Raw genomic sequence first — 48,336 nt, 5'->3', positions numbered from 1 at the left:
ACGCCCCAACCGGCAAAGCCGACCGGGAACGGGGTATCAACATATCTGGCGTTGATTTTTGGCACGCTGTTGAGTTCTCAAGGAACGGACGCTTCCTTCGTACTCACCCTCGCGGGCTTTCCTCCGGGCTTCCCTTCGGTCTTGCGTTTCCGACTCTATCAGATCCTTTTCCGATCCGATTTCCTCGGCGCTTTCCAGGTTCCCGCTTTTGTTTCGCGGTTTCCTTTCCGGCGGTTCCGACTTTATCAGAAGTTCTGAGTCGGTTTTCCCGCCCTCCGGGTCTGCTCCCGGCGCACGAAGCGGCCGGGTTCCCCTGCTGGCGGAGCCGTAAACGTACTGGAGCGGGGCGCCTCGATGCAAATCGAGGCGCCCCGCTCCCAGTTCACGCGTACGAGGGGTCGTGCGCGATCAGACCTCCACGACCACCGGGAGGATCATCGGCCTGCGCCGATACGTGTCGGAGACCCACTTGCCGAGCGTCCGGCGGATGAGTTGCTGCAACTGGTGCGGCTCCACCACGCCGTCCTGGGCCGAGCGTTCGAGAACCTCCGTGATCTTCGGGATCACCTCGCTGAAGGCGGAGTCCTCGATGCCCGAGCCGCGGGCCTGGACGTGCGGACCACCGGTGATCTTGCCCGTGGACGCGTCGACGACCACGAAGACCGAGATGATGCCCTCGTCGCCGAGGATCTTGCGGTCCTTCAGGGCCGGCTCGCCGACGTCACCGACGGAGAGGCCGTCGACGTAGACGTAACCGGCCTGGACCTTGCCCGAGATCTTCGCCTTGCCCTCGACGAGGTCGACGACCACGCCGTCCTCGGCGATGACGATCCGGTCGTGCGGGACGCCGGTGAGGGCGCCGAGTTCCGCGTTGGCGCGCAGGTGGCGCCATTCGCCGTGGACCGGCATCAGGTTCTTCGGGCGGCAGATGTTGTAGAAGTACAGGAGCTCGCCGGCGGACGCGTGGCCCGAGACGTGCACCTTGGCGTTGCCCTTGTGGACGACGTTGGCGCCCCAGCGGGTCAGGCCGTTGATCACGCGGTAGACCGCGTTCTCGTTGCCGGGGATGAGCGAGGACGCCAGGATCACCGTGTCGCCGTCGACGATCCGGATCTGGTGATCGCGGTTGGCCATGCGGGACAGGGCCGCCATCGGCTCGCCCTGGGAGCCCGTGCAGACCAGGACCACCTCGTGGTCCGGGAGGTCGTCGAGGGTCTTGACGTCGACGACCAGGCCCGGCGGGACCTTCAGATAGCCCAGGTCGCGGGCGATGCCCATGTTGCGGACCATCGAGCGACCGACGAAGGCGACCCGGCGGCCGTACTCGTGGGCCGCGTCCAGGATCTGCTGGATGCGGTGGACGTGGCTGGCGAAGCTCGCCACGATGATCCGCTTGCGGGCGCTGGCGAAGACCTGGCGGAGGACGTTCGAGATGTCGCGCTCGGGCGGGACGAAGCCCGGAACCTCGGCGTTCGTCGAGTCCGCGAGGAGGAGGTCGATGCCTTCCTCGCTCAGGCGCGCGAACGCGTGTAGATCCGTGAGGCGGTTGTCCAGCGGGAGCTGGTCCATCTTGAAGTCGCCCGTGTGGACCACCATGCCCGCGGGGGTGCGGATGGCGACCGCCAGGGCGTCCGGGATGGAGTGGTTGACCGCGACGAACTCGCAGTCGAAGGGGCCCACGCGCTCGCGGTTCCCCTCCGCCACCTCAAGGGTGTACGGGCGGATGCGGTGCTCCTGGAGCTTGGCCTCGATCAGGGCGAGGGTCAGCTTGGAGCCGATCAGCGGGATGTCCGGCTTCTCCCGCAGGAGGAAGGGGACGCCGCCGATGTGGTCCTCGTGGCCATGCGTCAGGACGATGCCCTCGATGTCGTCGAGGCGGTCCCGGATGGACGAGAAGTCGGGCAGGATCAGGTCGATTCCGGGCTGCTCCTCCTCGGGGAAGAGCACTCCGCAGTCGACGATCAGCAGACGGCCGCCGTACTCGAAGACCGTCATGTTCCGGCCGATCTCGCCGAGGCCACCGAGCGGGGTGACCCGGAGGCCGCCCTCGGGAAGCGGCGGGGGCGGGCCGAGTTCAGGATGCGGATGACTCAAAAGACTCTCCTCACCACACGCGCCACGTACCGGTGGGCACGTGGCGCGCGTGACGTTCGTGCGTGTAGCAGTTGTCGTTGTGGAATGCAGGCACCGGTGGCCTGCCTATTCAGTTGTGAAGCCTGGTGGTGCCAAGTCTGTTGCTAGAGCTGTACCCCGCCCGCGGCAAGATCGATCTTGAGCTGCTCGATCTCTTCGGGTGAGCACTCGACCATCGGTGCGCGCAGCGGTCCTGCGGGCAGGCCCTGGAGGGCGAGGGCGGCCTTGGTGGTCATGACGCCCTGGGTGCGGAACATGCCCGTGTAGACCGGGAGCAGCTTCTGGTGGATCTCGGTCGCCTTCTGTACGTCGCCCGAGGTGAAGGCCTCGACGAGGGCGCGCAGGTCGGGCGTGACCACATGGCCGACGACGGAGACGAAGCCGACCGCGCCCACGGAGAGCAGCGGCAGGTTCAGCATGTCGTCGCCGGAGTACCAGGCGAGGCCCGAACGGGCGATGGCCCAGCTCGCCCGGCCGAGATCGCCCTTGGCGTCCTTGTTGGCGACGATACGCGGGTGCTCCGCCAGCCGGACCAGCGTCTCGGTGTTGATCGGGACGCCGCTGCGGCCGGGAATGTCGTAGAGCATGACCGGCAGCTCAGCGGCGTCGGCGACGGCTGTGAAGTGCCGGTACAGGCCCTCCTGCGGGGGCTTGTTGTAGTACGGCGTGACGACCAGGAGGCCGTGCGCGCCGATGCGCTGGGCCTCGCGGGCCAGCTCGATGCTGTGGTGGGTGTCGTTGGTGCCGACGCCGGCGACCACGTGGGCCCGGTCGCCGACCGCCTCCAGGACCGCCCGTACGAGTTCCGATTTCTCCGCGTCGCTGGTGGTGGGGGACTCACCGGTGGTGCCGTTGATGATCAGGCCGTCGTTGCCTGCGTCCACCAGGTGGGTGGCGAGCCGCTGGGCGCCATCGAGGTCGAGTGCGCCGTCCGCCGTGAAGGGCGTGACCATGGCGGTGAGGACCCGCCCGAAGGGGGTCTGCGGAGTGGAGGTCGGAGCCATGGGTAACACGCTACTCGGTGCTCATCGCGTGGTCTGCCCTTGGGGTGCGGGATAAGTCCGGACAAATGCGGAGCCCGGTACTGCCTGCTCGGGGGTTCAAGCAGTACCGGGTCCGTTTGATCAGGCTAGATGAACTTCACCAATGCCCGCAATTGGGACACTTCATGCGACTGACCCGTACATGTGTGCCCTGCCGGGGAACGCGGGTGCGTTACGGCGCCACACGGCCGTTCGCATTGAAGGCCGCGTAGGTCAGCGGCATGAGCCTGGCCCACTCCGCCTCCATCTTCTCGCCGACCATCTCGATCTCCCGCTGCGGGAAGGACGGGACCTTGGCGAGCTCGTGCTGGGTGCGCAGGCCGAGGAAGTGCATCAGCGACCGGGCGTTGCAGGTGGCGTACATCGAGGAGAACAGGCCGACGGGCAGGACGGCCCGGGCGACCTCGCGTGCGACGCCGGCGGCGAGCATTTCCTGATAGCGCTCGTACGCCTGGATGTACGACTCCTGCATCGCGCGTTCCACGATCTCCTGCTGGGCTTCGGTGCCCTGCACGAACTCGTACTTGCCGGGGCGGCCCTGCTGGACGAGTTTGCGGTCCTCGCCGGGGACGTAGAAGACCGGCTGAAGCTCCCTGTAACGGCCGGACTCCTCGTTGTACGAGTTGTGCACGATGAAACCGTCTGCGAGGAAGTTGTGCCAAGGGCCTTCCACGGAGAGGTCGTACGTCATTTCCTCGCCGTCGGCCTCGATGGTGACGACCCGGTCCGGTACCGCTGTGGCGATCTTGCCGCCACGCTGGGCCAGCGCTTGCTCCCCCGCGCTCTTGGTGGCATGACAAGGTTCACAGGCGGGCGCGAGGTTCTTCTCATTGAGGGCTTGGAGCAGGTCGCCGGCCACGGGGACCACGTGGTCCAGGGCGAGTTGGTCGCGCGGGAACTCCCCACCGCACAGGTGGCAGGCGTCGACCTCCTTGATCAGCCGCTCGCGCTGCATCGAGGTCCACACGCCGATGCCGCGCCGCAGGCTCGGCGGAATCAGCGCCTGTGACGGACGCGGCTCGGTGCCACCCACCAGCACGTCGTCGCCGATGGTGAGCTCCCCCGCCTTGCACCAGCCCTCCGGGGTGAACAGAGCGTGGTCGACCGTGCAGCGGAGGGTCTTGCCCGAGGCCGTGGTGATTTTTACGAGTGGCTTCACACCGGACTCGATTACGTCGACGATCCTGGCGCGCTGGGCGAGCAAGGTCTCCTCGTCGTAGCAGCGGACATGGTTTCGACGCACCGATTCGAGCTTGCGGATACGGGTGCTGGGATGCAGCTCCCGGAACTCGGCGACAGCGGACTCAGCAGCCTCGCGGTTCTCGTACAGGCCGAGGTAGTGGTTGGTGTCGCCGCGTCGCACCTGGGCCATCCACTTGCCCGCCCGGCTGTGCCAGGTCACGCCTCCGGCCGAGTGCGGCAGACGGTCCTCGACTCCCGTGTGCCACAGCCGGTACAGCTCGGCGATAGTGCGTCGGCGCAAATGGCCGGCCTCGCTCTCCAGCGTGATCTGCGTGTCCCCCGCAATGCACCAGCCCACCCGGTGCCGCATGAACTCGCGGAAGACGAAGATCGGGGCGCTGATGAAGAAGGTCATCGAGTTGTGCTCGAAGGGGCTGCCGTGGCGGTCCCGCATCAGGTAGTTGATCAGGCCCTTGGAGCGCTCGGGGTCCTTCTGCAGCTCCTCCAGGGACTGCTCGCCGGCGGTGGAGACGCGGGCGGCCCACAGCACGTCGGAGTCGGCCGCGCTGTGCTTGACCAGCTCGACGGTGACGTCGCTGCGGAAGCTGGGCTTGAGGTCGTCGGCGGGGGTGTCGGTCACGGCTCGGAGGGTCCTTCCATCACTTCTGGCGGGCGGCGCCCACTCTACGGCCCGGCACTGACAACGGGGCGTTCGGTGCCGGGTCGCGACATACGGCGGCGAATTTCTGTGAATTCGGCGAAACCGGGCACCTATTGGGGCACTCGCTCGTCTGTGTAGATGACAGCCACTCGTTCGACTCCCGCAGTTCGAGACCGAGATCCAGAAGGAGACGCACCCCCATGTTCCGTCGGCGCGAACCCGTCCCGTTCGCCTTCCTCGCCGAAGCCGACAGGTTCCGCAGCAATGTCACCCCACCGACCCCCGAGCGGGCGTCCGCCGGTCAGATAGCCGCGCGCTGGCTGCTCGGGCTGACCATCGTCGCCGCGCTCGTCGGCTCCCTGGTCCTCGGGATGCCGGCGCTGTCCACGAACACCAGTACGCCGACTCAACAGTCCCAGGCGTCCCAGGGGCACTGACTCCATCCGGACCCCCAAGGGTGGTGAGCGGGCATCCGGCCGGATAGCCTCACCGGGCACAGCCCACGCATGGATTGAGTGAGGACCAGCCGTGCCCCTGCCCTTCCTGACGGCCGACCGTGCCATCGAGACAGCCGACGACCTCGCGCTGCCCTTCGACGACCGAGACCGCTGGCGGCGTCCCTACCGTCCCGGTCCGTGGCGCGTGGGTGTGGCGGCGCTGTGGCTGCTGCTCGCCTCGTTCGTGCTGTTCGCCGCGGTCGCCATCGCGGCGACCGCGTCGAGGTCCGAGGCCGGTGTCGTCCTGGGTATCGCGCTGGCCGTCATCGCGGGCGCCCTGCGGCTGCTGCGCGTGGGCGTCTGGGTGAGCGCGCGGGGTTTGCGCCGCGTCAGCTTCTTCGGGACGCGTACGACTCCCTGGGACCGGGTCGCCGCGGTGCGGACGGTGCAGCAGCCGGTGCGCTGGCTGGGGCTGCCGCGGACCGTGCAGGGGCAGGCGCTGATCCTCGTACGCAAGGACCGTGGTGGGCAGGACGCCCCGACGCTGCTGACGACGCACAACGCCGACTTCCTCGCGCGGCCGGGGTCGTTCGACCGGGCGGCGGACACGGTCGAGGCGTGGGCCGCGGAGTACGGACGGGGCTGACTCGGGCGGGCTACGCCGCGATACAGCCCCGCGCCACTTCGGAGCGCTCAGGCCTCCGTCGGCCTTCCGTCGTGCAGGGCGATGGCCCTTTGCATGGCCTTGCGGGCGCGTGGGGTGTCGCGGGCGTCGTGGTAGGCGACGGCGAGGCGGAACCAGCTGCGCCAGTCGTCGGGGGCGGCCTCGGTCTCGGCCTTGCGCTTGGCGAAGACCTCGTCGGCCGAGTCGCGGTCGATCCGGCCGCCGGGGGTGCGCTTCAACTCGTCGACGGGCAGGCCGCCTTCGGCGTCGAGTTCGGCGGCGAGGGCGTTGGCCCTGCGGACGAACTGGGTGTTCTTCCACAGGAACCACAGGCCGATGACCGGCAGGATCAGCACCGCCACGCCGAAAGTGACGGTGATGAGCGTGCCGGACTGGATGAGCATGACGCCGCGGCTGCCGACCAGGACGAAGTAGAAGACCAGGACGGCGGCCGTTATCGCGTACGAGAGCTTTGCGCGCATCGTGTCGTCAGCCCAGGTCCAGGAAGTTTTCCAGGCCGAAGGTGAGGCCCGGAGCGGTCACCACGCGGCGGGCGCCGAGCAGGATGCCCGGCATGAAGCTGCTGTGGTGGAGCGAGTCGTGGCGGATCGTGAGGGTCTCGCCCTCGCCGCCCAGCAGTACTTCCTGGTGGGCCAGCAGGCCACGGAGGCGGACGGAGTGGACCGGGATCCCGTCGACGTCCGCGCCCCGCGCGCCGTCGAGGGCGGTCTCGGTGGCGTCCGGCGCCGGGGCCGTGCCGGCCTCGCGGCGGGCCTCGGCGATGAGCTGAGCCGTGCGCGTGGCGGTACCCGAAGGCGCGTCCACCTTCTTCGGGTGGTGGAGCTCGATGACCTCCACCGACTCGAAGTACGGCGCCGCGATCTGCGCGAACTTCATGTTCAGGACGGCCCCGATGGAGAAGTTCGGCGCGATGAGGACGCCCGTCTCCGGGGAGGCGGCCAACCAGCCGTTCAGCTGCGCGAGGCGCTCGTCGGTCCAGCCCGTCGTACCGACGACCGCGTGGATGCCGTGGCCGACGCAGTACTCGAGGTTGTCCATCACCGAGGCCGGCGTGGTCAGTTCGACGGCGACCTGGGCGCCGGTCTCGGCCAGGGTCTCCAGCTTGTCGCCCCGGCTCAGGGCGGCGACCAGCTCCATGTCCTCGGCGGCCTCCACGGCCTTGACCGCCTCGGAGCCGATCCGGCCCTTGGCACCGAGGACCGCCACACGCAGCTTGCTCATCTTCTTGGTTTCCTTCGGGAGGGGGCTTACGCGACCGCTTCGTGCAGCCGGGAGGCCTGCTTGTCCTTGAGCGGGCCGATGACCGACAGCGAGGGCCGCTGTCCCAGGATGTCGCGGGCGACCGAGCGGACGTCGTCCGGGGTGACCGAGGCTATCCGGGTCAGCATGTCGTCGACGGACATCTGCTCGCCCCAGCACAGTTCGCTCTTGCCGATACGGTTCATCAGCGCGCCGGTGTCCTCCAGGCCGAGGACCGTGGAACCCCGCAACTGCCCGATGGCGCGGGCGATCTCGTCGTCCGAGAGGCCGTGCTGGGCGACGTGGTCGAGTTCGTCGCGGCAGATCTTCAGCACGTCGTGGACCTGCGAGGGCCGACAGCCGGCGTACACGCCGAACAGGCCGCAGTCGGCGAAGCCGGAGGTGTACGAGTACACGCTGTAGGCCAGGCCGCGCTTCTCGCGAACCTCCTGGAACAGGCGGGAGGACATGCCGCCGCCGAGGGCCGTGTTCAGCACGCCGAGGGCCCAGCGGCGGTCGTCGGTGCGGGCCAGGCCCGGCATGCCGAGGACGACGTGCGCCTGCTCGGTCTTGCGGCCGAGGAGCTCGACCCGGCCGGCGGTGCGCAGCGCGCGGCGGCCGTCGCGCGGGGCGATGGGCGCGGCGTCGGACCTCTTGAAGGCGCCCGCCTTCTCGAAGGCCGCGCGGACCTGTCGTACGACCTTGTTGTGGTCGATGTTGCCGGCGGCCGCCACGACCAGGTGGGTCGGGTCGTAGTGCTTCCTGTAGAAGCGGCGGATGCGGTCGGCGGTGAGGGCGTTGACCGTGTCGACCGTGCCGAGGACCGGACGGCCGAGGGGGTTGTCGCCGAACATCGTGTGCGCGAACAGGTCGTGCACGCAGTCGCCCGGGTCGTCCTCGGTCATGGCGATCTCTTCGAGGATGGCGCCGCGCTCGACGTTGACGTCGTCCTCGAGGATCAGGGAGCCCGTCAGCATGTCGCAGACGACGTCCATGGCGAGCGGCAGGTCGGCGTCGAGCACGCGCGCGTAGTAGCACGTGTACTCCTTCGCCGTGAACGCGTTCATCTCGCCGCCGACCGCGTCGATCGCCGAGGAGATGTCCAGGGCGCTGCGCCGGGTCGTGCCCTTGAAGAGGAGGTGTTCCAGGTAGTGCGTGGCGCCGTTCAGGGCCGGCGTCTCGTCGCGGGAGCCGACCTGCGCCCAGATGCCGAACGTGGCGGAGCGGACCGAGGGGAGGGTCTCGGTGACGATGCGCAGGCCGCCCGGGAGGGTGGTCTTGCGGACCGTGCCGATGCCGTTCTCGCCCTTGATCAGGGTTTGGGTACGGGCGACGGCCCGCGCCTCCGAGGAGGTGCGGGCCGTCGCCGTGGAGCTGCTCGACGTCACTTGTCGGAGTCGTCCTTCTTGTCGTCCTCAGCGTCTTCGCCCTCGATGACGGGGACGAGGGAGAGCTTGCCGCGGGAGTCGATCTCGGCGATCTCGACCTGGACCTTCTGGCCCACGCCGAGGACATCCTCGACGTTCTCCACGCGCTTGCCGCCGGCGAGCTTGCGGATCTGCGAGATGTGCAGCAGACCGTCCTTGCCGGGGAGGAGCGAGACGAAGGCGCCGAACGTCGTCGTCTTCACGACCGTGCCCAGGTAGCGCTCGCCGACCTCGGGCATCGTCGGGTTGGCGATGCCGTTGATGGTCGTACGGGCGGCCTCGGCGGAGGGGCCGTCGGCGGCACCGATGTAGATGGTGCCGTCGTCCTCGATGGTGATCTCGGCGCCGGTGTCCTCCTGGATCTGGTTGATCATCTTGCCCTTGGGGCCGATGACCTCACCGATCTTGTCCACGGGGATCTTGACGGTGATGATCCGCGGGGCGTTCGGGGACATCTCGTCGGGCGTGTCGATCGCTTCCATCATCACGTCGAGGATGTGGAGGCGGGCGTCACGGGCCTGCTTCAGGGCGGCGGCCAGGACCGAGGCCGGGATGCCGTCCAGCTTGGTGTCCAGCTGGAGCGCGGTCACGAACTCCTTGGTACCCGCGACCTTGAAGTCCATGTCACCGAAGGCGTCCTCCGCACCGAGGATGTCGGTGAGGGTGACGTAGTGCGTCTCGCCCTCGATCTCCTGGGAGATCAGGCCCATGGCGATACCGGCGACGGGGGCCTTCAGCGGCACACCGGCGTTCAGCAGCGACATGGTGGAGGCGCACACCGAGCCCATGGACGTCGAACCGTTGGAGCCGAGGGCCTCGGACACCTGACGGATCGCGTAGGGGAACTCCTCGCGGGTCGGCAGGACCGGGACCAGCGCGCGCTCGGCGAGGGCGCCGTGGCCGATCTCGCGGCGCTTCGGGGAGCCGACGCGGCCGGTCTCGCCGGTGGAGTACGGCGGGAAGTTGTAGTTGTGCATGTAGCGCTTGCGGGTCACCGGGGAGAGGGTGTCCAGCTGCTGCTCCATGCGGAGCATGTTGAGGGTGGTGACGCCCAGGATCTGGGTCTCGCCACGCTCGAACAGCGCCGAGCCGTGCACGCGCGGGATGGCCTCGACCTCGGCGGCGAGCGTACGGATGTCCGTCACGCCACGGCCGTCGATGCGCTTCTTCTCCTTGATGACGCGCTCTCGGACCAGGGACTTGGTCAGCGAGCGGTACGCGGCGGAGATCTCCTTCTCGCGGCCCTCGAACTCCGGCAGGAGCTTCTCGGCGGCCAGGCCCTTGACGCGGTCCAGCTCGGCCTCGCGCTCCTGCTTGCCCGCGATGGTCAGCGCGGAGGCGAGCTCCGGCTTGACGGCGGCGGTCAGCGCCTCCATGACGTCGTCCTGGTAGTCGAGGAAGATCGGGAACTCGGCGGTCGGCTTGGCGGCCTTCGCGGCGAGGTCGGCCTGGGCCTTGCAGAGGACCTTGATGAAGGGCTTCGCGGCGTCCAGACCGGCGGCGACGACCTCCTCGGTGGGGGCCTCGGCGCCGCCCTTGACCAGCTGGATGGTCTTCTCGGTGGCCTCGGCCTCGACCATCATGATCGCGACGTCGCCGTCCTCCAGGGTGCGGCCCGCGACGACCATGTCGAAGACGGCGTCCTCGAGCTCGGAGTGCGTCGGGAAGGCGACCCACTGGCCGTTGATCAGCGCGACGCGGACGCCGCCGATCGGGCCGGAGAAGGGCAGACCGGCCAGCTGGGTGGACGCGGAGGCGGCGTTGATCGCCACGACGTCGTACAGGTGGTCGGGGTTGAGGGCCATGATCGTGGCGACGACCTGGATCTCGTTGCGCAGGCCCTTCTTGAAGGACGGGCGCAGCGGGCGGTCGATCAGGCGGCAGGTGAGGATCGCGTCCTCGGAGGGGCGGCCCTCACGGCGGAAGAAGCTGCCGGGGATCTTGCCGGCGGCGTACATCCGCTCCTCGACGTCCACCGTCAGGGGGAAGAAGTCGAGCTGGTCCTTGGGGTTCTTGGAGGCGGTGGTGGCCGACAGCACCATGGTGTCGTCGTCCAGGTACGCCACGGCGGAGCCGGCGGCCTGCTTGGCGAGGCGGCCCGTCTCGAAGCGGATGGTGCGGGTGCCGAAGGAGCCGTTGTCGATGACGGCCTCGGCGTAGTGGGTCTCGTTCTCCACTAGCGTTTTCTCCGTTACTTTCGTCTGCGTTTCGTCTTTTGTCCCTTTCCGCCCGTGTGGCGGGGGGACGTACGCGGAGAAGCGCTCCGTCTGGTGCGGGCCGGTCTTCGATCGAAGCACCCGGGGTTCGCATCGCCCGGGGGCCACTACCGAGGACCGGCGGCGGCGAGGTGCACTTCTCCTCGTGTTACTGCGTTGTGCTACCACACTACAAAGCGGGTGTGACACTGCGCACGTTTCCGCACGTACGCAAAGGGAGCGGTCCCCGATCCTTTCGGGAACCGCTCCCCTCGGCACGTCTTACTTGGCGCCCGCCGCACCGCGGCGGATGCCGAGGCGGTCGACCAGCGCACGGAAGCGCTGGATGTCCTTCTTGGCCAGGTACTGCAGCAGGCGGCGACGCTGACCGACCAGGATGAGCAGACCACGACGGGAGTGGTGGTCGTGCTTGTGGGTCTTGAGGTGCTCGGTCAGGTCGGAGATCCGACGGGAGAGCATCGCGACCTGGACCTCGGGGGAGCCGGTGTCGCCCTCCTTCTGGCCGAACTCGCTGATGATCTGCTTCTTCGTAGCGGCGTCGAGCGGCACGCGTACTCCTCGTAGTCTGTGAGTGGCCTCCGAGTGCCCCCGGTCCACATCTCGGGGGAGCTTCCGTTACTCGGGAGGCTGAGGGCCGTCCGGGTGTGTACACAAACGGCCGTCACACAGAGTACCAGGCCTAGACGCCGCCCCGGACCTTGCCGTACACGTCGAGGACGGCCAGGCAGACCGGGACCAGGGAGAGCAGGACCAGGGAGTCCGCGAGGTCGAGCATCCGGCCCCAGAACGGGGAGAGGCCCTTCTGCGGGACGATCAGGGCGATCGCGATCAGCAGGAGGACGCCCGCGCCGACGGAGGCGCCGAGCCACAGGGTGCGTACGTCGACCGGGCCGGAGTTGCCCTGCAGCAGGTCCATGATCACGGAGGCGGGCGGCGAGATCGCGAGGCCGAGGACCAGCAGCGCGAGGGTGACCACACCGGCCACGAACAGGCAGGTGACCTGGGCGGTGTAGCGGAACAGGCGGGCCCGCAGCATGGCGGCGAGGCCGGTGCACAGGGCGAGCAGCTGGGCCCAGCCGCTGTCGCTGAAGCCGAGCACCGCGCCGCCCGCGCCGACGACGACCGCGGCGCAGCCGCCGACCAGGCCGAGCAGCAGCTCGTGGCCCCGGCTGGTCTGGGCGACGATGCGCTGGACGTCGACGGCTTCGAGGTCGCCCTCCTGGCCCTCGCGGCGCGCGCGGGCGAGTTCCTCGGGGTTGCGGAAGCCGATCGGCAGCTTGGCGAAGCGGGCCGACCAGCCGGGCAGGAAGCCGACCACGGCCAGGGCGACGACCGAGGTGCCGGCGGCGATCTCGCGCGGCGCGGCGTCGGTGAGGACACCGCAGAACACGGCGAGGGTGCCGATCGCGGAGGCCAGCGCGGCGGCCACGAACGGGGCGTCGCCCTGCGGCAGCAGCATGATCAGTACGACGGAGAAGACGAGGACGGCGACACAGCCGACCAGGAACTGGATGCGGCCAGGTCCCTCGTGCGCGTCCTGCGGGATGACGCCGGAGCCCGCGATGAGCGCGTGCGGCAGCGCCGAGATGCCCAGCGCCACGGCCGAGGCCCGGTCGTCGTAGACCCGGGCGCGGATGCCGGCGAGGGCGGTCAGGGCGAGGGCCGTGACGCCGGCGAGGATGCCCTGGAGGCCGTGCATGTCGTGCCGGATCGGGTCGGCGAACCAGAACACGAAGCCGAGCATGATCAGCAGCAGCGAACCGGCGACCAGGCCGGCCACCCGCATCAGATTGTCGTTCCAGCTGCGAATGTCCTGTTTGACCGCGGCGGCGATGGCGTCGACCACGTCGTCGTGGACGGCCGGCGGCAGCGAGTCGGCGAAGGTGCGCAGCAGCAGCACCTCGCCGTCGCGCACCCGGTGTTCGAGCAACGAGCGGCTCGCGTCGAGCACTTGGCCCTCGCGGGTCACCAGGTGGTATCCGGAGAGACTGGTGTCGGACTGGACGAGGCCCGAGAGCCGGATGATCTCAGGAAAGAGGTCCTGGATCGGAAGGTCCTCGGGCAGCGCGACATCGACTCGGCTGTCCGGCGCTGCGATGGTGATTCGGCAGAAACCTGTCGAAGTCCCCGTGCTCACCTGGTGTTCCCCCTGCTAGACAAGGCTGCATTCATGCAGTTCGTACGACGCGAGTCGCCACCCTATCCCTTGCCGTACGGGCCGCAGGGGCTCCCTCCCGCAATTCTCCCCGGACCCCCTCGGCTTCTCCATCCTCCTGGCTCCCTCGCGCCCGGCGCGCATCAGTAGGATCGACGTCTACGCGGACGCCTACGCGATCGGAAACACGTCGCGGTACACGGGGGCGTCGATGCCTGGACGTATCAATCACGAAGGATGAGTGCATCGGTGAGCGTCGTCATCATCAAACGGCCACCGCGGATAGCGCCCCCGGTCGTACCGGACGGCGAGGTCAGACTGGAGACGCCCCCCGAGATCCCTCGTGAGGGCGACGAGAGCATGCTGATGAACCTGCTGCCCATGATGGGCATGCTGGGTTCCGTCGGCTTCTTCTTCATGCCCAACCTGCCCTCGTACATGAGGGTGGTCGGCGGGCTGATGCTGGCCTCGACGCTGGCCATGGCCATCGCGCAGTTCGCCAAGTCCCGGCAGGGCGGCGGCGCGGGGATGGCCCAGGACCGGCGCGACTACTTCCGTTATCTGGAGCAGGTCCGCAAGGACGTCCACAAGACCGCGGAGCTGCAGCGGCTCAGCCAGCTGTTCCAGCACCCCGACCCGGAGCAGCTGTGGGCGGTGGCGGCCGACGGCAAGCGGCTGTGGGAGCGGCGCCCGACCGACGCGGACTTCGCGTCCGTGCGGATCGGCCGCGGTGTGCAGCAGCTCAACACGCCGCTGGTCGCGCCGGACACGGCGCCCAAGGAGGAGCTGGAGCCGCTGACCGCGGCGGCCATGAAGGCCTTCCTCGACGCGCACGGCAGCCTGAGCGACCTGCCGGTCTCCGTCTCGCTGCGCGCCTTCTACCACGTGACGATCTGCGGCGACTCCGACACGGTCTACGGCAACGCCCGCGCGACCCTGTCCCAACTGGCCACGCTGCACTCGCCCGAGGACCTGATGGTCGCCGTCGTCGCCCACCCGTCCGCGGCGGCCGACTGGGACTGGATCAAGTGGCTGCCGCACGCCCAGCACCCGAAGTCCAAGGACGGCGCGGGCTCTTCCCGGCTGCTCTTCGACGACCTCGGTGAGCTGGAGGAGGCGCTGGCGACCCAGCTGGACGACCGTCCCCGCTGGAACCGGGACGCCAACCCGGTCTACGACCAGCCGCACCTGATCGTCGTCCTCGACGGCGGCACCGTACCGCCGGACTCCGAACTCGCCAGCGCCGAGGGCCTGCAGGGCGTCACCTTCCTGGAGATCGCGCCGGGCGAGCTGGAGGAGGAGCTGCGCGCGGGGCTCACGGCGTATGTGAAGCCGAACCGGATGCAGCTGTTCGTCGGCCACGAGTCCGCGTACAGCGGCAAGCCCGACGTGCTGAGCCCGGAGCAGGCCGAGTCGCTGGCCCGGCAGCTCGCGCCGTTCCGGGTCGGTTCGGCCGAAGAGGGCGAACCCCTGCTGTCCAACCTGGACTTCACCGACCTCATGGGCATCGGTGACGCCGGTTCGGTGGACGTCTCGCGCACCTGGCGGCCGCGCACGCTGCACGAGCGGCTGCGGGTGCCGATCGGTGTCGGCGAGAACGGCGAGCCGGTCATGCTCGACCTCAAGGAGGCCTCCCAGGAGGGCATGGGCCCGCACGGTCTGTGCGTCGGTGCGACGGGTTCCGGCAAGTCGGAGCTGCTGCGCACGCTCGTCCTCGGTCTCGCCGTCACGCACTCCTCGGAGACGCTGAACTTCATCCTGGCGGACTTCAAGGGCGGTGCGACCTTCGCGGGCATGGCGGACATGCCGCACACCGCGGCCGTCATCACCAACCTCGCCGACGACCTCACGCTCGTCGACCGTATGCGGGACGCCATCACCGGTGAGATGCAGCGCCGCCAGGAGCTGCTGCGCACCGCGGGCAACTACGCCAACCTGCACGACTACGAGAAGGCCCGGGCCGCCGGCGCCGCCCTCGAACCGATGGCCTCGCTGGTGATCGTGCTCGACGAGTTCTCCGAACTCCTCACCGCCAAGCCGGACTTCATCGACATGTTCATCCAGATCGGCCGGATCGGCCGTTCGCTGGGTGTGCATCTGCTGCTCGCCTCGCAGCGCCTGGAGGAGGGCAAGCTGCGCGGCCTCGACACCTACCTCTCGTACCGGATCGGTCTGCGGACCTTCTCGGCCGCCGAGTCGCGGACGGCGATCGGTGTCCCGGACGCCTACCACCTGCCGTCGATCCCCGGTTCCGGTTATCTGCGCTACGACACCGACACCATGGTCCGCTTCAAGGCGGCGTACGTGTCGGGGGCGTACCACGGCGAGGGTCCCTCCCGGGTCAACCGCTCGACGCAGCTGCGGCCCGCGCTGTTCACGGCGGCGCACGTGGCGCTGCCGCCGCAGCCGGTGATCGAGGAGCCGGAGGCCGACAACCGGATCGACGACGCGCTCGCGGACACCGTCCTCGACGTCATCGTCGGCAAGATGGTCAACCAGGGCCCGCCCGCCCACCAGGTGTGGCTGCCGCCGCTGGAGGAGGCGCCCTCGCTGGAGCAGCTGCTCCCGCAGCTCGCCGTCACCCAGGACCGCGGCCTGACCGCGCCCGACTACACGGCGCTCGGCCGGCTGAACGTGCCGGTCGGCCTGGTGGACAAGCCCTTCGAGCAGCGGCGTGACGTGCTGTACCGGGACTTCTCCGGCGGCGCCGGTCACGGTCTGTTCGTCGGCGGCCCGCAGTCCGGCAAGTCGACGCTGCTGCGCTCGCTGATCTCGTCGTTCGCGCTCACCCACACGCCGTCCGAAGTGCAGTTCTACTGCCTGGACTTCGGCGGTGGCGGTCTGATCGCGATGGAGGAGCTGGCCCATGTCGGCGGGGTCGCCAACCGGCTCGACGCGGAGAAGGTGCGGCGTACGGTCAGCGAGGTCGAGGGCATCCTCAACTCGCGCGAGGAGTACTTCCGTACCAACAACATCGACTCCGTGCAGACCTACCGGCAGCGCCGGGCGGCCGGTCATCTGCCCGACCAGCCCTGGGGTGACGTCTTCCTCGTCATCGACGGCTGGGCGACCTTCAAGACGGACTACGAGCTGCTGGAGTCGACCGTCACCGAGATCGCCACGCGCGGCCTCGGCTTCGGTGTGCACGTGATCCTGACCGCGAGCCGCTACACCGAGGTGCGGCCCGCGCTCAAGGACATGTTGCAGAACCGCATCGAGCTCCGGCTCGGTGACCCGACGGAGTCCGAGATCGACCGCAAGGTCGCGCAGAACGTGCCGGCGAGCGTGCCGGGCCGCGGTCTGACCCAGGACAAGCTGCACTTCATGACCGCGCTCCCCCGGGTCGACGGCTCCTCGGCGACCGAGGACCTGTCCGAGGCGACGTCGATCCTGGTCCGCGGGATCAACGACAACTGGCAGGGCAACCACGCCCCGGCGGTACGTCTGCTGCCGACGATGCTGGCCTCCGACCGGCTGCCGAAGGGCTTCGAGCACCCGGACCGCGGTGTGGCCATCGGCATCGACGAGTCCTCGCTGTCGCCGGTCTTCGTCGACTTCGAGACCGACCCGCTGTTCATCGTGTTCGGTGAGAGCGAGTCCGGTAAGTCGGCGCTGCTGCGGCTGCTGGTCAAGCAGATCACCGAGCGGTACACGCCGGACCAGGCGAAGATCGTCATGGGCGACTACCGGCGTGCGCACCTGGAGGGCGTGCCGGAGACGCACCTGTCCCGGTACTGCGCCTCGGCGCCCGCGCTGTCGGAGACGCTGGAGGGGCTCGCCGGTTCGATGAACCGCCGTATGCCCGGACCGGACGTCACGCCGGAGCAGCTGCGCAACCGCAGCTGGTACAGCAGCCCGGACGCGTTCGTCATCGTCGACGACTACGACCTGGTGGCGACCGGCGTGAACCCGCTGGCCCCGCTGCTGGAGTACCTGCCGTTCGCCCGTGACGTCGGCCTGCGCGTCATCATCGCGCGCTCCTCGGGCGGTGCGAGCCGGTCGCTGTACGAGCCGGTGATGCAGCGCATGCGCGAGCTCGGCGCCCAGGGTGTCGTGCTCTCCGGCGACCGCTCGGAGGGACAGCTGCTCGGCAGCATCACGGCGACCCAACTGCCGCCCGGCCGTGGGTACTTCCACACACGGCGCCGTGGCGGGCAGCTCATCCAGACGGGGTGGCTGCCGGCCCGGTTCTGATCGGCGCCGACGGTGCACTAGGGGGCGGTACCCGCACGGGTGCCGCCCCCTTGTGTCAGTGGCGGCGGCTATGGTGACGTTGCGAGAGAAAAGACGAGCCACGAGGGACAGAGACGAGCACGGGGGGCAGTTGTGTCGTCGGACTACATGGACTCCGATCCCAAGGTCCTCAAGACCGAGGGCTTCAACATGTTCACGGTCGGCCAGGACTTCGCCAAGGCCGTGAAGGCCCTGCAGACCGGCCTCGGCCAGCTCGAAGGCGGCCAGGGCGACACCCCGCCGTGGGGTGACGACGACATCGGCGAGAAGTTCGGTGTCGTGTACGAGGGTCTGCGCGACGGCATGTACCAGTCGATGGGCAGCCTGGCGGAGCGCCTCGCGGGCATGGGCATCGCGTTCACGAAGATGGGCATCGCCCACGAGGAGAACGAGGCGAAGCAGGACGAGATCTGGAAGCAGACGACCGCCGAGTACGACGGTCAGGTCCAGATACCGACGGGTGTGCACCATCTGCGCCGCCAGCAGACCTGAGATCCGTGTCGGGGTGACCCCCTGGAACCTTTCCCTTCCGCAGCGTGAGCACCACGCGCGCAAGTAAGGTGTGGCACACAGTCGGTTCGCACGTCAGAAAGAGGCCCCAGCAGCATGACCGAGGCACGGGACAACGAGGTCGGGACTCAGGCCGAGGACATCAGGGCACGCAAGGAGCGGGAGCGGGACGAGCTGTACGCCCTCGACATCTCGGACGTCGAGTGGCACTGCGCCCCCGGCACCGAGGAGGACGAGGAGCGCGTCGAGATCGCCTACCTCCCCGAGGGTGCGGTGGCCATGCGCTCCTCCCTGGACCCCGACACCGTGCTGCGCTACACCGAGGCGGAGTGGCGGGCCTTCGTACTGGGCGCCCGGGACGGGGAGTTCGACCTGGAGCCGACACCGCGCAACGGCGGGGTGCCGGCCGAGTAGGACGGGTCGGTACCGGAACCTGCCAGTGGCCGGAGCCTGTCAGTAGAGCGAGAAGCCGCCGCTGTGCCGGCCCTGTTCCTTCCTGGGGGGCCGGGAGGGGCGGCCTTCCTCCCGCCTGGGCTCGGGCTGCTCAGCGGAGGGGTCGGTCGTCCCCAGCGGCTCGCCGTGGCGGATGCGGTCGCGCTCCTCGTCGGAGAGCGACTCCCACTGGCCGCGCAGGTTCGCCATGCCGCTGCCCAGGGCACGCGAGACGCCCGGATCGTCCAGGGCGTCGCGCAGGGCGAGGCGGCCGGAGAGCAGCTTCTTCGCCGCGTCCTGGAGGTCCCTGCCGGCGGCGTCGGTCTCGGTCAGCTTGCGCAGGGCGGTGTTCAGGGAACGGATCTGCTCCGGTTCGAGGGCCTCGTCCAGAACCCCGCGGTCGGTCGAAGTGCCTTGCGGGTTCGGTGAGTTCTCGGGCTGACTGGTCATGTCGCTTCGCTTCTCCTCCTGTGCCTCGCCGGCCGGCGCGCGCTCGGCTCCCTCTCGGCACCCGCAGTATCTCCCGTAACGCCGAGGTGCCATGCTGACACCCACCCGCCGCAGAGGAGAAGGCGCCGAAGGGGAGAAGGAGAAGGCCTCACTGCCATGGCTCAGACACAGGGCACAGGAGCGCAGAAAGCAGCAAAGGGCGGCGCCGGTGCCGGCGGCGGCCTCGTCGGGCGGCTCGGGCGCTGGGGCGGCCTGGTCTTCCTGCTCGCCGGGCTCGCGATGAGCGGCTGGGGCGCGTACGAGGGGGCGTACACCGTCGGCTGGGCGGGGACGCACGGCACGCTCACGGTGAAGCGGTGCGTGGACGACTCCTCGCTGAACAGCTCGCGCAACAGCCGCAAGAAGCGGCTCACCGTGCGCTGCGACGGCCGGTTCGTGTCCGCGGACGGCGGGAGCACCGACGCCGACGCGGCCGTGCGCGTCAGGTCCCACTACGCGCCGGGCACGGAGCTGTCGGTGCAGCAGGTCGACGCGCCGACGTCGGCCGGCGCGGGCGACGGCGACTACGTGCGCACCGACAGGCCCCGCGCCTGGCGCTTCTTCGCCGCGTTCTTCGGCGGCTGGGTCCTCACCGGGCTCGGCGTCTTCTGCCTCGCCACGGGGTACGCGCCGTTCGGCCCGAGCCGGGTCTCGTACGACGAGGCGTGGGAGGCGTCGGGCCGGGGTGTGACGCGCCCGGTCCTGATCGGGATGCTCGGGGTGGGGCTGTTGGGCGCCGGGGTGTCGTACGTCGTGAGCTACTTCGTCTGAGCGGCTCCGGGACCTGAAACGGATTTGTGACAGCAATCCCCTGAAGTCGGCTGCCGGTGATTCCGTAAACTCTGCGGGCGGCTGTACTCCTGTGTGATTTCCCTTGACCGACGAGGGAGTTGTACGGCCGTGTCGGCATACGGGGGTGCTTTCTGCTGTGGCGATGATGCTGCCGGACGAACTCGAGTGGGTGCTCGAGATGCTCGGCTACCGCTGGCCTACGGCGAACGAGGACAAGCTCAGGGACTCGGCCGACCTGTGGCGGAAGTTCGGCGACGACGTCACCGGGCTGCACACCACGGCCAACGCCAGTGCCCGGCAGGTGGTCGCGCACAACGCCGGTGAGTCGATCGACGCGTTCACCAAGACGTACGCGAAGTTCGACGGCGGTGCCGGAGGTGGCGGGGGTGGCGACGGCTACCTCGCGAACGCCGCGACCGCCGCCTACACCATCGCGAACGTGATGGAGGCGTGCGCCTACGTCGTCGAGTTCGCCAAGTGGGCGGTGATCGCCCAGCTGATCGCGCTGGCCATCGAGATCGTCGCGGCCCAGGCCGCCGCGCCGTTCACCTTCGGGCTGTCCGAGGCCGGCGCGCTGGGGGCGACCCAGGTCACCCGGCTGATCGTGCGCCGGCTCCTCGACGAGCTGAAAGAGGCGTTGATCGAGGCGATCGTGGAGGCGATGAAGGAGCCCGCGATCTCCGCGATCGAGGCGATCATCACCGACCTGATCCGCCAGACGGTGAACGTCGGCTTCGGCGCCCAGTCGGGCTACGACCTCGCCACGACCGTGAAGGCCGGCAAGGACGGCGCGTGGGAGGCCATCAAGCAGACGCCGCAGACGCTGTTGGAGGGCGTGCGGGACAGTCTGGGCGAGAAGGCGGGGCATCGGGCCCACCATGCGGTCGACAGTCGTATCGACGGGTACGACGGGGGCTCGTCAGGGTCGGAAGGGTCGTCGGGGTCGTCAGAGCCGTCGGGGTCGTCAGGGAGTGACGGCGACGGGGGTTCCAACTCGTCGGACGGTGGGGGGAGTTCGAACTCCTCCGACTCGTCTAGTGGTGACGGCGGGGGCTCCGACTCGTCGGGGTCGACGCGTTCGGCGGGCGGGACGAACATCGGTGGCGGGATCTCCGCCGACACCGGGGGGCACAACGTCGGTGGCGTGGATCTGGGTTCGGGACCGGGTTCCGACTCCGGGTCGGGGGCGGGGTCCGGGTCCGATTCCGGTTCCGGTTCCGGGAACGGTGGGTCCACGCCGGACTCCTACGCGAGGCCGGCACCCGCGACCTCGGGTCCGACCCTGTCCGACTTCGACGACCCCTCGCCGAGCGGCGGTTCGAACGGTGGCGGGGACTCGGGCGGTGGCGGCGCCGCGCCGAGCACGTCCGGTCCGTCCCACTCCGGCGGCGGCTCGTCCGTGTCGGGGCTGGCGTCGCCGACGCCGCACACGGTGTCGGCCTCGGCCTCGGCGTCGTCCGGAGGCGGCTCGTCGTCGGCGGGCGGTCACGGCGGCGGCATCAGCACTTCGGTCGACAGCCTGGCCGCGAGTGTGCCGACCCACACCAACGCGGCACCCACGCCGACGGCGAGCGATCCGTCGGCGGCGGGGGCGGGGGGTGGTCGTGCGGACGGCGGTAACGCGATACCGACGTCGCCGGTGGCGCCTTCCGTCGGGGGCGGTGGCGGCGGCATGGGCGGTTCGCACCAGGGCGGGGGTACGTCGGGGAGCGCGGCGTCGGGTTCCACGCCGACGAGCCCGACGGCCAACTCGGGTGCGGGCAGGGGCACTTCGGCAGGCGCGTCGGTCACGTCGTCGGCCGGCACGGGGAGCGGGCCGGCTTCGACGCCGAGTCCCAACTCGGGGGCGGGGAGGACGCCTTCGGCTTCAGCGGGTACGGCGGTCACGTCGTCGGCCGGCACGGGGAGCGGGCCCGCGTCCACGCCGAGCGCCAACTCGGGGGCGGGGAGGACGCCTTCGGCCAGTACGACGGTTACGTCCTCTGCCGGCACCGGGTCCGCGTCCACGGCGAGCGCGTCGGCGACGGCGACCACGCCTCGGGGTGGTACGTCCACGCCGTCGGCGGACGGGCGCACGCAGGGCCCGGCGGACGGGCGCACGCCGACGCAGCGCACGCCCGGCACGCCGGTCGGGGATGCCACCAACACCCGTAACACTCCTGGGAACACGAGCACCAACACGGCGCCGGGTGACGGGACTTCCTCGCGGAACACGCCCGGTACACGGCCGGGGGACGGCACGGTCCCGCGCGATGCGAACGGGACGAGGCCGGGAGACGGGACCAGGCCAGGAGACGGGACGACGTCCCGGACCACGCCCGGCACCACCCCGGGGGACCGCACCACACCCCGCGGCACCACGGATTCGAACGACGGCACCCGTACCCGTACGCCGGGCCAGAACTCGACCACCACGACCACTCCGAGCCAGAACTCGGGTCAGTCGACCGCACCCAGGACCTCGTCCGCCACGACGGCGTCCACTTCGACCAGCACCGGCACCAGCACCGGCTCCGGGTCCGGGTCCGGGTCCGACCGCGCGTCGACCTCGACGCCGAACAACGGCACCTCGAACCCGGCGTCCCCGAGCAGTCGTACCCCCAACTCCACCCCCCAGCCCGGCCCCGCCGCGCAAACCACCACACCCGGCACCCAGAACCAGCCCGGCACCGGCGCCACCCCGGCCCGCCCCCCGCAGCCCTCCGGCGGCACGCCCAACACCCCGCCGCCACCGGCCGGGCAGGGCGCGTCCCCGTCGCAGCAGACCCCGTCCAACTCCCAGCAGCAACAGCACCAGCAGCAGGTCACGCCCGTCCCGGTGCCCACCGTCGTCCGCACGCCGAGCGCCCCCGCGGCCCCGGCGCACGCGGGTCCCGCCACCCCGAACGCCCCCGCCTCGCCCATGGGCACCCCCGGCGACCCCAACCACCAGCAGAACCCCAACCAGGACAGCCTGGAGAACATCCGCGCCGACCTGGACCACTACCCCGGCGGTCTGACCCAGCCCGACCCGGCGGACCAGCAGGCGCTGGCCGACGCCGTGCCGCGCAACGAGGACGGCACCCCGCAGCGCTACCCCGACCCCTTCGGCAACTGGTCCCAGCTCCAGAACGACGGCGGCAACACCGTCCCGGGGCGCAGCAACAACTGTGCCGACTGCTCCCGTTCGTTCCTGGAGACCTGGTACGGCAATCCGCAGGTCTCCGCGCCGCGCACGCTCGACCTCGACGCGAACGGCAAGCCAGACTACTGGTCCCCCGAGGACAACGCGAACGACAACCAGATCCGCTGGGCGGGTGCGCCGCACACGTATGCCGGCCGGGGTGACGACCCCGACACCCCCGCCCGTATCGCGTGGGACCTCCAGCAGGCCGGGCACGGCTCCGCGGCCATCGTCCAGGTCGGCTGGCCGAACAACGGGGGCGGCCACGCCTTCAACGCCGTCAACCACCACGGCAACATCATCTGGATCGACACGCAGACCGGGGACGTCAGCCACACCCCGCTCCACATCACCAACGCGGACCACGTCTGGCACATCCCGCTGGACCCCAACGGCAACCCGCTGCATCCCGCGGTGCCCGCGGCCCAGGACAACGGCCAAGGCCAGCCGGAGAGTTCCGAGAACAACGGCGGGGACGCGGACAGCACCCAGGCCCCGCAGGACGACGCCTCGGGCGACGCGCCGAAGCAGGGCGACGACGACCCGGCCCAGCCGTCGACGCCCGACCCGGACACGACGAACGCCGAGACCGGGGACGGGCACGGGGACGACCGGCCCGAAAGCGAGAACGACCGGCCCGCGAGCGAGTCCGACGACAGCCCCTCGGAGCAGAAGCACCCGGACCCGCGGACGGAGACGCAGCACTCTCAGGCCGATGGCAGGCCCGCCCCGGACACCGCCGATCCGCACACCGCCGATTCGCACACCAACGACCCGCGCGCCACGGATCCACATACAACAACCGATCCGCGTACGACCGATCCCCGCACCCCGGACCCCCGCGCGTCGGACCCGGACCACGACACCCCCACGCAGAAGCACCCGGACACCACCGAGCACCCCGACGGCCGGCGTCTGGACGATCCGCGTCCGGACTCCGAACCGGCCCCGGACCAGAACCACACCGATCACGCCGAGGATCCGCGGTCGCAGGCGCCGGACCACGACCGGCCCGACGTCCCGGACCACGATCGGCCCGCGCCCCCGGACCAGGCACGCCCCGACGGCTCGACCCCCTCCGCGGCCGACGACCACCGTGACCGTCCGGGTCGTATGACCAAGGACTCCGAGGTCCCCGCGCGTGAGAGCCTGCCGGAGAGCAGGAACGCCGACGCGGCCCACTACGTCAAGGACTCCGTCGACGGGAAGAAGCCGCTGTACGGCGACATCGCCGCCGAACAGCCGGCGCAGCCGACGCAGTCCACGCAGCCGCCCGGGCCCGCGCACCCGGAACACCCCTCCACTCCCGCGGAGCCCGCGGGCGACGGTTCCGGCGACCCGGACCAGCGCAGGCAGCGTGATCTGGACATGCTCGCGCGGGCCAATTCGAACGACCCGAAGGACAAGGCCTGGTTCGAGAAGTACTACCACCCGAGGAGCGGCTACCGGCGCAGCGTGACCGCCCCCGCCGAGGACGGCCGTCCCGTCCCCCAGCTGCATCCCACGAACGATCCGAACGCTCCCTGGATGCTGGCCAAGGACGCCCCGGAGGCCGATCCGGAGTCCTACATCGACGAGGGCGCTGCTTCGGGCCAGCGGCACACGGAGATCTCCGACGAGAACCTGAAGCGGCTGGACCAGGCCGCCAAGGAACGTCAGGACGCGATCGACGCCGACAACCAGCCGCACAAGGACCGCAGGGCGGCCAAGGACGCCTATGAGGCGAACAAGACGCCGGAGAACCTCAAGAAATTCGAGGAAGCCGACGCGAAGCACAGTCCGCTGCACGGGAAGATGACGCGGGCCAGTGAGGACTACGGCGAGGCCGTCGCCGAGCACCACGTGATGCCCCGGCACTTCCCGGACTACGACCGCGTCGACGACCGGTCCATGGGAAACAACCGGTTCGACCAGATCTGGAGGGACCCCAGCACCGACCCGCCCCACTACGTCGTCGTGGAGGCCAAGGGCTCGTTGGAGGCCGAGCTCGGCGACCGGCGGGGGCTCGCACCGGAGGCCGGCTCCGACCAGCCCGTTTCACCGGGCGATCCAGGTCAGGACCAGGGCGACGGCGCGCAGAACGGCGACGGCCTGGACAGCCAGGACGCTCCGAGTCCCGGTGTGCCGAGGGTCCGGCAGGGCACTCGCGCGTACTTTGAGACGATCCTGCATGAGATGGAGGCGCGCGCACGCCGGAACGAGCGGACCGCGACGACCGACGCCGAACTGGAAGCCGCGCAGGCGGAGCGGAAACTGGCAGGCGACCTCAGGAAGGCGCTCGAAGCGAACCCGTCGCGGGTCAAGTACATACTCGTCAAGGGCAACTCCTCGGGGGGCGAGCACCAGGGCTACGAGATGAAGCAGTTCGACATCAGAACGGAAGCAGAGAAGGAACGCGATGCAGATTCCGCGACATGAGTTCCCGACGCGCAATTCCGCGAGGATCCTCGCAACCCACACCAAGGACTTCTGGGAAGACATCGACGGGCTGCAGAATGAACCCTCGTGGTTCTCGAACGTTCTGGCCACCGCCATCGAGCTCTTCGGCGAGCACTGCGTCCTGGACCCGGAGGCCGACAAGCTCGAGACCTGGGAAGCCTGCGTCACCGCCATGCAGGTCGGCGCCGCCCTCTTCGTGTCGGCGCGGGCCCCGGCCGGCACCACCTTCGAGTACCGCATCGGTCACGAGATGCGGACGATCCGCGCCGGCGCCCTGCCCCGCGCCCACGCCGGCAACTGGATCAAGGCCTTCTGGCTCGCCTGTGTCTGCCGCGAGAAGAAGCGGATGACCGAGCTGTGCCAGTTCCCCGTGTCGCTTCTTCGGCAGGCCGACGGGGTTCTCGACGAGTACATCTACGACTGGGTGGAGGCGCTCCAGGCGTACTGGCTCAAGCGTCCGGAGTTCGGCGACAAGCTGGTGGCCGCGGTGGAGGGGACGGATCCCGCCGCGCTGCGGCACGCGCCGCGCGACGGCGTACTGAAGATCATGTATCCGCCGATGAACCTCCTGACCCAGCTGGCGCGCGGTGACCAGGAGAGGTTCAACGCCGAGCTGGCCAAAGCCGTGGAGTGGCACAAGGAGTACTGGACCAGTGACGAGGACCGTGCGCTGACCGCCGAGGGTCTCGTGGCTCTGGGCCCGCTGGCCGTGTCCTGCCTCGCCGTCCAGGCCGGCTTCACCATCACCGTCGAGTCCGAGTACCTGCCGAAGCATCTCCTCGAAGGGGCCTGGGTCAACGAGTTCCCCACCTGACCGCAGCCGCCCCCGCCCCAGGTGACAGACGAAGGAAGCCCATGACCTCGGACACCCCGCCCCCGGCACCGCAGACCCCGCCCACCACCCCGGACCAGGCCCTCGACATCGTCCGCGCGCGGTACGCCGAGCCCAAGCTGCCCGACGGCACCCCCGCCGAGCTCCACGTCCACGAGTTCGACATCGGCTACCTCGTGTACCCGGTCTTCCCGCCGCCCGCGGAGACCACCGGCCCGCCCCGGCCCGCCCCGCCCGGCGGAGCCAAGATCGTGGTGTCGAAGGCGACCGGTGAGTCCGTGACCGTCCCCAACTTCCCGACCGAGCAGGCGATCGCGCTCTACCGCAGGAACGTCGAGCGCCACGCCTAGCCTCCGTCCCCCGCTCCGGCCCACCCGAGGACTGACACCCGCATGACCGCCCCGACCACCGGCTACGCGCTCCACCCCTACATAGGCGGCCGCACGGCTGTGCTGCGCGCACTCGCCGACTGGCGGGCGGGGGCGCCGGGCGCACCCCGTGTCGTCGTCCTCACCGGCAGCCCGGGCAGCGGGCGCTCGCATCTGCTCACCGGGTTCCTGATGCTGTGCGACCCGGAGTTCCGCGGGCGGCTGCCGCTGGCGGACCTCGACCCGTCGACCGTACCGCCCGAGCTTCCCGCCCCGGCGGTGCCGAGTGCGGCGGGGCTGACCGCGGCGCAGCTCGGGTGGCTGATCGCCGAGCACTACGGCGTGCGGGCCGACCGCGTCGAGGAGGTGTACGCCGCCCTCGGCGCCCTCGGCCGGACCGAGACGGTCGTCGTCCCCGACGTCGACCGGGCAGGACCGGTGCGTACGGCGGGCGAGCCGGCCCGAGTCGTACGTGAGGTGCTCAAGCCGCTCGCCGCGACCGCAGGCGTCCGGCTGCTCGCGGACGTACCGCGAGACTTCGCCGCCGAGCTGGCCGGCGCGCTCCCGCCCGGCGCGGTCCAGGTCATCGACCTCGACGAGCCGCGGTGGGCCGACGGGCCGGGGTTGGTGCGGCAGGCCGCCGCACTTCTCGGTCCGGGGGCCGACGCACTGCTCGATCCGCGGGCCGCCGGTGCGCCGGAGCGGCCCTTCACCTCGGATCCCTCGGCCCGGCGAGCCCTCGCCGAGGCGATCGCACGCCGGGCCGGCACCAGCCCGCTCGTCGTGCAGCTCGCCGTCCAGAGCATCCTCACGGGCCCGGCCACCGACACCCCGTACGACGAGAAGCTCCTGCCCTCCACCGTCGGCGAGGCAGTCGACCTGCACGCGCACCGTCTCGGAGCGGACCCGCAGACCCTGCGTCAGCTGCTGGCGCCGCTGGCGCTCGCGGAGGGCGACGGTCTGCCCATCGATCTGTGGATCCGGCTGGTCAACTCCCTTGCGGGCAAGGACATGAGCGCGGCCCTCGCGAACAGCGGCGCGCTCGCGGGACCGTTCGTCGAGTCGCTGCGTCCGGACGGGGACGGCGGCCCGCGCACACTGCTGCGGCTGCTGCACCCGGCCGTCGCCGACGACATCCGCGCCGGCCTGCCGAACGTCCGCGCCGCCCAGACCCGGATCGCGATGACGCTGCTGGAGGCGGTGCCGGAGCAGGACTGGAGCAAGGCCGACCCGTACGTCCGCGACCACATCGCGGGCCACACCCTGGAGGCGGGTCTGCTGCCCCAACTCCTCACCGACCCGGGCCTGTTCGTCCACGCCGACCCGGTGCGGCTGCGCGCCGCCATCGAGGCGGTCCCGCCCGCGGAACTCGGCGCGCCCGCCCGCACGTACCTGCGTACGGCGCCCCTCCTCACCCGCACCCAGGCACCGGCCGCCCTCCGGGCCGCCCTGCTGGAGACGGCGTTCGTCGAGGACGGCCTGCCCGACTACGCCGAGGCCATCCATGGCCGCCTCGGCCTCGACCTGCCCTGGCAGACCCTGTGGAGCCTGCCGGTCCCCGGTGTCAGCGCGGTCACGACGGCCGTCCTGCCGCGTCCGGAGGGACCGGGCGTCCCCGTCGCCGTACTCACGCAGGCCGCCGGCGAGGAGAACGGACCTGCCCCGTCCGCGGTGCTCGTCCGCGGCCTCGTACAGGCGGATGCCTTCGACGGCACCGATCCCGCTGCGCTCCTGCACCCGTCCGAGGAACAGCAGGCCGCCGCCCGGATGCGGCTGAGCCGCGGCGCGGACTACGTGCGCGTGTGGGACGAGGCCGGCGAGAAGGTCATGGCGACGCTGCTCTCCGACGCCCCTTTCACCGCGGCGGCCCTCTCCCCCGACGGAATCCTGGTCGTCGCCACGGAGTTCGGCGCGAAGGCGCTGCGTATCCGCTGATCGTTCACTCGCCCCTCACCCTTCACGCACCCTGCTCCAGCCCCGACGACCGCCTCCTGATCTCACTGGTAACTTGCTGCTCTTGCCTGTTCACTCCGTGGCAGTCCGAGTCCGTTCACCTCGTGGGAAACCGATGAGTCAGCCGCCGTTCCAACCGCCGTCGCAGCCTCCACTGCCGCCGCAGCCACCCCAGCCGCCCCAGGGCGCGTACAACCCGTACGCCCAGCCCGTCCCGCCGCCGCAGCAGGCGCCGGGATTCGGGCCGCCGCCCGTGCCCGGACAGCCTCCGATGGCTCCCGTGCCCGGACAGCCTCCGATGGCCCCCGTGCCCGGTCAGCCGCCGATGTACCCGGGACAGCCGCAGCCGATGCCGCCGTACCAGGCGATGCCGTACGGGCAGCAGCCGAGCGGCGTCGGCGGGAACCCGGTCGGTGCCGTGCTCCTCGGCTTCCTGGTCTCGTTCGTCGTCTCGCTGCTCTACACCGGGCTCATCCTGGGCACGTACAAGGACCAGTCGGTCACCACGGCCAACACCCTTTATCTGCTCCACGCGTTGGTCAACGGCGCGCTCGTCGGCTGTCTCGTCGGCAGGATGGCTCCGCACAGCAACGGCGCCCGGATCGGCGGGGCCGTCGTCGCCGCGCTCGGGGCCCTGTTCGGTTACACCAACGCCGTGCCGCTCGTCGGCGCCGTCGAGCAATCGCCCACGTTCGTCGGGGACTTGCTGCGGGCCGAGCCCTTCTACCCGGTCAAGGCGTGGTGGCACAGCGGTGCCGACGGCGGGATCGACTGGTTCTCCCCGCTCGGTCTCGTCCTCGCGGCGGTCGCCGCCGCCGGTCTCGCTCACGTCATCGGCAACAGGCGCCGGCCGGCCTGACGCCCCGCACCGGACCAGGGATCCTCCGTATGTCATCCTCCAGCGAACTCACCCCCTCCCCCACCGCCGTCGTCGTGCCCACCGGCCGCCGAGCCTCCACGCGGATGCTCCCCCTCGGCATCGTGCTCACGGCGATCGCCGCACTGGTCCTCGTCGGCGGCATCGCGGTGACCGCCGGGCTCGGAAGCGGCGACCCGAGCCTCAAAGGAATCGGCGGAATCGTCATGGGGCTGTTCATCGGCTTCATCGGCGTGACCAGCCTGATCGCCACCTGGTCAGCCCGGCACTCCAGCGTGAGCGTCGACCACACCGGCCTGTGGGTCAGCGACGGCAAGACGCAGAACGTCATCCCCTGGCAGGGCCTCGCCGGAGTCGGTCTGCACTGGAGCGAGGTGGGCAGGGGCCGCGGCCGGGTAAAGGTGTACTCCGTCGAGCTGTGCCCCAACTACCCCATCCAGCGCGACGATCCGGTCCTGTGGCCCCTGGTCCGCGACGAGGAGCCCCTGCACCCCGGGCTCCCGCGACTGCGCTACCGCCTTCCCGTCCCGGCGAGTTCACACGAGCACGTCGTCGCGGCGATCCGGAAGCAGGCGCCTCACCTGTGGTTCGGCGAGTCGCAACGGGAGCCCGGCTACATGGGCGCACCTGACCGGAAGGGCCACCGGGAACGAACGGGCGGCTCCTCCAACTGACCGTCGCACCAAGCCGATCGGAGGGTTACGACGCCTCGATCGACGCCAGTACGAAGGCGAGCGGCAGCGTGGCGACCGCCAGCGCCAGGCCCGTCGCCGCCAGCCCGGCGCGGATCTCGCGCATGCCGCGGATGCCCAGGTAGGCGGCGATCGGCGGCAGGACGCAGCACAGGAGGAGGCTGAAGTGCCAGCCCTCCTCCATGATGAAGAAGACCATCGCCGCCAGGCAGACCGGCACCGACGCGACGGTGGCGACGCGGCTGCGGGAGAGGAACAGGTCGAGGGTTCCCGACCCGCCGGGGAAACTCATGATCGAAGCTCCTTGTGCCGGCCGTCTCACACCGCGGCGTGGTCGTAGCCGCTGCCCACCTGGGGAAATCCGTCCGCCGCGGAGAAACCGTTGATCGCCGTGGACATCACCACGCCGAGCGCGCTCAGTGCGGAGGCGAACGTGTCGAACGCCTTCGACGCCTCGGCCCACATCTCCATCAGCCGGATCGCCTCCGCCGCGGCCAGCGCGAACATGGCCGCGGAGGCGACCTGACCGCCGACGGGGATCGCGTTGACGGCCTCGGCCGCGAGCAGGTTGACCAGCCAGATCACCAGCAGATCGCAGAACATCACCAGGAAGGACTTGAGGAACTCGGCGAACTGGAAGGCCAGTTGGGCCGCCTGCGCGTAACAGCTCTGCAGGGACTTGAAGGTCTCCTTGATCTCGCCGAGCTTCTTCTCGAACTCGTCGAAGTAGACGGTCGCGGCATCGGCCGCGTTGCCGTCCCAGCTGAGACCGACGTTCTGGTTGCCCTTGCGGATGTTGGCGGCCACCGCGTCACAGAAGGACGCCAGGTTGCCCCATACGTCCGAGCAGTCGTTGTACGAATTCCAGTCGCCGAAGACCCAGTTGGTCACGACGGCGAACGGGTCGAAGTCGAAGAGCAGCTTGGACGCCTCCACCGCCATCGCGGAGGGGCTGCCCAGGTCGAGGGCGCTGCCGAGCGTCTTCTGCACCGGGCTCATCTTGTACTCGTCGGCGTGCCCGGAGGCGTACTTCACGAGCGGGTTGCTGCTGTCGCCGCCCGGCGCCTTCAGCGTGTCCACGGCGTCACTGGCGTCGGAGAAGTCCTGAGGATCGCCCCCGGAAGGGCCGGCCGGCACCTTGGAGCCGGGATACGTGGCGTCGAGCTTGGCGGCCTCGCCGCGGTCGGTCTCGCGGTAGTACTTGGCCGTGCCGGTCAGCTCCTTCGCGGACGACTCCAGTACGCCCTTGACCTTCTCGAGCGCCTTCTTGGCCTCGCTCACGTAGTGGTCGTGGTCGCCCGCGACGAGGTCCCAGGCGTCGCCGCCCGCCGTCTTCTCGATCCGCGCGTTGGTGCCGGTGTACGTCACGGCCTGCGCACTGCCGTCCGCGGCCCGCCCGACCAGCTTCGAGAAGCCGTCGATCGCGCCGGGCTCCACCCGAAAGTCCACATCTCCCCCATCAGCCGCTCAGTGCAAGGAACCGGTCCGGTCGGTCAGTACAGGGACCAGCCGCTGCCGTCGTGGCGCGACTTCGTGCCCGGCCGGTTCTCGGACTCCGTGCGCCGTTCCTCGTCGAGCCGCCGCCGCTCGTCCTCGATCTGCCGCTCGCCCTCCGCAGCGAGCGCCTCCCGCTCGCCGTCGGACAGGGCGGCCCACCTCTCGGCGAGCGGCGCCGCCCGTTCGACGGCCTGCTCGGCGTACGCCGACACATCGGCCGCCTCGCGCAGACCCATACGCCCGGAGAGGACCTCCTGGGCCATCTCCTTGAGCGCGTCACCGCCCAGCCCCGAGGCCAGATGCTCCAGGGACCGCCGCAGGATCTTCGCCTGCACGGGGTCCTGCTGGGTCATCTCCAGGAACTCGGAGTCGTCCACGCGCTTGCCGGAGCTGTCGGGTGCGCTGTCCAAGGGGTACCTCGTCGGAGGGTCGAAGGGTCGGCGGGTCTCGACCGGCGTGAACCTACCAACGCATCCGCAAATGCTTCAACACGTGTCCTGTGCAGATACGGCGGTCACCCCGATCAGCCGAAGTCGTTCGTGCCGGGTGTGGGGCGGGTACTGACGGTTTCCTCGTAGGTCGGCATGTTCGTGCCGTACGAGGCGCGCGGGTCGAGCGGGGCCGGGCGCAGCACCGCGGGCATTTCGCCGGGCGTGGCCTGTGTCGACGTATCGCTGCCCGTTTTCTCGAAGTCCTGGGAGACACGTTCGTCGTTCCACTCGTGGCCGTCCGCGGAGGATCTGAGATTGTCGCCGCCGGCCTGGACGCGGTCGTGCAGGCCGTCGAGCGCGGGCTTCCAACTGCTGGAGATCTCGGCGAGAGCGGACCCCATCGACCAGCCGGCGAGCGAGCCACCGGCCGCCCCGGCCTCCTTCACGGCCTTGTCGGCGGGACCCTTCATCGCGCGGGCGATCCCGTTACAGGCTCCGGCGGACGCACGCAGTTCGGCCGGGTCGACATCGGTCCCCTGGGACACGTCGGGTTCCTCTCGATTGCTCGTGTTTCGATTACTCGTGTGCGGGGGGCGGTCAGAACTTCTGCTGCTTGTCGCCGGGCGGAAGCAGGCAGGGAGTGCGTACGGCGAAGGAGAAACGCTGCGGCTTCGACTTGCCGGAACCGACCGTCTCCGCCTCGACGCTGTAGTCGTTCTTCTTGTCGCGGGCACGGAAGACCGCGGACGCGTAGGCGCTCTTGAACTCGCGGTACGACGTCACCTCGTAGCCCTCGCCGGGCAGTTCGCTGCGGAGCTTGCGCACCATGCGGGTGTGCTCCGTGGCGGGGGCCGGGGAGTAGACGTAGTAGAAGAGGCTGTACCGGCCGTCCTCGGCGACCTCGTCGTTCTCCCCGACGCACTCCTCCCAGTTCACCCTGACCGTGTCGGGGAGCAGTTCAGCACCGGTGAGTTCGGCCATGTGGGCGGTGGAGTCCTTGGCCCACTTCAAGGCGTCGTCCTTCGCCATACGGGGCAGCGGGGCGTTGCGGCCGTCGTCCTGGGACGTGCAGCCGACCGCCAGGAGCAGAGCGGCGCCGACCGCAATCGCCGTACGGCCGAATGCCGTTGAGCCGCGAGCCAGTGAGTTCATCGGCGTCGACCTCGGTGTTCCTCTCAAGGATTCAGAACTGCTGATTCAGAACTGCTGTTGATTCAGAACTGCTGTTGGTCGACGCCGGGCGGGAGCATGCACGGCGTCCGTACGGCGAAGGAGAAACGCTGGGGCTTGGTTCTGCCGGAACCGACCGTCTCCGCCTCCACCCTGTACTCGTTCGTCGTGTTGCGGGCGCGGAACACCGCCGAGGCGTAGGCGCTCTGGAATTCCCGATAACCCGTCACTTCATAGCCGTGTTCGGGGAGTTCGGCGCGCAGCTCGCGGACGATGCGGGTGTGCTCGGTGGCGGGGGCGGGCGAGTACACGTAGTAGAAGAGGCTGTAGCGGCCGTCGTCGGCCACCTCGCCGTTCGCCCCGACGCACGCTTCGAAGTGCGCCCGGGCCGTGTCGGGGAGCAGTTCGGCACCGGCGAGCCCGGCCACGTACGCGATGTAGTCCTCGGCCCATTTCGTCGCGGCGTCCTTTGCCATGCCGGGCAGCGGGGCGTTGGGATCGTCGTTTCGGGACATACGGCCTCCAGGGGAAAGCACACGGCTGAGCAGGTGGCGGAACGGGGTCACAGACCGGGGACGACTTCGCCCTCCGGCGGCAGGGTCCTCTTCGGCACCTCCGTGGGCTGTCTGCCCGCGATGACCGCTCCCTGGTTGGCGAGGGAATCGCTGCCCTTGTCCCAGTAGCCGCTGTGCCCATGGGTGTCGACCTCGAAGTTGTTGCCCCCGAACTCCTGCCACATCGGGTCGGGTCCGAGGGTGAGGCCGGAGGCGTGCTTGATGACGGCGTCGTCGTCGGCCCCGCCGATCCACACGTGCTCCGGATCCATCTGGAGATCGCTCGCGTTGTCCACCGTCATTCCGGGGCTGCCGACCACCACGACGTCGTCCGCGCCCAGCCCGGAACCGCCCGACGCGGCGGCGCCGACGACCGTGGAGCCGTAACTGTGCCCGAGGACGGTGGTGTGGCTCGGTGAGCCGTCGTGCGCGGCGTGCGTGCCCGCCACGAACTGACGCAGGTCGGGGGCCGCGTCCTCGGCGCGGCCGGTACCGCCGACGCTGTCGAAGTCGGTCGAGGACGCCTCCGGGGCGTCGTAGCCGAGCCAGGTGATCATGGCGACGCTCTCGCCGTCGGCCTGCTTGTCGGCGGCGTTGTGCAGTCTGTCGATGCGTTCGAGCTGGCCGGGCACGCTCTCCATGTCCGTGTTGGTGCCCGGTACGAGGATCCCGGTGTGCGCGGCCGTGTCCGGGTTTCCCTGGGCGATGATGGCCCGGCCGTCGTCCTTGGAGTCGTAGCCGAGGAGGTACAGCTCCTTGCCCTTGGGCGCGCCGTCCGCCTTTTCGAGCTGCTCGTTGAGCACCAGGAGGTTGCTCTGACGGTTGTTGACGGTCTCGTCGGTCTCGCCCGGGAACCCCTCGTCCCAGTTGCCCTCCTGGATCAGGTTGAGCTCCTGGGCGAGGGCCGTGCGATTGGCGTCGTCGCGTACGTCCGTCGGCAGGCCGTCGGTGGCGCCGATCTCCTTCGGGTAGAGCGTGGTGTAGGTCTGCCTTTCCTCGGGACTGAGCGCCTTCCACCACTCGGCGGCGGCCTTCGGGTCGTCCTCGGGGATCTGCGGGCCCTGAACGCCGATGGCCTTCATCGCGTCCTTGACGTCCTGCGCCGACTCGGCCGCCGCGTCATGGCTCAACGGGTCCGTGAGGATGTCGCCGTCCAGACCGGCCAGGGCCTTCGCGCCGTCGTCGCTCGCCTTGTGCGCGTCGGCCAGAGCCTTGTCGATGGCCGCGCGGTGCTCGCCGAGCAGGCCACTGCGGTCGGCGATGATCTGCCTGGCGTCGGGGTCCTGCCGGGGCAGGTCGTCGGTCGTCGGGTCAGTGACCCAGCCGTCCCCGTCGACCTCGAAGTGGTCCTCCTCGGCCCGCCGCACCGCGTTGCGCAGGTCCGTCTGGGCCGCCTCCATCCAGAACTTCGTGGTGTCCAGGACCTCGGCGACGGCCATGGCCTCGGTCTCGACCACGCCGATCCGCGACTCGACGTCCTCCAGGTAGAAGAGGGCCGCGTCGGCGTCGTCGCCCTTCCAGGAGGCGTGCAGCGGGCCGGTGACCTGCCGTCGGTGGCGGTCGGTGAGGGAGTCCATCGTCGTCGACAGCTCGCGCCAGGCCTTGGCCGCGGCTTCGAGATCGGAGAAGTCCTGCTTCATCAGCCGGGAGAAGTCAGAGGCCATGCCGGCTCCCGTACGCCCGGCCCGACGGCCCTTCAGGGCATGGCAAGTCCACCCAAGTGGCCATAAGGCAACCCCCGTTGCTGCTGCTCACTCATGAGTTCGAGGCGCTCACCCTAACCGACATGTTCCTGCCATGACCAAGTCCACGTCAGGGCGGGCGCCGTCACCCACGGCTCAGCGCCGGGCGTGCCGATCGCCCCGGCCGGACCCGTGCACCGGCGCGTCCCTCTCGGCGCGCGCACGGTCCAGCTCCGCCTGCTCGCGCCGCTCCCAGTCCCCGAACTGGGCCTTGGACCGCTGCTGTTCGGCGTACGACTGCTCCTCGGCCGCCCGTCGCATCTCGTGCAGCCGCTGGAACACGGCCTCGGTGTACCGCGGGTCCTGAACGGCGTCCTTGATGTCGACGCGCCCGCTCAGCACCGAACGCGCCATGTCGCGCAGGTCGGGGTCGAGGGAGTCCGCGCCGGCGATGGTCCGCAGGGAGCGGCGCAGCCGCAGGGCCTGTTCGGGGTCCTGGGCGATGCCCAGGAGTTCCTCGTCCTGGATCTCGCGGTCCGCGGTCATGGGTGGGGAGGGTCCTTTCGGGGGCTTGTTGTTGGCGGTGGGGGCGGGGTGGGGGTGGTGGCTTGCGGCTGGGTGGTGGCGGGGGTTCAGTGCGGTGCGGCTCAGTGTCGGTGGGGGTGAAGTGCTGCGGCTCGGCACCGACGGACGGTGCGGGGCAGCAGCTTCCGAGGCCGCCGCCGTATCAGCCGAATTCGCTACGGGCCCAGTCCTGCGCGCTCCCCGAGGAGTGCGAGGATCCCGAACTTGCCGTGGCCGCCGCCCTGTTGGACGACTGGCTGCCGGCGCCCGAGGAGCCCGAGGCACCGGAGCTCGATGCGGCAGCCGCGTCCGCACGCCCACCGGACGCACCCCCGTCGGCCACCTCGGCGCCGCTGCCACCGTGCCCCGACAACGCGTCGACCCCGTGCTGGACGCGGCCCCCGACCGCCCCGGTCACCTTCTCCGTCGCCGCGTCCACGGCACCGTCCACGTGACCGCCGACGTCCGTGTAGCCGGCGATGGTCGATCCCTCGCCGCCGGTTACCTCGTTCTTGAGGCCGGCCACGTACTCGCCGGCCGCGGTCCTGGCGACGTCCGCCGTCTCACCGAGGTCGATGCCGGAGCGGGCGTCGAAGTAGGTCTCGACGCTCTGTTGCCCGATGTTCTGCGCCATGCCGACGGCGGCTTCCTTGGCCTTGTCCTTGGCCGCGTCGACGACCTTCTCCTGGACGAACTGCTTGGCCTCTTCCTTGATCTTGTCCTTGGCGAACTGCTTGACCTTCTCCTTGGTGATCTTCTCCAGCTGCTCCTTGGCGATCTTCTTCAGGGCGTCCATGGTGGCGTGCTCCATGGCCTTGGTGATCGCCTCCATGACCTCCTTCCGAAGCTTCGCCAGGAGCTCGCGGACGATCACCCGGGTCGCCTGGGTCGCGCCGAGCGCGCCGACCTCGGAGAGACCGAAGGTGAAGGGGGCGGAGGCCTGGGCGGCGATGATCTCGATGGCCAGGGCGATGAGTTGGGCGATGACGGCGAGCTTCGCCGTGAGGACCGCGATCGCGGCGCCGTCGAAGGCGAGGGCGATCACCTCGCAGGCGGTCTTCGCGTCGGGGAGGTAACTGTCCTCGCCGTTCGTGCCGGTGTACGCGCCCCAGGCCTTGCCGAAGCCGTCGACGGCCTGGCCGGCGTTGTGAGCCACGACGGCACCGGCGAAGCGTGCGCCGTTCGTCTCGATCTCTTCGAGTGTCCTGCCGAAACTCCGCCAGGTCTCGGCGACTTCGTGCAGTGCTTCTTCGTCGGCCTCGGGCCAGCTGTAGCCGAGGAGATCGAGCACCCAGACGAGTTCACTGGGCAGTGTGAGCGACATGCCAATAGCCCCAATAGCGCGGATTCAAGCCGGAGTCGGCCGGGAGTCAGAGTCGGCCGGGAGTCGGAGTCGACTGGGATTCAGAGTCGACTGGGATTCAGAGCTGACCGGAGAGGCCGTTCATCAGGCCCATGTTCGACGCGTCCGAGGCGTCGTAGTTGCCTGCCATGTCCTGAAGGCCGTAACCGATCTGCTGAAGCCTTTTCGCGAGACTGTCCATCGATGTGAAGATTCCGTCGCGAATCGGCGTGTACACCTGACCGAAGACCTCTCCGAAGTCGGCGTCCGCCCAGGGCTCTCCCAGCCCTTCGAGGGTGTCCTGAAGTCCCTTGGAGGCTTTGGCGAAATCACCCCCGAGATCGACGAAGTTCTGCCCCTGCTTACGGAGCACCGTCGTGTCGACGTCAAAGGTGCCGAACTCCATTGCTCTCCCCCGAGACCCTTTGCTGCAGTTCATATTGGACGACAGACGGATACCTTAGACTCCTCGCGCACAGCCCAGCGAACCCGTCAGTCAAGAGATCGTCAAGTTTCCCGGGGGATGGCCAACAGTGGTGACGACACAGGCACGTTACGGCAGTACAGGGCGCCTGTGGGTGGGCAGGCTGGTCGGCGCGGGACTCCTCCTGGCAGCCGCGGTGGTCGCCGCCGTGACCGTTCCCGAACTGCGCAGCGAACTCGCCGGCGAGGGCACCGACGGGACTCTCACCGTTTCTTCATGCGAAGCGCACACGAAGACCCACTACGGCACGCACAGACGTACCACGGAACTCAAGTTCAGCTGCACCGGGACGTGGACAGCGGAAAAGGGCGGAGCCACGTACGAGGACGTGACCGTGGATACGTCCTCGCGTTTCGAATCCGGTTCGAAAATCCCGGTGATACGGGTGGACGACACCTTCGAACAACCTCAGGACCGCGACCCGGGAAACGACGCGGCGATCCTGGCGTTCTGCCTCTCCTTGGCGGCACTCGGCGTCTTCTGTCTCCTCACCGGCTTCGGTGCCCGCGGCGGCCCGGCCTTGTCGACTTCCTGGCAGAACCTGCCGGCCCGGAACATCACCGGCCCGCTCCTGGGCGGCGTCTTCGCGGTGGGCGCGCTGGCGGCACTGGTCTGCGCGCTGGCCTTGTGAACCGAACCGACGACCGATTCAGAAATCCGGAGAATTCCGAGGCTTATCGATGACACAAGTACAGGGGAACTCCGCGCCCGACGCCGCGACCCAGGAAGGCCAACCGGGCCTCGGCCGCCTCATCGGCGCGGGCCTGATCCTGGCCGGCCTGGTCCTGCTGGCCCTCGGAGCGTTCCTGGGCCCGTACCGCTATGCGACGTCGACACCGGGCAAGCTGACGGTGGAGACGTGCACGGTCGCCTACAAGTACCGCTCGTCCTCGTCGAGCAGCTCACGCAAGAAGACCAGGACCCGTTGGTGCTACGGCACGTTCACCGCGACGGACGGCAGCACGAAGGACCTGAACGCCGAGCTGAAGAGCGACGCGTTGTACACGCGGGGCCATGTCCTGGAGGCCCGCAAGTCCTCTGACGCGTCGTACCAGTTGGACCAGGGCTGGACCCACGCGATCGCCCTCGGCACCGCTTGGTGCTTCGGCGCGCTGCTGCCGCTGGGGGCGGGGCTGTTCTTCGTCGCCACGGGGTTCGCGTTTGGCGGGCCGGCGGATGTGCGGCGGGCGGGGGAGGCGGCTGGCCGGGGGTTGCAGCGGACGATCTATGTGATGGGGGTGACGGGGGTGATCGGGCTGGTGATCAGCTTGTTGGTGGTGTTCTTCACGTGAGGTTCGCGTAACCGGTAGGGCCACGACACGCGGACCAGCGAGATGTCGGTGGCATGCCAATCCGCTACTGGCCTAGGCTGAGCAAGAACGTTCCTTCCGTACGGGGTGAGGGCCGGGAGACCGGTTCTGGAGGAGTCGGAAATGAGTCAACCGGTCGATCCGCGGCTGTCGTATGCCCAGGTCTCGGCACCAGCCACGACCGCCGCGCCGCAGCCCGAGCCATCTCCCTCGCCGGGCCCGACACCCACGCCTCCGCCGCCCGCGCCACCGGTGTGGGGCGGTGACCCTGACGTCGGCGTCAGCTCGTCCTTCCTGCGGGACAGGGCCGATGTCTGCGACAGCACGTCGGAGATCATCCGCAAGACCAGGGGCGCGGCCGAGGACGCCGACGGCGATCTCGCGAAGGCGGCGGCCGGTTGGTCCTTCGTCGGCAGCATCGATGACATGCAGCGCCGCTGGGAGGCCCTGCTCAAGGTCGTCACGGACCGCCTGGACGAGGCCGCGCAGAACTTCCGCGACAGTGCGGACGCGTACGACCGCAACGAGGTCGCGACCGCCTCGCAGTTCGCCGACCGGCACGCCCCGAACCCGTTCCGCTGAGCCGGAGGCAACAGCATCGTGGTCACCTTCCAGCAGCTCATGGAGCTCGACGTCAACGCGCTGGAGACGTTCGCCGACGACTGGAACGCCATACACCGCAAGATCAAGGACGCCCGTACGGAGTTCCACGACGGAGTGGTCCGAAAGCTGCACCAGGACCACTGGCAGGGCAAGGCCGGTGAGCGGGCGCAGGAGTTCTGCGACCGCGTCCAGATGGACATCGACGCCCTGGACAAAGAGGTCCGGGCGCTGCGGGACTACATCGACACGGAGGCCGACGGCACCAAGGGCACCGGCGGGACTAAGAATCTGCGGGAACGCCAGCTCAAGGCCCAGGAGATCCAGCGGCAGGCACTGGAACAGGGCATGACGATCAGCGCGGACGGTCAGGTCGAGATGTGCGTCGTCGACGATCCCGACGATCCGGACGTGCACAAGAACTACGAAGAGCACGAGCGCATCGCCGAAGCCCTGCAGAAGCGGCTGCGAAAGGTGCTCGACGAAGCGACCGATGACGACGAGTGGCTGGCCAAGCGACTGAAGATCGCCTTCGGCACGGTCCACAACTTCGAGAGCGAGGACCGCAGGTTCAACATCGCGGAACCGGACGCCAAGGACCGCGAGACCCGCAACAAGCTCAACAACGTCGGCGCGGTCTTCGCCAGTCCGTACTATGACTATCCCAACGCCGCCGGGCTGATCCAGCACTACCTGGACGCCAGCGGCACGGATGTAGAGGTCGATCCGCAGGTGCTGATGGACCAGGTGCCGGCCTTCCAGAAGGACGTGGACGGGACCCTGCGCAACGACGTCCACGGCCGCCCGGACGGCCCCTTCACCACCACGTGGCAGAGCACCGCGCCCGACCCCAAGGACGGCCACAGCAGTGCGGATTGGTACTACGCGCTCAACCATTTCCAGTACCGGCTGACGGGTTACGTCCACAACGGCGAGGTGACCTACCGGGTCGAGGTCCAGAAGCGCTACGACTGGGGCATCCCCAGCGAGCACCGAAGCGACGTCGGCGGAGGCGGGCAGGAAATGGAGCAGGCCGACATCGCCCACCTCAACACCGTGGGCCTGGCCCAGGACTTCAATGTCCGCGGCACCTCCGAGGAGATCACGTCGTGCGCATGAAGGGCCAGCACTCTCCCAGCAGCGGGGCGCGACGGGCCGGGGACCGGACGACGGAGCAGGAGACCGGCCAGCGCCGGGTGTTGAGGCCGGTACTCCGGATCGCGCTTGCGTTGGCAGGACTTGCCGCCATCGCACTCACCTTCGTCCTTGTGCGAGACCTCATCGGCTTCGATCATGCCGTCCGCAACCCCGAGGACGGTTTCTCCGACTGGCAGTGCGCGAGCCAGTCGGGCACGTGCGATCCCTGACCGGCTGCCCCCCCGGGTGTGCCGGTCGACCGAAGCGTCAACACGCTGCGCACGTCGCACATGGGCCGCGATCCCATGCCGGTTCAGTACTGAGCCGCAGGTCCGCCAAGACTGGGCAAGGAATGCCCAGATTGCGAACTCCCGGCCGAATACAAGAAGTTGCGAATCGCCGCGTGAAATGGACAGTCAGATGCCTGTCCGGAGAACGCGAGGCCTTTCACCGTCCCCGTGGGCATATTGAGCTGGGCTGTCATGCTGGCGGAACCGACTCCCTGACGACCTCGTCACTGCCTAACGGACCCCCGCCAAGGCCACGTTCGCGTCGGCTCCGAGGATCAGGACCGTGGTGGTGGGACGATGCCCTGACTCAACGCCTCCAGAGCCCGGGCATCCTTCTCTGACAGTTCGAGCGCAACCAAGGAGCCGTCGGCGAAGTGGATGTCCACCCGGCCCGAGAGCCAATTGTGCCGCGTGGCAACACCTCGGAGCTGTCCCGGCGGGATCTCGCCCAGACACCGGGCCTCCCTTCTGCTCACCTGCATTCTTGGCGGCAGCTTGCCGAACAGGGGCTTCTCGTTCCGCATGGAAACCGCGCACATCAGCACGATCCTGCGGTCGGTGAAGACCATCAGCGCCCGTTCGTTGTCGTAGCGGCTGCTTGAGGGGTCGGGCCCGGTGCGCACAGCGATCACGAACTGTCCGGCCACGCTCTGCCATCCGCCCTTGAGACCGGCTCCCCGCACAATGCGTCGGATCCTGCGGATGATGCCGAAGTCGAAGAACTCGAAGGCTTCCGCAACCGAGACGACGCCTTCGAAGGCGCGCCCCACCACGCCCCGCGCACCCCTCCACTCCTTGCCGGCCCGCAGCTTGCGGGGCAGGGAGCGGCGGATCACACTGCTCAACCTCACCTCGACGATCCCGAACAGACTCTCGTGCGGCTGCAGCCACGGCGCGATCAACGGCACATGGGAGCCGCCGCCGAACAGAGGCGGCTCGAAGATGGGCTGTGGTGGGCCGTACTGGCCGACGCTCATCCGAAGTCCTCCTGGATCCGTGTCTTCGGCACAGGGTACGGAGCCGGACGCGAGCGCCCGGGCGGTGCGGAAGGAGCAGACACGCTGCGCACCGCGACATGGGCATGGGTAAATCCGCCTACGAGGCCCCATAAGGCATGGCGAATTCCTGCCGAGCTCCGAACCTGTCCCCCATCAGGCGGCCTCTACGAGCCCTCGATGATATGACTGGCGTCCGCAGGTGATGACGCCCCCCCGCTGTCGCAGAGCACATCCGCATCTACGGGGTCGGCTCTGCGGCCATGGCAATCCAACTCAGGATGCCCACGGAGATCGCGACTACGACGGCATAGCCGATCCGATCGGCCACCTTCTGACGTCGCGAAGGCTCCCGGCGGTGGTCTTCCCGACGCCGGGACTGCCCGCGTGGCTTGACCGCTTGATACCCAAGGCCCGCCAGAACCGCCATACAGATCCCGACCTGCCAGAGCTCACCGACGACACCCCAGAACCCGACCCGCTGAATGGTCTCGGGCTCGATTCCCTGTCGCGCGTCGAACTCAGTGCCGTCCGGGTAATCGTGCCCTGTGTCCTTGAGCTTCACCGAGACGGCATCGCTGTCGGTACCGCCGTCCGGCGTGAACTCCCCGTAACAGTCGTAGTCGGAGTCCTTACGGGTGTTGCTCGTGTCTACGCAGCTGTCCACCTTGTACGTCCCAGGGGTGCCGTAGAGACCTGCGGCCAGGGCAAGGTCGCCAGTCGCGGTAACGAACCAGAAGCCGACAACAAGAGCGAGGATGCCGCCACACACCCTGCCCAAGACACGCATCATCCGTGCACCATGATCAGCGGCTCCTTCTCCAACAGCTTGGAAATACCGGCCTGTTCAGCACGGGCCTTGCGCTGCGGGTCGGCCTGGTCACGCTCCTGCTCGTACTTCTCCCAATCCGCAGGCTGCACGAAAAGCATGTCATTGCTCCCTGGTACGACCATGACGCCGCCGAAGGCCAGGTCACCGGCGAACCATGCACCAGCGTCCTCAGCCCCCTTCGGCCAGCTGCGCACCGTCGAGGCATTGATCGCCCGCAGATACGGCGCACCGTGCTGGCCTCGAACCGACAGGCGGACGGTGTGCACATCGCCGAGGTACTTCCACTCGGTGCCCTTCTTGGACACCCGGGTGCGGTACTCCAGGGGGTAGGTGCGCAGCACCTTCTCGCACACCTTGAGGCGCGACCCGTGACGCAACCGGAGGACCAGGTATATCAACACGAGCAGAGCCGCTGGAGCACACAAGGCGGGCAAGGCAGCGTCCCAGCCAACTGAACGCATCGCGATCGGCACTGCGAAAAGAGTCATGGCAAGCACAAGACGCATAGCGATGTGCCGATACAAGAGCGTGCGGTTGTGGTTAAGCACCTGCGTAATATCGGGAACACTCGGCGGATTATCCATAAACGGGCTCCGTCCCCATCCGAAGTCGCTATTCATGACCAACCCAGCACGGCCCGCCCCCGGTGCACCGATCTGAGCAACATCGCTCTATTGAGAGTCCAGCTTGACCGAATCGGACGCAAGACTCACATGTGGGTTGGCCGCCGCAATCAGGCACAACAGACCGACGACGGCTACCACCCAGCGCCACATGTTATCGAGATCGAGCACCAGCAGGGCAGCGCATACAGTAGCCACGACGCAGAGACTCGAAAGCAAGGGCGACATGGACAGCAACCAATTGGATCGGGGATCCAAGACTCTCAGCGGCGGGCTCCCTTCCACCGAGGGAATGGCCTTTTCAAAAGAGGTGCCGGCTCCCTTGAACGCCGCAGCCTTGGTGACATTAAGCATTCCGTGAATCACCCAACCACTATCGAAGACGAGCGCCGCCGGCGTCCTTTCCGCAGAGAAACGCCCGCCCTGTGACCCTCGACGCGCATCCCAACACAACCAGACTTCATGACCCAGCACGTCCTCTGGCAACCCGTGATCCGCTACGTCCGCGAGAAAGGGAATACGCCCAACATCGGTGTGGATCTCAAGGTACTTTCCATTACGCGGCTCACCTTCCCCTCCAGCGCCCTCATGGTGGTACTGCCCTATTCTCACGTAGCGACCGCGGACAGCCCTGTCCCCATCGCCCATTCGAGAGAAACCACGAAATCCATGTTTCCGCGAGACAACATTGAGCACACTCAAAGCACCTAGCACCCACAAAACGATGCAACCCCACCGAAGGTACGCGGGCATCGTTTCCCCACGGAGTTCCGGACCAAGTTTGCGCTCATCTCCTGCAATGGCACCCAACCGCGGTTGAGTGGGCGCATAGAGGACTTCCACTTGATCACCCGCGTATAGGCGATCATAAGTTTCCGTTTTGACGGTCGCATATACGAACTCACCCGCTGCTGCATCCGGAAGTTGAACGACTACCGTTGCCACATAGGGGTCCTTGCCACTACGCGACAGTTGGCGCACATCGCTCACTTTTTCCACCCGGACCGAAGAGAATTCAGCGCCGGCATCATGGAGGCGCTGTACCAACGCTGATCGCTGAGGCGTTCCTGCCGCCAGGGCGACTACACCAATTATCGCCGTGCACAGGCTCAGACCCCAAAAAAGGGTACGCTGTTGCTGACACCGGCGGGAAGGCAAAGTACTCGGCAACTCGGGGGATTCACCACCCCTTTGCCGATCCCCCTGAATCAGCTTGGAGGTTTCTTCCCTGGCGACCTCACTGAATGGTCGCCAACCTCCGGCACGACGCTGGCACACAACGAGCACTACCACGCAGACGATGGCGAAGCCCAAAGCGGCCAGGATCGCTTGCCTGCGCGACTCGGGATCCCTACTGAACAGCCATAGAGCCGGAACCGACGTTACCACCAGGAAACCCAGGGTTGCACACAGTGTCTCGACCACTCGAATCTTAATGACACCAACCGGCTGTTTCCTCATAAGCATTAGCCGAAATCCTCGCGAATCCGGTCCGTCGCCGACTGGTGGTTCCCCGTCACGCCTCTGCCAGCAGCCTTCTGGGCCTCTCCCGCATTCTTGTCCACGCCCTCGAAACCATCTTTGGCGGTGTTCGCAGAAACTCCCCCCGCTACTGGGGTCGAGGCACCGAAACCAGCGTCGATTCCGGCCTGTTGGTGCTCCGGTCGATCCGCACTGTAGACGAAATCATTGTCGTTCTTCAGACCTCGGGCCATGTCATCGAAGCCCCTGTCGACGACCCTCGCCCCACCACCGATCCCGCCAGAAGCGGCTCCAGTGATACCGGTGACGAGACCTTGCCTGATGTCGAAGTCCTCGCCTTTACGCACGGAGTCCAGATAGTCTCCCGACATCCCTCCAGCTGCGCCACCAGCCATCCCACTGATGATGTCTCCACCGCCGAGCGCGGTCGCGGCCTTACCCGCTACGGTCCCGACCGTAGCGCCCGTCAGACCTCCAACCATGTTCGTCTCAAGTTCCCACCCCTTGCCACTGAGTTGGCTCGTGGCCATTCCACCTGCGGTGCCGCCGACCCAGTTCAGCATGCCGTCGGCCAGGAGCTTTCCGGCCTTTCCGGAGTTATATAGCCAACGAAAAGACTCCGCGATGATCCTCAGCAGTTTCCCTAGTCGTCCTGCAGCATCGATGGCCCTTGTGACCAACATGGTCACCCGTGCCGTACCGGCCGCCGCCGAGACGCCCAGCGTGAGAAATGACATCCCCACCGATACTCCGACGGAAATCCCGATCTCGATGTAGATGTCGTGAATCTCTTCGTTTACCTCACGAATACTCTTCGCGGCATCGTCAAGGCCCTTGGCGGCTTTGTCGAAGTCATCCGTGGCATCAAGGACCGCAGCCGAAAACACCTCCCAGTGTTTTTCGAAAGCATCAGCCGCCTCACCGCGCCATGTGTGTCCGACGGTCCTCTTGACTTCTTTGTCGAGATCCCTGACGAGGCTTTCAACGTCCGATTGGAGCTTCCGCCATGCCTTCGCTGCGTCTTCTAGCACATCCGGACGTCCGCCGGGATTGATCACTTCGATACCGAGCTCAATGATCTCCTCGGCTACCGATTCATTTCCACTCACTGTCCGGCACCGTCATTCTTCCCGAAGAGAACGGCTACGTCATCGTCTGTCACTTCAGTATTGCGGTTCACCTTCCGCAAGGCGTCCGCGATCCTGTCCAAATGTTCATGGACGACCTTCATCGCAGCAGCAACATCCGTGGAGTATCCGATGTAGGCGGAAGTCACCTCTTCAGATTCCGTCAGTACACCAAATCCATCAGTGATGGCTTCTTCACCGGTCTTCTCGGAGAACTCCTTCAGGTACGCCCTCAGGTCGTAGGCCTGCATTTCAAATTTGCGAGCCAGCTTGCGCCCCGAGTCAGGATCATAGAATGACGTTCCGCCGTCGGACATCACCGTCTCCAGTACTATTTTTACGTCTGAACCATTAAAGGGGTGAAGCTGAACCATGAAAGGGGTGAAGGATTTCCCTCAACAGGTAATCCACTCGCAGCAGGATCGTAGCGCGGTAGACATTGAGGGAGAGCGCGCCTACTACTAGCCCTGGTACGGGGGTTGCTGAGTATAGGGGTTGGGCCACTCCTGCGGATTCCCCGGAGGAGTGAAGTTTCCCTGGCCTGGGGCTGACGGAGGGTACGGCGGTTGAGTGAATGGATACGCAGACTGTGATGACGGATAGCTTGGCCCAGTGGTACGGCCAGCGCTCCGTCGGCTGCGGGTCAGCACGACGGTAATGACAGTGACGGCCACGATTCCGAAGCCGATTACTCCGATGACAAGAGCGATGGCGCCCATTGCGGAAGACACCTTTCTCGTTCTAGAACTGGTTCGCTGCCCTGCGATTCGCCGACGCAACACAACACTGCCGCACGCTCGCGGATGAACGAGCTCGGCGAGGCGTCACCGGCCTGAGGGGGCATGGCAACGGAACGGCCGCACCCACAGCGGATGCGGCCGGACTACTCCTGTTGCCCGGAATGGGATTATTGGGCGTAGGGGTTGTGGTGCTGCGGGGGCTGGCCCGGAGGTGTGGGGTAGCCGCCCGGGTTGGGAGGTGTGTTGGGGTACTGCTGGTAGCTCGTGGGGGGTTGGGGCGGGTAACCGGCGCCATGGGAGGGGGTTCCGCCGCCGGGGCCGGGGCCACCATTTCCGCTGCCGTTGCGACGGCTGCGGATCACTGCGAAGACGATGCCGATAACGATCACGGCGGCTGCGATGCCGACGATGAGGAGAGTGCTGCCGGAGGAAGAGTCGCTCTTCTCCTTGGCCGCGCTCGTGCTTTCGTTGTCCCCGGAAGCGGTACCCGAATTCGTGGACGTTGACGGGGACGCCTGGGCGAGGGGGCCCTCCTTGGGGCCCTTGGGGATGTCCATCGTCAGCGCTGTGCCTGGGCGGGCGATGCCGTAGCCGAGTTCCTTGTCGGGGGCCTTCTTGTCCTTGTAGTTGACGAAGGACGCCGACTTGACCAGGCGGTTGATGATCTGGCCTGCAGTCAGATCGGGGTACTTGGATCGAAGGAGGGCGACAATGGCCGAGATGTAGGCTGTGGAACCAGAGGTTCCATCGGCCACAACGTAGCCACTGCTGCTAGTCGGGTCAGCCTGCGGGGTTCGCACACCAGGTGCTGCGACGGTTACGTTCCCAGTGTTTGATTTAGACCAGAAGTTAAGATCCTGGTCCACAGCAGACACAGCGACAACCCCCGGTAGGGCGGCCGGGTAATTCACAGTCCCCGCGTCGTTGCCCGTGCCCGAAACAACCACAGCGCCCTTTTCTTGCGCATAAGCGATCGCTTCGGCAGCCTTTGATCCAGGGTAGGCGGAAGAGTCATTGAACGATAGATTAATTACCGAGGCACCCTGGTCCACTGCGTAGCGAACTCCAGCGCCCCAATCGTCAATGTACTTATCGCTCTTGCCTGAACTTACACGCACTGGAAGGATCTTTGCCTTGGGGGCAAGGCCTTTTACACCCGCCGAACCATCCGCCCCATGTCCATGGCCAGCGATAAGACTGGCCATACCCGTGCCGTGCCCGTTGTCATCCTGATGAGGACTGCCCTGCCCGGTGAAGTCCTTACCTGGCAAAACCTGTCCGGTCAGGTCTGGAAGACTGGCGTCCACACCTGAGTCAACTACAGCAACAGTAACCCCTGCACCTTGAGAGGTCTTCCAGACCTTCGCGGCATCATAAGCCGTCAGAGGCCACTGGGCGTCTCGGACTTGATCCGCTGCCGCAATTGGCGCTGAGGTGAGGAGCACGGCTCCCGTCAAAGCCACGACTCCTGTCGTGGACAAGACTTGCTTGAAACCCAATTCCTCGCTCCTCACTCAG

44 protein-coding genes and 3 pseudogenes are annotated in these 48,336 nt (G+C 68.4%); 18 read left to right on the top strand and 29 right to left on the bottom strand.

Annotation, left to right across the window (positions count from 1 at the left end; genetic code table 11):
- The coding region (locus MQP27_RS43375; RefSeq protein WP_242775962.1) for a hypothetical protein at nt 1-258 on the top strand (258 nt) is incomplete at its 5' end.
- Between the two features lie 150 nt (nt 259-408).
- Here the strand turns inward: MQP27_RS43375 and MQP27_RS43370 are convergent.
- The 5 genes and pseudogenes from MQP27_RS43370 to MQP27_RS43350 all read right to left on the bottom strand — a co-directional run.
- Nucleotides 409-2,094: a ribonuclease J gene (locus tag MQP27_RS43370; protein WP_242775960.1), complete on the bottom strand. Its 1,686-nt coding sequence runs from the start codon at nt 2,092-2,094 to the stop codon at nt 409-411.
- 143 nt (nt 2,095-2,237) lie between these two features.
- A complete protein-coding gene (gene dapA / locus MQP27_RS43365; RefSeq protein ID WP_242775958.1) occupies nt 2,238-3,137 on the bottom strand; it encodes a 4-hydroxy-tetrahydrodipicolinate synthase in 900 nt (299 codons plus the stop codon).
- Between the two features lie 211 nt (nt 3,138-3,348).
- Nucleotides 3,349-3,798: pseudogene (gene thyX, locus MQP27_RS43360) on the bottom strand (FAD-dependent thymidylate synthase); the annotation flags it as partial.
- Between the two features lie 3 nt (nt 3,799-3,801).
- Nucleotides 3,802-4,548: pseudogene (locus MQP27_RS43355) on the bottom strand (HNH endonuclease); the annotation flags it as partial.
- A 159-nt stretch (nt 4,549-4,707) separates the two neighbouring features.
- Nucleotides 4,708-4,998, bottom strand: a pseudogene (locus tag MQP27_RS43350) (FAD-dependent thymidylate synthase); the annotation flags it as partial.
- A gap of 221 nt (nt 4,999-5,219) precedes the next feature.
- On the opposite strand from MQP27_RS43350, the gene MQP27_RS43345 reads away from it, so the two are divergent.
- Nucleotides 5,220-5,456: a hypothetical protein gene (locus MQP27_RS43345; RefSeq protein WP_242775955.1), complete on the top strand. Its 237-nt coding sequence runs from the start codon at nt 5,220-5,222 to the stop codon at nt 5,454-5,456.
- Nucleotides 5,457-5,547: 91 nt separating this feature from the next.
- Nucleotides 5,548-6,102: an SCO5741 family PH domain-containing membrane protein gene (locus MQP27_RS43340; RefSeq protein ID WP_242775952.1), complete on the top strand. Its 555-nt coding sequence runs from the start codon at nt 5,548-5,550 to the stop codon at nt 6,100-6,102.
- Nucleotides 6,103-6,149: 47 nt separating this feature from the next.
- Here MQP27_RS43340 and MQP27_RS43335 read toward each other — a convergent pair whose 3' ends face one another.
- The 6 genes from MQP27_RS43335 to eccD form a co-directional block, all read right to left on the bottom strand.
- Nucleotides 6,150-6,602, bottom strand: coding sequence for a tetratricopeptide repeat protein (locus MQP27_RS43335; protein ID WP_242775949.1), 453 nt, complete (start codon nt 6,600-6,602; stop codon nt 6,150-6,152).
- Nucleotides 6,603-6,609: 7 nt separating this feature from the next.
- Entirely contained in the window at nt 6,610-7,362 is a 753-nt protein-coding gene (dapB, locus tag MQP27_RS43330) for a 4-hydroxy-tetrahydrodipicolinate reductase (protein WP_242775946.1), read from the bottom strand.
- A gap of 26 nt (nt 7,363-7,388) precedes the next feature.
- Complete coding sequence (locus tag MQP27_RS43325; protein ID WP_242775943.1) at nt 7,389-8,768, bottom strand: M16 family metallopeptidase; 1,380 nt, start codon at nt 8,766-8,768, stop codon at nt 7,389-7,391.
- Nucleotides 8,765-10,984, bottom strand: a complete 2,220-nt coding sequence (locus tag MQP27_RS43320; RefSeq protein WP_242775940.1) for a polyribonucleotide nucleotidyltransferase — start codon at nt 10,982-10,984, stop codon at nt 8,765-8,767. Before MQP27_RS43320 ends, MQP27_RS43325 begins: the two co-directional genes overlap by 4 nt.
- Before the next feature lie 300 nt (nt 10,985-11,284).
- Nucleotides 11,285-11,572, bottom strand: coding sequence for a 30S ribosomal protein S15 (gene rpsO / locus MQP27_RS43315; RefSeq protein ID WP_015657483.1), 288 nt, complete (start codon nt 11,570-11,572; stop codon nt 11,285-11,287).
- A 130-nt stretch (nt 11,573-11,702) separates the two neighbouring features.
- Entirely contained in the window at nt 11,703-13,160 is a 1,458-nt protein-coding gene (eccD, locus tag MQP27_RS43310) for a type VII secretion integral membrane protein EccD (protein WP_242775938.1), read from the bottom strand.
- 267 nt (nt 13,161-13,427) lie between these two features.
- Between eccD and eccCa the strand changes: the two genes are divergently transcribed.
- The 3 genes from eccCa to MQP27_RS43295 all read left to right on the top strand — a co-directional run bounded on the left by eccCa (nt 13,428) and on the right by MQP27_RS43295 (nt 18,335).
- Nucleotides 13,428-17,372, top strand: a complete 3,945-nt coding sequence (gene eccCa, locus MQP27_RS43305; protein WP_242775935.1) for a type VII secretion protein EccCa — start codon at nt 13,428-13,430, stop codon at nt 17,370-17,372.
- 147 nt (nt 17,373-17,519) lie between these two features.
- A complete protein-coding gene (locus MQP27_RS43300; RefSeq protein WP_242775933.1) occupies nt 17,520-17,903 on the top strand; it encodes a hypothetical protein in 384 nt (127 codons plus the stop codon).
- A 114-nt stretch (nt 17,904-18,017) separates the two neighbouring features.
- A complete protein-coding gene (locus MQP27_RS43295) occupies nt 18,018-18,335 on the top strand; it encodes a DUF397 domain-containing protein (RefSeq protein WP_242775931.1) in 318 nt (105 codons plus the stop codon).
- A 39-nt stretch (nt 18,336-18,374) separates the two neighbouring features.
- Here MQP27_RS43295 and MQP27_RS43290 read toward each other — a convergent pair whose 3' ends face one another.
- Nucleotides 18,375-18,803, bottom strand: a complete 429-nt coding sequence (locus tag MQP27_RS43290) for a hypothetical protein (protein ID WP_242775928.1) — start codon at nt 18,801-18,803, stop codon at nt 18,375-18,377.
- A gap of 156 nt (nt 18,804-18,959) precedes the next feature.
- Here MQP27_RS43290 and MQP27_RS43285 point away from each other — a divergent pair, with 156 nt between their 5' ends.
- The 7 genes from MQP27_RS43285 to MQP27_RS43255 all read left to right on the top strand — a co-directional run bounded on the left by MQP27_RS43285 (nt 18,960) and on the right by MQP27_RS43255 (nt 29,940).
- On the top strand, nt 18,960-19,613 hold the full coding sequence (locus MQP27_RS43285; protein ID WP_242775926.1) for a hypothetical protein: 654 nt from the start codon (nt 18,960-18,962) through the stop codon (nt 19,611-19,613).
- Nucleotides 19,614-19,776: 163 nt separating this feature from the next.
- Nucleotides 19,777-25,215, top strand: coding sequence for a toxin glutamine deamidase domain-containing protein (locus tag MQP27_RS43280; protein ID WP_242775923.1), 5,439 nt, complete (start codon nt 19,777-19,779; stop codon nt 25,213-25,215).
- Nucleotides 25,196-26,050, top strand: a complete 855-nt coding sequence (locus MQP27_RS43275) for an immunity 49 family protein (RefSeq protein WP_242775920.1) — start codon at nt 25,196-25,198, stop codon at nt 26,048-26,050. The genes MQP27_RS43280 and MQP27_RS43275 overlap by 20 nt, the downstream gene beginning before the upstream one ends.
- A 41-nt stretch (nt 26,051-26,091) precedes the next feature.
- Nucleotides 26,092-26,418 (top strand): SUKH-4 family immunity protein, encoded by a 327-nt coding sequence (locus MQP27_RS43270; RefSeq protein ID WP_242775917.1) that lies wholly within the window; start codon nt 26,092-26,094, stop codon nt 26,416-26,418.
- Between the two features lie 42 nt (nt 26,419-26,460).
- A complete protein-coding gene (locus tag MQP27_RS43265; protein ID WP_242775913.1) occupies nt 26,461-28,371 on the top strand; it encodes an ATP-binding protein in 1,911 nt (636 codons plus the stop codon).
- Between the two features lie 289 nt (nt 28,372-28,660).
- Complete coding sequence (locus MQP27_RS43260; RefSeq protein WP_242775989.1) at nt 28,661-29,248, top strand: hypothetical protein; 588 nt, start codon at nt 28,661-28,663, stop codon at nt 29,246-29,248.
- 29 nt (nt 29,249-29,277) lie between these two features.
- The gene (locus MQP27_RS43255; RefSeq protein WP_242775910.1) at nt 29,278-29,940 is read left to right on the top strand and encodes a hypothetical protein; all 663 of its coding nucleotides are present in this window, start codon (nt 29,278-29,280) and stop codon (nt 29,938-29,940) included.
- Nucleotides 29,941-29,965: 25 nt separating this feature from the next.
- Here MQP27_RS43255 and MQP27_RS43250 read toward each other — a convergent pair whose 3' ends face one another.
- The 10 genes from MQP27_RS43250 to MQP27_RS43205 form a co-directional block, all read right to left on the bottom strand.
- On the bottom strand, nt 29,966-30,250 hold the full coding sequence (locus MQP27_RS43250) for a hypothetical protein (protein WP_242775907.1): 285 nt from the start codon (nt 30,248-30,250) through the stop codon (nt 29,966-29,968).
- 26 nt (nt 30,251-30,276) lie between these two features.
- On the bottom strand, nt 30,277-31,407 hold the full coding sequence (locus tag MQP27_RS43245) for a hypothetical protein (RefSeq protein ID WP_242775904.1): 1,131 nt from the start codon (nt 31,405-31,407) through the stop codon (nt 30,277-30,279).
- A gap of 44 nt (nt 31,408-31,451) precedes the next feature.
- Nucleotides 31,452-31,865 carry a hypothetical protein gene (locus tag MQP27_RS43240; protein WP_242775902.1) on the bottom strand — a complete coding sequence of 138 codons (414 nt, stop codon included), beginning with the start codon at nt 31,863-31,865 and terminating at the stop codon, nt 31,452-31,454.
- Nucleotides 31,866-31,978: 113 nt separating this feature from the next.
- Nucleotides 31,979-32,431 (bottom strand): type VII secretion target, encoded by a 453-nt coding sequence (locus tag MQP27_RS43235; protein WP_242775899.1) that lies wholly within the window; start codon nt 32,429-32,431, stop codon nt 31,979-31,981.
- Nucleotides 32,432-32,483: 52 nt separating this feature from the next.
- A complete protein-coding gene (locus MQP27_RS43230; protein WP_242775897.1) occupies nt 32,484-33,038 on the bottom strand; it encodes a hypothetical protein in 555 nt (184 codons plus the stop codon).
- A gap of 62 nt (nt 33,039-33,100) precedes the next feature.
- Nucleotides 33,101-33,571 carry a hypothetical protein gene (locus MQP27_RS43225; protein ID WP_242775894.1) on the bottom strand — a complete coding sequence of 157 codons (471 nt, stop codon included), beginning with the start codon at nt 33,569-33,571 and terminating at the stop codon, nt 33,101-33,103.
- 47 nt (nt 33,572-33,618) lie between these two features.
- The gene (locus MQP27_RS43220; RefSeq protein WP_242775891.1) at nt 33,619-35,274 is read right to left on the bottom strand and encodes an alpha/beta hydrolase; all 1,656 of its coding nucleotides are present in this window, start codon (nt 35,272-35,274) and stop codon (nt 33,619-33,621) included.
- 174 nt (nt 35,275-35,448) lie between these two features.
- Entirely contained in the window at nt 35,449-35,838 is a 390-nt protein-coding gene (locus tag MQP27_RS43215) for a hypothetical protein (RefSeq protein ID WP_242775888.1), read from the bottom strand.
- A 181-nt stretch (nt 35,839-36,019) separates the two neighbouring features.
- Nucleotides 36,020-37,180 carry a WXG100-like domain-containing protein gene (locus MQP27_RS43210; RefSeq protein WP_242775885.1) on the bottom strand — a complete coding sequence of 387 codons (1,161 nt, stop codon included), beginning with the start codon at nt 37,178-37,180 and terminating at the stop codon, nt 36,020-36,022.
- Nucleotides 37,181-37,277: 97 nt separating this feature from the next.
- Nucleotides 37,278-37,604 (bottom strand): hypothetical protein, encoded by a 327-nt coding sequence (locus MQP27_RS43205; protein ID WP_242775883.1) that lies wholly within the window; start codon nt 37,602-37,604, stop codon nt 37,278-37,280.
- Nucleotides 37,605-37,734: 130 nt separating this feature from the next.
- On the opposite strand from MQP27_RS43205, the gene MQP27_RS43200 reads away from it, so the two are divergent.
- The 5 genes from MQP27_RS43200 to MQP27_RS43180 all read left to right on the top strand — a co-directional run bounded on the left by MQP27_RS43200 (nt 37,735) and on the right by MQP27_RS43180 (nt 40,959).
- On the top strand, nt 37,735-38,313 hold the full coding sequence (locus MQP27_RS43200) for a hypothetical protein (protein ID WP_242775880.1): 579 nt from the start codon (nt 37,735-37,737) through the stop codon (nt 38,311-38,313).
- 49 nt (nt 38,314-38,362) lie between these two features.
- Nucleotides 38,363-38,974: a hypothetical protein gene (locus MQP27_RS43195; RefSeq protein ID WP_242775992.1), complete on the top strand. Its 612-nt coding sequence runs from the start codon at nt 38,363-38,365 to the stop codon at nt 38,972-38,974.
- Nucleotides 38,975-39,115: 141 nt separating this feature from the next.
- Nucleotides 39,116-39,574 carry a hypothetical protein gene (locus MQP27_RS43190; RefSeq protein ID WP_242775877.1) on the top strand — a complete coding sequence of 153 codons (459 nt, stop codon included), beginning with the start codon at nt 39,116-39,118 and terminating at the stop codon, nt 39,572-39,574.
- Between the two features lie 18 nt (nt 39,575-39,592).
- Entirely contained in the window at nt 39,593-40,711 is a 1,119-nt protein-coding gene (locus tag MQP27_RS43185; RefSeq protein WP_242775874.1) for a hypothetical protein, read from the top strand.
- Nucleotides 40,708-40,959: a hypothetical protein gene (locus MQP27_RS43180; protein ID WP_242775872.1), complete on the top strand. Its 252-nt coding sequence runs from the start codon at nt 40,708-40,710 to the stop codon at nt 40,957-40,959. The genes MQP27_RS43185 and MQP27_RS43180 overlap by 4 nt, the downstream gene beginning before the upstream one ends.
- A 335-nt stretch (nt 40,960-41,294) precedes the next feature.
- Here MQP27_RS43180 and MQP27_RS43175 read toward each other — a convergent pair whose 3' ends face one another.
- From MQP27_RS43175 to MQP27_RS43145, 7 genes are all read right to left on the bottom strand, one after another.
- The gene (locus MQP27_RS43175; RefSeq protein ID WP_242775869.1) at nt 41,295-41,996 is read right to left on the bottom strand and encodes a hypothetical protein; all 702 of its coding nucleotides are present in this window, start codon (nt 41,994-41,996) and stop codon (nt 41,295-41,297) included.
- A 259-nt stretch (nt 41,997-42,255) separates the two neighbouring features.
- Nucleotides 42,256-42,807, bottom strand: a complete 552-nt coding sequence (locus MQP27_RS43170) for a hypothetical protein (RefSeq protein WP_242775866.1) — start codon at nt 42,805-42,807, stop codon at nt 42,256-42,258.
- Nucleotides 42,804-43,430, bottom strand: a complete 627-nt coding sequence (locus tag MQP27_RS43165; protein ID WP_242775864.1) for a hypothetical protein — start codon at nt 43,428-43,430, stop codon at nt 42,804-42,806. Before MQP27_RS43165 ends, MQP27_RS43170 begins: the two co-directional genes overlap by 4 nt.
- 87 nt (nt 43,431-43,517) lie before the next feature.
- Nucleotides 43,518-44,894 (bottom strand): hypothetical protein, encoded by a 1,377-nt coding sequence (locus MQP27_RS43160; RefSeq protein ID WP_242775862.1) that lies wholly within the window; start codon nt 44,892-44,894, stop codon nt 43,518-43,520.
- Between the two features lie 41 nt (nt 44,895-44,935).
- Nucleotides 44,936-46,060, bottom strand: coding sequence for a WXG100 family type VII secretion target (locus MQP27_RS43155; protein WP_242775859.1), 1,125 nt, complete (start codon nt 46,058-46,060; stop codon nt 44,936-44,938).
- Nucleotides 46,057-46,452 carry a hypothetical protein gene (locus MQP27_RS43150; RefSeq protein WP_242775857.1) on the bottom strand — a complete coding sequence of 132 codons (396 nt, stop codon included), beginning with the start codon at nt 46,450-46,452 and terminating at the stop codon, nt 46,057-46,059. Before MQP27_RS43150 ends, MQP27_RS43155 begins: the two co-directional genes overlap by 4 nt.
- A 533-nt stretch (nt 46,453-46,985) precedes the next feature.
- Nucleotides 46,986-48,317, bottom strand: coding sequence for a S8 family serine peptidase (locus tag MQP27_RS43145; RefSeq protein ID WP_242775855.1), 1,332 nt, complete (start codon nt 48,315-48,317; stop codon nt 46,986-46,988).
- Nucleotides 48,318-48,336: the final 19 nt, after the last annotated feature.

Source organism: Streptomyces cylindrosporus, from assembly GCF_022698165.1.
Classification (GTDB): domain Bacteria; phylum Actinomycetota; class Actinomycetes; order Streptomycetales; family Streptomycetaceae; genus Streptomyces; species Streptomyces cylindrosporus.
The sequence above is the reverse complement of the archived record's forward strand: the minus strand, read 5'-3'. Positions and strand labels throughout refer to the sequence as shown.

Bases quoted from the DNA above. Each gene is read 5' to 3' on its own strand.
- dapA (WP_242775958.1), bottom strand. From the start codon at position 3,137: ATGGCTCCGACCTCCACTCCGCAGACCCCCTTCGGGCGGGTCCTCACC.
- MQP27_RS43345 (WP_242775955.1), top strand. From the start codon at position 5,220: ATGTTCCGTCGGCGCGAACCCGTCCCGTTCGCCTTCCTCGCCGAAGCC.
- MQP27_RS43335 (WP_242775949.1), bottom strand. From the start codon at position 6,602: ATGCGCGCAAAGCTCTCGTACGCGATAACGGCCGCCGTCCTGGTCTTC.
- dapB (WP_242775946.1), bottom strand. From the start codon at position 7,362: ATGAGCAAGCTGCGTGTGGCGGTCCTCGGTGCCAAGGGCCGGATCGGC.
- MQP27_RS43300 (WP_242775933.1), top strand. From the start codon at position 17,520: ATGGACTCCGATCCCAAGGTCCTCAAGACCGAGGGCTTCAACATGTTC.
- MQP27_RS43295 (WP_242775931.1), top strand. From the start codon at position 18,018: ATGACCGAGGCACGGGACAACGAGGTCGGGACTCAGGCCGAGGACATC.
- MQP27_RS43290 (WP_242775928.1), bottom strand. From the start codon at position 18,803: ATGACCAGTCAGCCCGAGAACTCACCGAACCCGCAAGGCACTTCGACC.
- MQP27_RS43285 (WP_242775926.1), top strand. From the start codon at position 18,960: ATGGCTCAGACACAGGGCACAGGAGCGCAGAAAGCAGCAAAGGGCGGC.
- MQP27_RS43280 (WP_242775923.1), top strand. From the start codon at position 19,777: ATGATGCTGCCGGACGAACTCGAGTGGGTGCTCGAGATGCTCGGCTAC.
- MQP27_RS43275 (WP_242775920.1), top strand. From the start codon at position 25,196: ATGCAGATTCCGCGACATGAGTTCCCGACGCGCAATTCCGCGAGGATC.
- MQP27_RS43270 (WP_242775917.1), top strand. From the start codon at position 26,092: ATGACCTCGGACACCCCGCCCCCGGCACCGCAGACCCCGCCCACCACC.
- MQP27_RS43265 (WP_242775913.1), top strand. From the start codon at position 26,461: ATGACCGCCCCGACCACCGGCTACGCGCTCCACCCCTACATAGGCGGC.
- MQP27_RS43260 (WP_242775989.1), top strand. From the start codon at position 28,661: ATGGCTCCCGTGCCCGGACAGCCTCCGATGGCCCCCGTGCCCGGTCAG.
- MQP27_RS43255 (WP_242775910.1), top strand. From the start codon at position 29,278: ATGTCATCCTCCAGCGAACTCACCCCCTCCCCCACCGCCGTCGTCGTG.
- MQP27_RS43250 (WP_242775907.1), bottom strand. From the start codon at position 30,250: ATGAGTTTCCCCGGCGGGTCGGGAACCCTCGACCTGTTCCTCTCCCGC.
- MQP27_RS43230 (WP_242775897.1), bottom strand. From the start codon at position 33,038: ATGAACTCACTGGCTCGCGGCTCAACGGCATTCGGCCGTACGGCGATT.
- MQP27_RS43225 (WP_242775894.1), bottom strand. From the start codon at position 33,571: ATGTCCCGAAACGACGATCCCAACGCCCCGCTGCCCGGCATGGCAAAG.
- MQP27_RS43220 (WP_242775891.1), bottom strand. From the start codon at position 35,274: ATGGCCTCTGACTTCTCCCGGCTGATGAAGCAGGACTTCTCCGATCTC.
- MQP27_RS43215 (WP_242775888.1), bottom strand. From the start codon at position 35,838: ATGACCGCGGACCGCGAGATCCAGGACGAGGAACTCCTGGGCATCGCC.
- MQP27_RS43210 (WP_242775885.1), bottom strand. From the start codon at position 37,180: ATGTCGCTCACACTGCCCAGTGAACTCGTCTGGGTGCTCGATCTCCTC.
- MQP27_RS43205 (WP_242775883.1), bottom strand. From the start codon at position 37,604: ATGGAGTTCGGCACCTTTGACGTCGACACGACGGTGCTCCGTAAGCAG.
- MQP27_RS43195 (WP_242775992.1), top strand. From the start codon at position 38,363: ATGACACAAGTACAGGGGAACTCCGCGCCCGACGCCGCGACCCAGGAA.
- MQP27_RS43190 (WP_242775877.1), top strand. From the start codon at position 39,116: ATGAGTCAACCGGTCGATCCGCGGCTGTCGTATGCCCAGGTCTCGGCA.
- MQP27_RS43180 (WP_242775872.1), top strand. From the start codon at position 40,708: ATGAAGGGCCAGCACTCTCCCAGCAGCGGGGCGCGACGGGCCGGGGAC.
- MQP27_RS43175 (WP_242775869.1), bottom strand. From the start codon at position 41,996: ATGAGCGTCGGCCAGTACGGCCCACCACAGCCCATCTTCGAGCCGCCT.
- MQP27_RS43170 (WP_242775866.1), bottom strand. From the start codon at position 42,807: ATGATGCGTGTCTTGGGCAGGGTGTGTGGCGGCATCCTCGCTCTTGTT.
- MQP27_RS43165 (WP_242775864.1), bottom strand. From the start codon at position 43,430: ATGGATAATCCGCCGAGTGTTCCCGATATTACGCAGGTGCTTAACCAC.
- MQP27_RS43150 (WP_242775857.1), bottom strand. From the start codon at position 46,452: ATGGTTCAGCTTCACCCCTTTAATGGTTCAGACGTAAAAATAGTACTG.